The organism is Streptomyces sp. NPDC002328, assembly GCF_042890065.1.
GTDB lineage: Bacteria > Actinomycetota > Actinomycetes > Streptomycetales > Streptomycetaceae > Streptomyces.
Genome location: NZ_JBIARQ010000001.1, coordinates 1,016,629 through 1,073,713 on the forward strand (window position 1 = coordinate 1,016,629; position 57,085 = coordinate 1,073,713).

Annotated in this window: 50 protein-coding genes and 1 tRNA gene (2 of these 51 running past the window's edge); 25 read left to right on the forward strand and 26 right to left on the reverse strand. The window is 72.2% G+C overall.

The window, feature by feature from the left end; genetic code table 11:
* Positions 1–526 carry the 3' end of an aminopeptidase N gene (gene pepN / locus ACFYX4_RS04490; protein ID WP_389325620.1) on the forward strand. Its footprint begins 2,054 nt before the window's first position, so 526 of the gene's 2,580 nt are visible here — the last part of the coding sequence; the start codon falls outside the window, past its left edge; the stop codon is at positions 524–526.
* 211 nt (positions 527–737) lie between these two features.
* Positions 738–1,799, forward strand: a complete 1,062-nt coding sequence (locus tag ACFYX4_RS04495; RefSeq protein WP_389325623.1) for a hypothetical protein — start codon at positions 738–740, stop codon at positions 1,797–1,799.
* Between the two features lie 114 nt (positions 1,800–1,913).
* Here ACFYX4_RS04495 and ACFYX4_RS04500 read toward each other — a convergent pair whose 3' ends face one another.
* A complete protein-coding gene (locus ACFYX4_RS04500; protein WP_389325626.1) occupies positions 1,914–2,378 on the reverse strand; it encodes an NUDIX hydrolase in 465 nt (154 codons plus the stop codon).
* A gap of 353 nt (positions 2,379–2,731) precedes the next feature.
* Here ACFYX4_RS04500 and ACFYX4_RS04505 point away from each other — a divergent pair, with 353 nt between their 5' ends.
* Positions 2,732–6,040: a S8 family serine peptidase gene (locus tag ACFYX4_RS04505; protein ID WP_389325629.1), complete on the forward strand. Its 3,309-nt coding sequence runs from the start codon at positions 2,732–2,734 to the stop codon at positions 6,038–6,040.
* A gap of 58 nt (positions 6,041–6,098) precedes the next feature.
* Here the strand turns inward: ACFYX4_RS04505 and ACFYX4_RS04510 are convergent, their stop codons facing one another.
* Both ACFYX4_RS04510 and ACFYX4_RS04515 read right to left on the reverse strand, forming a co-directional pair.
* The gene (locus ACFYX4_RS04510) at positions 6,099–6,959 is read right to left on the reverse strand and encodes a hypothetical protein (protein WP_389325632.1); all 861 of its coding nucleotides are present in this window, start codon (positions 6,957–6,959) and stop codon (positions 6,099–6,101) included.
* Position 6,960: 1 nt separating this feature from the next.
* Positions 6,961–7,452, reverse strand: coding sequence for a sigma-70 family RNA polymerase sigma factor (locus tag ACFYX4_RS04515; protein WP_389325635.1), 492 nt, complete (start codon positions 7,450–7,452; stop codon positions 6,961–6,963).
* A gap of 352 nt (positions 7,453–7,804) precedes the next feature.
* Between ACFYX4_RS04515 and ACFYX4_RS04520 the strand changes: the two genes are divergently transcribed.
* Entirely contained in the window at positions 7,805–8,821 is a 1,017-nt protein-coding gene (locus ACFYX4_RS04520) for an aspartate-semialdehyde dehydrogenase (protein ID WP_389325638.1), read from the forward strand.
* Between the two features lie 79 nt (positions 8,822–8,900).
* On the opposite strand, the gene pepN (ACFYX4_RS04525) is transcribed toward ACFYX4_RS04520, so the two are convergent.
* Together pepN (ACFYX4_RS04525) and ACFYX4_RS04530 are read right to left on the reverse strand one after the other, a co-directional pair.
* Complete coding sequence (gene pepN / locus ACFYX4_RS04525) at positions 8,901–11,489, reverse strand: aminopeptidase N (protein WP_389325641.1); 2,589 nt, start codon at positions 11,487–11,489, stop codon at positions 8,901–8,903.
* Between the two features lie 176 nt (positions 11,490–11,665).
* Positions 11,666–12,604: an EamA family transporter gene (locus tag ACFYX4_RS04530; RefSeq protein WP_389325644.1), complete on the reverse strand. Its 939-nt coding sequence runs from the start codon at positions 12,602–12,604 to the stop codon at positions 11,666–11,668.
* Positions 12,605–12,730: 126 nt separating this feature from the next.
* On the opposite strand from ACFYX4_RS04530, the gene ACFYX4_RS04535 reads away from it, so the two are divergent.
* Positions 12,731–13,234: a MarR family winged helix-turn-helix transcriptional regulator gene (locus tag ACFYX4_RS04535; protein ID WP_389325647.1), complete on the forward strand. Its 504-nt coding sequence runs from the start codon at positions 12,731–12,733 to the stop codon at positions 13,232–13,234.
* A 95-nt stretch (positions 13,235–13,329) separates the two neighbouring features.
* On the opposite strand, the gene ACFYX4_RS04540 is transcribed toward ACFYX4_RS04535, so the two are convergent.
* The 3 genes from ACFYX4_RS04540 to ACFYX4_RS04550 all read right to left on the reverse strand — a co-directional run bounded on the left by ACFYX4_RS04540 (position 13,330) and on the right by ACFYX4_RS04550 (position 16,168).
* Entirely contained in the window at positions 13,330–13,620 is a 291-nt protein-coding gene (locus ACFYX4_RS04540; protein WP_389325650.1) for a hypothetical protein, read from the reverse strand.
* Positions 13,621–13,816: 196 nt separating this feature from the next.
* Positions 13,817–15,907: a 4-alpha-glucanotransferase gene (gene malQ / locus ACFYX4_RS04545; RefSeq protein ID WP_389325653.1), complete on the reverse strand. Its 2,091-nt coding sequence runs from the start codon at positions 15,905–15,907 to the stop codon at positions 13,817–13,819.
* A gap of 27 nt (positions 15,908–15,934) precedes the next feature.
* On the reverse strand, positions 15,935–16,168 hold the full coding sequence (locus ACFYX4_RS04550; RefSeq protein WP_389325656.1) for a hypothetical protein: 234 nt from the start codon (positions 16,166–16,168) through the stop codon (positions 15,935–15,937).
* A gap of 404 nt (positions 16,169–16,572) precedes the next feature.
* Between ACFYX4_RS04550 and ACFYX4_RS04555 the strand changes: the two genes are divergently transcribed.
* From ACFYX4_RS04555 to ACFYX4_RS04570, 4 genes are all read left to right on the forward strand, one after another.
* On the forward strand, positions 16,573–17,001 hold the full coding sequence (locus tag ACFYX4_RS04555) for a hypothetical protein (protein ID WP_389325659.1): 429 nt from the start codon (positions 16,573–16,575) through the stop codon (positions 16,999–17,001).
* A gap of 220 nt (positions 17,002–17,221) precedes the next feature.
* Positions 17,222–18,352: a hypothetical protein gene (locus ACFYX4_RS04560; RefSeq protein WP_389325661.1), complete on the forward strand. Its 1,131-nt coding sequence runs from the start codon at positions 17,222–17,224 to the stop codon at positions 18,350–18,352.
* A complete protein-coding gene (locus ACFYX4_RS04565; protein ID WP_389325664.1) occupies positions 18,349–18,927 on the forward strand; it encodes a hypothetical protein in 579 nt (192 codons plus the stop codon). Before ACFYX4_RS04560 ends, ACFYX4_RS04565 begins: the two co-directional genes overlap by 4 nt.
* Positions 18,924–19,667 (forward strand): ATP-binding cassette domain-containing protein, encoded by a 744-nt coding sequence (locus tag ACFYX4_RS04570; protein ID WP_389325667.1) that lies wholly within the window; start codon positions 18,924–18,926, stop codon positions 19,665–19,667. The genes ACFYX4_RS04565 and ACFYX4_RS04570 overlap by 4 nt, the downstream gene beginning before the upstream one ends.
* A gap of 75 nt (positions 19,668–19,742) precedes the next feature.
* Here the strand turns inward: ACFYX4_RS04570 and ACFYX4_RS04575 are convergent, their stop codons facing one another.
* Complete coding sequence (locus ACFYX4_RS04575; RefSeq protein WP_389325670.1) at positions 19,743–20,279, reverse strand: HNH endonuclease; 537 nt, start codon at positions 20,277–20,279, stop codon at positions 19,743–19,745.
* 314 nt (positions 20,280–20,593) lie between these two features.
* On the opposite strand from ACFYX4_RS04575, the gene ACFYX4_RS04580 reads away from it, so the two are divergent.
* From ACFYX4_RS04580 to ACFYX4_RS04630, 11 genes are all read left to right on the forward strand, one after another.
* On the forward strand, positions 20,594–21,712 hold the full coding sequence (locus tag ACFYX4_RS04580) for a mechanosensitive ion channel family protein (RefSeq protein ID WP_389325673.1): 1,119 nt from the start codon (positions 20,594–20,596) through the stop codon (positions 21,710–21,712).
* Between the two features lie 252 nt (positions 21,713–21,964).
* On the forward strand, positions 21,965–23,176 hold the full coding sequence (locus ACFYX4_RS04585) for an ROK family protein (protein WP_389325676.1): 1,212 nt from the start codon (positions 21,965–21,967) through the stop codon (positions 23,174–23,176).
* 93 nt (positions 23,177–23,269) lie between these two features.
* Complete coding sequence (locus tag ACFYX4_RS04590; protein WP_389325679.1) at positions 23,270–24,619, forward strand: ABC transporter substrate-binding protein; 1,350 nt, start codon at positions 23,270–23,272, stop codon at positions 24,617–24,619.
* A gap of 2 nt (positions 24,620–24,621) precedes the next feature.
* Complete coding sequence (locus ACFYX4_RS04595; protein WP_389325682.1) at positions 24,622–25,590, forward strand: carbohydrate ABC transporter permease; 969 nt, start codon at positions 24,622–24,624, stop codon at positions 25,588–25,590.
* Position 25,591: 1 nt separating this feature from the next.
* The gene (locus ACFYX4_RS04600) at positions 25,592–26,485 is read left to right on the forward strand and encodes a carbohydrate ABC transporter permease (RefSeq protein WP_389325685.1); all 894 of its coding nucleotides are present in this window, start codon (positions 25,592–25,594) and stop codon (positions 26,483–26,485) included.
* Between the two features lie 7 nt (positions 26,486–26,492).
* Positions 26,493–27,758, forward strand: coding sequence for a 6-phospho-beta-glucosidase (locus ACFYX4_RS04605; RefSeq protein WP_389325688.1), 1,266 nt, complete (start codon positions 26,493–26,495; stop codon positions 27,756–27,758).
* A complete protein-coding gene (locus ACFYX4_RS04610; RefSeq protein WP_389325691.1) occupies positions 27,749–28,720 on the forward strand; it encodes an N-acetylglucosamine kinase in 972 nt (323 codons plus the stop codon). Before ACFYX4_RS04605 ends, ACFYX4_RS04610 begins: the two co-directional genes overlap by 10 nt.
* A gap of 248 nt (positions 28,721–28,968) precedes the next feature.
* Complete coding sequence (locus ACFYX4_RS04615) at positions 28,969–30,396, forward strand: hypothetical protein (protein ID WP_389326728.1); 1,428 nt, start codon at positions 28,969–28,971, stop codon at positions 30,394–30,396.
* 14 nt (positions 30,397–30,410) lie between these two features.
* A complete protein-coding gene (locus ACFYX4_RS04620; protein ID WP_389326732.1) occupies positions 30,411–31,439 on the forward strand; it encodes a glutamate ABC transporter substrate-binding protein in 1,029 nt (342 codons plus the stop codon).
* A 101-nt stretch (positions 31,440–31,540) separates the two neighbouring features.
* Positions 31,541–32,863: a hypothetical protein gene (locus tag ACFYX4_RS04625; protein WP_389325694.1), complete on the forward strand. Its 1,323-nt coding sequence runs from the start codon at positions 31,541–31,543 to the stop codon at positions 32,861–32,863.
* A 24-nt stretch (positions 32,864–32,887) separates the two neighbouring features.
* On the forward strand, positions 32,888–35,455 hold the full coding sequence (locus ACFYX4_RS04630) for a tetratricopeptide repeat protein (protein ID WP_389325697.1): 2,568 nt from the start codon (positions 32,888–32,890) through the stop codon (positions 35,453–35,455).
* On the opposite strand, the gene ACFYX4_RS04635 is transcribed toward ACFYX4_RS04630, so the two are convergent.
* Positions 35,431–35,685, reverse strand: a complete 255-nt coding sequence (locus tag ACFYX4_RS04635; RefSeq protein WP_389325700.1) for a hypothetical protein — start codon at positions 35,683–35,685, stop codon at positions 35,431–35,433. The genes ACFYX4_RS04630 and ACFYX4_RS04635 overlap by 25 nt on opposite strands.
* Positions 35,686–36,193: 508 nt before the next feature.
* Between ACFYX4_RS04635 and ACFYX4_RS04640 the strand changes: the two genes are divergently transcribed.
* From ACFYX4_RS04640 to ACFYX4_RS04650, 3 genes are all read left to right on the forward strand, one after another.
* Complete coding sequence (locus tag ACFYX4_RS04640; protein WP_389326735.1) at positions 36,194–37,627, forward strand: PP2C family protein-serine/threonine phosphatase; 1,434 nt, start codon at positions 36,194–36,196, stop codon at positions 37,625–37,627.
* A 156-nt stretch (positions 37,628–37,783) separates the two neighbouring features.
* A complete protein-coding gene (locus tag ACFYX4_RS04645) occupies positions 37,784–39,166 on the forward strand; it encodes a VWA domain-containing protein (protein WP_389325703.1) in 1,383 nt (460 codons plus the stop codon).
* A 94-nt stretch (positions 39,167–39,260) separates the two neighbouring features.
* The gene (locus ACFYX4_RS04650; protein WP_389325706.1) at positions 39,261–40,967 is read left to right on the forward strand and encodes an FHA domain-containing protein; all 1,707 of its coding nucleotides are present in this window, start codon (positions 39,261–39,263) and stop codon (positions 40,965–40,967) included.
* Between the two features lie 40 nt (positions 40,968–41,007).
* On the opposite strand, the gene ACFYX4_RS04655 is transcribed toward ACFYX4_RS04650, so the two are convergent.
* Positions 41,008–42,051, reverse strand: a complete 1,044-nt coding sequence (locus tag ACFYX4_RS04655) for a methyltransferase domain-containing protein (protein WP_389325709.1) — start codon at positions 42,049–42,051, stop codon at positions 41,008–41,010.
* Between the two features lie 110 nt (positions 42,052–42,161).
* On the opposite strand from ACFYX4_RS04655, the gene ACFYX4_RS04660 reads away from it, so the two are divergent.
* The gene (locus tag ACFYX4_RS04660) at positions 42,162–42,575 is read left to right on the forward strand and encodes a globin (protein ID WP_389325713.1); all 414 of its coding nucleotides are present in this window, start codon (positions 42,162–42,164) and stop codon (positions 42,573–42,575) included.
* Between the two features lie 27 nt (positions 42,576–42,602).
* Here the strand turns inward: ACFYX4_RS04660 and ACFYX4_RS04665 are convergent, their stop codons facing one another.
* The 8 genes from ACFYX4_RS04665 to ACFYX4_RS04700 all read right to left on the reverse strand — a co-directional run bounded on the left by ACFYX4_RS04665 (position 42,603) and on the right by ACFYX4_RS04700 (position 52,537).
* Positions 42,603–43,310, reverse strand: a complete 708-nt coding sequence (locus tag ACFYX4_RS04665; RefSeq protein ID WP_389325716.1) for a hypothetical protein — start codon at positions 43,308–43,310, stop codon at positions 42,603–42,605.
* Complete coding sequence (locus tag ACFYX4_RS04670; RefSeq protein WP_389325719.1) at positions 43,307–43,717, reverse strand: acyl-CoA thioesterase; 411 nt, start codon at positions 43,715–43,717, stop codon at positions 43,307–43,309. Before ACFYX4_RS04670 ends, ACFYX4_RS04665 begins: the two co-directional genes overlap by 4 nt.
* A 6-nt stretch (positions 43,718–43,723) precedes the next feature.
* Complete coding sequence (gene ettA, locus ACFYX4_RS04675; protein WP_389325722.1) at positions 43,724–45,388, reverse strand: energy-dependent translational throttle protein EttA; 1,665 nt, start codon at positions 45,386–45,388, stop codon at positions 43,724–43,726.
* Between the two features lie 194 nt (positions 45,389–45,582).
* The gene (locus ACFYX4_RS04680) at positions 45,583–45,972 is read right to left on the reverse strand and encodes a hypothetical protein (protein WP_389325725.1); all 390 of its coding nucleotides are present in this window, start codon (positions 45,970–45,972) and stop codon (positions 45,583–45,585) included.
* 182 nt (positions 45,973–46,154) lie between these two features.
* Positions 46,155–47,564 (reverse strand): Cys-Gln thioester bond-forming surface protein, encoded by a 1,410-nt coding sequence (locus tag ACFYX4_RS04685; RefSeq protein ID WP_389325728.1) that lies wholly within the window; start codon positions 47,562–47,564, stop codon positions 46,155–46,157.
* Between the two features lie 261 nt (positions 47,565–47,825).
* Positions 47,826–48,317 (reverse strand): single-stranded DNA-binding protein, encoded by a 492-nt coding sequence (locus ACFYX4_RS04690; protein WP_389325731.1) that lies wholly within the window; start codon positions 48,315–48,317, stop codon positions 47,826–47,828.
* A gap of 203 nt (positions 48,318–48,520) precedes the next feature.
* Positions 48,521–50,623 (reverse strand): GTPase, encoded by a 2,103-nt coding sequence (locus ACFYX4_RS04695; protein ID WP_389326738.1) that lies wholly within the window; start codon positions 50,621–50,623, stop codon positions 48,521–48,523.
* A gap of 303 nt (positions 50,624–50,926) precedes the next feature.
* The gene (locus tag ACFYX4_RS04700) at positions 50,927–52,537 is read right to left on the reverse strand and encodes a dynamin family protein (protein ID WP_389325733.1); all 1,611 of its coding nucleotides are present in this window, start codon (positions 52,535–52,537) and stop codon (positions 50,927–50,929) included.
* A gap of 322 nt (positions 52,538–52,859) precedes the next feature.
* Here ACFYX4_RS04700 and ACFYX4_RS04705 point away from each other — a divergent pair.
* A tRNA-Arg gene (locus ACFYX4_RS04705) sits at positions 52,860–52,932 on the forward strand.
* Positions 52,933–53,111: 179 nt separating this feature from the next.
* On the opposite strand, the gene ACFYX4_RS04710 is transcribed toward ACFYX4_RS04705, so the two are convergent.
* From ACFYX4_RS04710 to ACFYX4_RS04740, 7 genes are all read right to left on the reverse strand, one after another.
* Positions 53,112–54,506 (reverse strand): tyrosine-type recombinase/integrase, encoded by a 1,395-nt coding sequence (locus tag ACFYX4_RS04710; RefSeq protein WP_389325736.1) that lies wholly within the window; start codon positions 54,504–54,506, stop codon positions 53,112–53,114.
* Positions 54,506–54,703: an AlpA family transcriptional regulator gene (locus ACFYX4_RS04715; RefSeq protein WP_257564444.1), complete on the reverse strand. Its 198-nt coding sequence runs from the start codon at positions 54,701–54,703 to the stop codon at positions 54,506–54,508. Before ACFYX4_RS04715 ends, ACFYX4_RS04710 begins: the two co-directional genes overlap by 1 nt.
* Positions 54,700–56,109, reverse strand: a complete 1,410-nt coding sequence (gene repSA / locus ACFYX4_RS04720) for a replication initiator protein RepSA (RefSeq protein ID WP_389325740.1) — start codon at positions 56,107–56,109, stop codon at positions 54,700–54,702. Before repSA ends, ACFYX4_RS04715 begins: the two co-directional genes overlap by 4 nt.
* 91 nt (positions 56,110–56,200) lie before the next feature.
* Complete coding sequence (locus ACFYX4_RS04725; protein ID WP_389325743.1) at positions 56,201–56,518, reverse strand: SpdD-like protein; 318 nt, start codon at positions 56,516–56,518, stop codon at positions 56,201–56,203.
* Positions 56,519–56,529: 11 nt separating this feature from the next.
* Positions 56,530–56,688, reverse strand: coding sequence for a hypothetical protein (locus tag ACFYX4_RS04730; protein WP_266717816.1), 159 nt, complete (start codon positions 56,686–56,688; stop codon positions 56,530–56,532).
* Positions 56,689–56,699: 11 nt separating this feature from the next.
* Positions 56,700–56,891, reverse strand: coding sequence for a mobile element transfer protein (locus tag ACFYX4_RS04735; protein WP_389325746.1), 192 nt, complete (start codon positions 56,889–56,891; stop codon positions 56,700–56,702).
* Position 56,892: 1 nt separating this feature from the next.
* Positions 56,893–57,085: the 3' portion of a hypothetical protein gene (locus ACFYX4_RS04740; RefSeq protein ID WP_389325749.1), read on the reverse strand. It continues 2 nt past the right edge of the window; the window shows 193 of its 195 coding nt (coding positions 3–195); only part of the start codon is in view: it crosses the right edge, with 1 base visible at position 57,085; its stop codon occupies positions 56,893–56,895.

A 57,085-nucleotide genomic window follows, 5' to 3' on the forward strand; every position in this document is an offset into this window, starting at 1 on the left:
GCTGGACGTGGACCAGGAGCTGCGCTGGGCGTTCCTGGAGCCGCTGGCCGCGCACGGCGTCGTGGACGAGGGCGTGATCGCCGCCGAGCTGGCCCGCGACGACACGGCGTCGGGCAAGCGCCACCAGGTCCGCTGCCTGGCCGCCCGCCCCTCGGCGGCGGTCAAGGCGCAGGCGTGGGCGCAGCTCGTCGAGTCGGACGCGCTGTCCAACGCGCTGGTGGAGGCGACGATCGCGGGCTTCGCGCAGCCCTCGCAGCGGGAGCTGCTCGCGCCGTACGCGCCGAAGTACTTCGAGGTGATCGGGCGGATCTGGGAGCAGCGGTCCATCCAGATCGCGATGCACGTGGTCAGGGACCTCTTCCCGGGCCTCCAGGACTCCCCCGGCACGCTGGAGGCGACGGACGCGTGGCTGGCGGCGCACGCGTCGGCGCCGCCGGCGCTGCGCCGGCTGGTGCTGGAGTCGCGGGACGACCTGGCACGGGCGCTGCGCGGCCAGGCGTGCGACGCGGCGGCGGGTATCGGCTGACCCGAGCTTTGGCCTGAGATCCGGCGGTGAGTGACCGTTACGGAATTCAGGCAATGTGAACCGTAACCCCTGGCTTCCACCTTTCGGACCAGGGGTTTTCGGTGCCTACTCGGCATCCGAACACCCGTCCTTTAGTGCGAACTTGTCCGGATTTGTCGACGGGCGTGTAACAGCGGTTAAGGGGCGGATCGGGCGTGGGAATCCCCGAAGCATGAACCACAACACCCCGCTCCCCCCGGCCTCCCCCCGCCCCCTGCGCCACCTGTCGGACGTCCAGCGCCGGGTGATGACCACCGCCCAGCTCCGCTCGCACGGCGTCTCCTCCGCCGAGACGACCGAGCAGTGCCGCTCCGGCGGGCCCTGGCAGCAGATCCTCCCGGGGGTGTTCCTGCTCCACCCCGGCCCGCCGACCAGCGAGGAGCGGCTGCACTCGGTGCTGCTGTACGCGGCCCGCGAGATGTCGACCGCCGGGGTGCCGGTCCAGCCGGGCGCCGGGGAGCCGCACCGCCCGGTGTACGCGGAGGCGATGATCACGGGTCTGGCGGCGCTGACCCTGCACGGATTCACCTCCGCTCCCCCGCTGCCCTCCCTGGAGCGGATCGACGTCCTGGTCCCGCGACGGCACCGGCTGCGCTCGACGGGCTGCGCCCACGTCATCCGCACCGCGGACCTGCCCGTCGCCGAGGAGGCCACGGGGCTTCCGGTGGCGCCGGTGCCGCGCGCGCTGGCGGACGCGGTGGCGGGGCTGACGGACGCGGGGGCGGTCCGGCGGCTGCTGTCCGACGCGGTGCGCGGGGGCCACTGCGAACCGGCGGCGGTGGTCCGGGAGTTGAGCCACGCCAAGCTGCTGAGCCGGCCGCATGTGGTGGACGCGGTGGACTCGCTGCTGGCCGAGGGACGGTCGATCGCGGAGGACCGCCTGTACGCGATGGTGCGCGACTTCGGCCTGCCGGACCCGGTGTGGAACGTGGACCTGCGGCTGCCCGGCGGCCCGCACCTGGGCGGTCTGGACGCGTACTGGCCGGAGCAGGCGGTGGCGGTGGAGCTGGACACCCGCGCGACCCGGCAGGGCCACCGGCAGGAAGACGACGCGATGTGGTCGGAGTACGCGCGCAAGCGGGAGCACCTGGAGCGGCTGGGCATCACCGTCGTGTACGTCACGCCGAGGAAGCTGCGGGAGGGGATGGAGCAGCAGGCCGCGGTGGTGCGCACGGCCCTGATGGCGTCGGGGGACCGCGATCCGGCCGCGTACGTCGTGGTGCTGCCCCGTTAGGGAGGGACGGGAGCGCGCGCCAGGAGGGGAGAGGAGGGGCCGCCGGGCCAGTGGACCGGCGGCCCCTCCCCATGTGCGGGCTCAGACCTCCGGCGGCCCTCCCCATGTGCGGGCTCAGACCTCCGGCGTCACCGGCACCCGTCCGGTCACCGGCCGTTCCCGCCACAGCCGCAGCGCCACGTCGACCAGCCCCACCCGGGTGAGGGCGGGCACGTCGGCGAGGTCGTGCCAGGCGGCCGTGTCGGTGGAGCCGCCGATCTCGTCGCGCAGCTCCCCGCCGACGACCCGGCCCTCGTAGACGATCCGCACGCTGTGGAGGTCGACGGGGCCGCGCAGACCCTCGCCGGGGAGGACGTTCCGGGCGGAGTCGACGCCCAGGATGTGCGTCACCTCGATGTCGTAGCCGGTCTCCTCCTCCAGCTCGCGCACGACGGTGTCGTGCGGATCCTCGCCGTGCTCCGCGCCGCCGCCGGGCAGCACCCACTCGTGGGTGCCACCGGCCGCCGGGGAGCGGGCGAGGAGGAGCCGGCCGTCACGGACGCAGACGGCGTAGGCCGCCACCCTCAACTTCTTGCGCATCGAAGGACGTTAACCCGCCACGGCCGGATGAGCAGGTGGGTTTCCGCAGACGGTGCGAGCGCGGGCCGCCACGAACAGCGGCCGGGCGGGCAGGACTTGGGGCAGGGACTTGGGGCAGGACTTGGGGCAGGTAAAGGCGTCGAGGGGCGGTTTGCGCGCCTTCGGCGGCCATGTCCCTGATGCCCATCGGGGGTTTTCCCCATACGTCCATATCGATTCGGTCAACTCTCCCCAAACATCTATCCCTTGCGTAAAGCTGCGTGGTCGTCCGGGATCGCATTCCGGACGTACGCGATCGGGGCGGGAACGGCCCTGGTCGCGTGCTGATCGTTCCTTACTGACAAGGGATGCCGATGACCCTCACCCCCCAGCGCGAACCCATACCGGGCGCAAGACGCGCGGCCCGCATAGCCGTGGCCGCGGGTCTGGTGGCCGCGCTGTCCGCCGCCGGGCCGATACCCATGGCCTTCTCCGCCGACCAGCCGGCGGCCGCGGCCGACCCCGGCGTGAAGTCGGCCGCCGACAAGCTCGGCTCCGACGACGCCGACGCCCTCGCCGAGGCCAAGGCCGCCGGCGACAAGAACGTCACGCTGATGGTCGCGACCGCTCCCGGCAGCACCGAGCAGGTCGCCCAGAAGCTGGACGCGGTCGACGGCGGTTCCGTGGGCCGCGCCTACGACCGGCTCGGCTACGTCCGCGCCACCGTGCCGACGGCGAAGGCGGACTCCGCGATCGCCGCCGCCGCGAAGCTGTCCTCGGTGCACGCGATCGACCTCAAGCAGGAGATCGTCCTCGACGACCCGACGCCGAGCGCCGACACCAAGAAGGGCGCGGGCGTCGCCAAGACCCCGAAGCCCTACCCGGCGCCGAGCAGCAAGACGCCCGCCGAGAACCCGTACAACCCGTCCTTCGAGACGGGCGCCGTCGACTTCGTCGAGGACAACCCGAAGGCGGACGGCCGCGGCGTCACCATCGGCGTCCTGGACTCCGGCGTGGACATCGCGCACCCGTCGCTCCAGAAGACCACCACCGGCGAGCGCAAGATCGTCGACTGGGTCACCGCGACCGACCCGATCGCCGACAACGACCTCAGCTGGCGCCCCATGGTGAACTCCTTCACCGGCCCCAGCTTCGCCTACGGCGGCCGCACCTGGACCGCGCCGGCCGGCACGTACTCCATCAACCTGTTCCGCGAGTCGGCCACCGCCGGCGGCGACCAGCTGGGCGACGTCAACCGCGACGGCGACAAGACCGACGCCTGGGGCGTGCTGTACAACGCCGCCGCCGGCACGGTCACCGTCGACCTGAACAACAACGGGAACTTCACCGACGACACCGCCATGAAGCCGTACAAGGACGGCTTCCAGATCGGCTACTTCGGTACCGACGACCCGGCGACCGACGTCGCCGAGCGGATCCCGTTCGTCGTGGAGATCCGCAAGGACGTCCCGATGGACCCGTTCGGCGGGGACTGGGTCGGCAAGAAGGCCGACTTCGTCAACATCGGCATGATCTCCAGCGAGCACGGCACCCACGTCGCCGGCATCACCGCCGCCAACAGCCTGTTCGGCGGCAAGATGAACGGCGCCGCCCCCGGCGCGAAGATCGTCTCCTCCCGGGCCTGCGTCTTCGGCCCCGGCTGCACCAACGTCGCGCTCACCGAGGGCATGATCGACCTCGTCGTCAACCGCGGCGTCGACATCGTCAACATGTCGATCGGCGGCCTGCCGGCGCTGAACGACGGCAACAACGCGCGCGCCGAGCTCTACACGCGCCTCATCGACACCTACGGCGTCCAGCTCGTGATCTCCGCGGGCAACGAGGGCCCCGGCGCCAACACCATCGGCGACCCCGCCCTGGCCGACAAGGTCATCTCGGTCGGCGCGGGCATCTCCCGCGACACCTGGGCCGCCAACTACGGCTCGCAGGTGGAGAAGAAGTACGCGCTGCTGCCGTTCTCCTCGCGCGGCCCGCGTGAGGACGGCGGCTTCACGCCGACCCTCGTCGCCCCCGGCGCCGCCATCAACACCATCCAGACCTGGCTGCCGGGCGCCCCGGTCGCCGAGTCGGGCTACACCCTGCCGGCCGGCTACGCGATGCTCCAGGGCACCTCGATGTCGTCCCCGCAGGCCGCGGGCGCCTCGGCGCTGCTGCTGAGCGCCGCGAAGCAGAAGGGCATCGAGCTGACGCCGGCCGTCCTGCGCACGGCGCTCACCTCGACCGCCCACCCCATCAAGGACGTGCAGGCCTACGAGCAGGGCGCGGGCGCCATGGACATCGTGGCCGCCTGGGACGCCATCGAGGACGGCGCCACCGCCCACGAGTACACGGTCAAGGCCCCGGTCGACACCGCGATCGACTTCGCGCTGAAGACCCCGGGCTTCGGCACCGGCATCTACGACCGCGAGGGCGGCCTCAAGACCGGTCAGAAGAAGGTCTACGACGTCACCATCACCCGGACGACCGGCGCCGACCAGCCGATCCGCCACGACCTCGACCTGAAGAACAACTTCGACCACACCTTCAAGATCCTCGGCAAGGACGAGGTGACGCTGCCGCTGAACAAGCCGGTGACCGTCCAGATCCAGGCCAGGGCGAAGGCCGTCGGCATCAAGAGCGCGATCCTCACGGTCGACGACCCGAAGACCGAGGGCGTCGACAAGCAGATCCTCAACACGGTCGTCGCGTCCACGCCGGTGGCGCACACCTTCACCGCGAAGAGCAGCGTGCAGCGCAACAGCTCGCAGCACTACTTCCTGACCGTCCCCGAGGGCGCCACCTCCCTCGAGGTCGCCATCGGCGGGCTGAAGGACAAGAGCCAGACCCGGTTCATCTCGATCCACCCGTACGGTGTCGCCGTCGAGGACAGCGCCACCATCTACTGCTACAACAACTACCTCAACGGCAACGGCTGCAAGCCGGACGCCCGCTCCTACGCCGACCCGCAGCCGGGCGTCTGGGAGATCGAGGTCGAGTCGCGCCGCACCTCGCCGCTGCTCGACAACCCCTACCAGCTGGACGTCACCGTCTTCGGCGCCGCGTTCGACCCGGCGACCGTGACCGTGCCCGAGGCGAAGGTCGGCACCCCGGCCCCCGTCTCCTGGAAGGTGACGAACAACTTCGCCGCGTTCGACGGCAAGCTGGCGGGCGGCCCGCTGGGCTCCTCCAAGGCGGCCCGGCCGACCATCGCCAACCACGAGAACCACACCACCACGGTCGTGGTCCCGGCCGGCGCGAAGTCCCTGGACGTCTCCATCGGCAACGCCTCCGACGCCTCCGCCGACCTCGACCTGACGGTGTACGACGCCGCCGGCAACCAGGTCGCGCAGCAGGCCGACGGTGACTCGGAGGAGGCGGTCTCCATCCCGTCGCCCGCCGCCGGCACGTACACCATCGAGGTCGCGGGCTACTCGGTCCCGGCCGGCACCACCGCGTACGACTACCTGGACGTGTTCTTCTCGTCCGCGCTCGGTACGGTGAACGTCGACGAGTCGACCCCGGTGAAGCTGGCCACGGGCGCCACGGCGTCGGTCTCCGCGACCGTCACCGCCCTGGCCCCCGCGCCGGAGGGCCGGGCGTTCTTCGGCCAGGTCCAGCTGGTGAACGCGCGCGGCACCGTCGCGGGCACGGGCAGCGTGGCGATCGAGAAGGTCGTCCCGTAACCGTCACCGCATGAACCGCACGAGGGGGCGGGCGTCCGTGAGGGCGCCCGCCCCTTCGTCATTCGCAGCCCACCCCGTCGGTGCGGGGCAACGCCCGCTCGATCGCCGCCCGTTCGGCGGCGATGTCGGCCGCGCCGACCGCCCACACGTCGGGCGACGCCGACCCCTGCGCCTGGCCGACCAGGACGTGGTCGCCCTCGGCGACCAGCGGGTCCACGTCCTCCCCCAGCAGCACGTCGACCTCGGCCGCCGCCAGCTGCCCCGGCCGGTAGGAGTGGGTGATCCGCAGGGTGACGCGCTCCTGACCGGTGCCGGGCACCGGGACGACCCGCGTCACGTCACCCTCGACGACGAGACGGGCGCAGGCGAGGTAGCCGGGGTCGCCGAGCGGGCTGTCGCCCGCCGCCGCCGAGGCCTCCGCCCTCTCCTCGGCCCCGGCGCCCTCGGAGCCCTGGGACGCGCTGCTGTCGGCGGCGCTGGTGTCGGAGCCCTTGGCCGAGCCCATGCCGCCCAGCCCCTCGCCCACCTGGACGACCAGCCACCCGGCCCCGGCGACCATCGCCCCGGCGGCGGCGACGGCGACGGCGCGCACGGCGAGGGGGAGGAAACGGCGTCGAGGGGCCCCCGACCGCCGCCGTACCGGGGCGAACCCCTCGGCGGCTTCCCGCACGGGCGCGGATCCGGCGCGGGGCTCGGGCGCGGGTTCCGTCAGGGCGTCCGCGATGACGCCCAGCTGCTCGCGCAGCACCGCCAGATCGGCCGTGGCCGCCCGGTGTCCGGCCATGTAGGCGGGGTCGGCGCGGAACTCCCCGGACAGGGGGGCGTCCAGGATCGCGGCCATCAGGGGATCCATGCCGTCGTGGCGGTCGTCGCCGTCGTCGCCGTAGTAGGGCTTGTCGGTCTCGTGTCCGGCGGTCACGTCACACCACCTCGTCCTCGTGCAGGCGGGCGCGCAGGGCCCGGACCGCCGTGTGCAGGCGGCTCTTGACCGTGCCCTCCGGGACGCCCAGCTCCTGGGCGATGGAGCGCACCGGCAGATCGGCGTAGAAACGCAGGACGAGGACCTGACGCTGGGCGTCGGGCAGCTCGTCCAGACCGCGGGCGACGGCCAGGGAGAGCACGCTGGAGTCCTCCCCGGAGGGGTGCTCGTGCTGGCGCAGGGAGGCCAGCCGCTCGCCGACGCGTTCCTGGCGGCGCTTGGCGCGGTGCCAGTCCATGGCCAGGTTGGAGGCGACGACGGCCGCCCACGCGGAGACGTCCCGCGGCGCCTCGTACCCCTTCGCCGCGCGCTCAAGGAGCCGCAGCCGGACCTGCTGCACCCCGTCCGGCAGGTCCGCCTGCGGAACCCCGCCCAGCGCGAGCACCGCCCGCACCCGGCGTTCCTGCGCCGCGTCCAGGGGGTCGTCGTCCATGGACGCCCCCTGGCCGCGCCGAGCCTTTCTGCGCAGCACAAGCCACCCCCTCCACCACGTTTCCCCTAGGACGCCGGACGGGGCGGAAACGTTCGACCGGGTTCCCCGCAGGGCTTCGAGGCGTACGTCACACCGTTGTGTGGGCGGGGGCGCGATGGGCAGGCGAGCTTGCGGCGCGGGGTGGCCCGCGGGCGAATTCCTCCAGCTCGGACGGGGTGCCCACCGCAGTTCCGCGACCGGTGGCCGGCCGGCCGCGTCCCATTCCTCGGGCGCGGCGGGCAAAGAATTGGACAGGCGGGCCGGGGTCGGCAGCATGATGGAAAGAAGAGTCGTGAAGAGACAGGGAGACGCCGTGAGGGTCGGAATCGTCGGAGCCACCGGTCAGGTCGGCACGGTCATGCGCAGGATCCTCAAGGAGCGGAACTTCCCGGTCACCGAGCTGCGCCTGTTCGCCTCGGCCCGTTCCGCGGGGTCCGAGCTGGACGGCGTGACGGTGGAGGACGCGGCGACCGCCGACTACTCCGGCCTGGACATCGTGCTGTTCTCCGCGGGCGGCTCGACCTCGAAGGCACTGGCCGAGAAGGTCGCCTCGCAGGGCGCCGTCGTGATCGACAACTCGTCGGCCTGGCGCCGGGACCCGGACGTGCCGCTGGTGGTGTCCGAGGTGAACCCGCACGCGATCGCCCAGCGCCCCAAGGGCATCATCGCCAACCCGAACTGCACGACGATGGCCGCGATGCCGGTGCTCAGGCCGCTGCACGCGGAGGCCGGCCTCGAAGCCCTCGTCGTCGCCACCTACCAGGCGGTGTCCGGCTCGGGCCTCGCGGGCGTCGCCGAGCTGCACGGCCAGGCGCAGAAGGTGATCGCCGAGGCCGACCGGCTCACCCACGACGGCGAGGCCGTCGACTTCCCGGAGCCGCAGGTCTACCAGCGGCCCATCGCCTTCAACGTCGTCCCGCTCGCCGGCTCGATCGTCGACGACGGTCTGAACGAGACGGACGAGGAGCAGAAGCTCCGCCACGAGTCCCGCAAGATCCTGGAGATCCCGGAGCTGAAGGTCTCCGGCACCTGTGTGCGCGTGCCGGTCTTCTCCGGCCACTCCCTCCAGGTCAACGCCCGGTTCGCGCGCCCGATCAGCGCCGCCCGCGCGACGGAGATCCTCGCGGACGCCGAGGGCGTCGTCCTCACCGACATCCCGACCGCGCTCCAGGCGGCCGGCAAGGACGCCTCGTACGTGGGCCGCATCCGTGAGGACGAGACGGTGGCGAACGGTCTCGCCCTGTTCGTCTCCAACGACAACCTGCGCAAGGGCGCGGCCCTGAACGCGGTGCAGATCGCGGAGCTGGTGGCGGCCGAGCTGAAGGGCTGATCGTCGGGTCGGTCGGCTGACGCACGAGGGCGCCCGGTGTCACCGACACCGGGCGCCCTCGTCGGCGTACGGACCGCGGTTAGCTCGCGTCCGCCGCCTGTGCCTTCAGGGCGCGTTCGACGCCCGCGCGGGCCTCGGAGACCAGGCGGCGCAGGGCCGCGCCGGGCTCGGCCGAGGCCAGCCAGGCGTCGGTCTTGCGCAGCGTCTCCTCGGAGACCTGGAGGGCCGGGTAGAGGCCGACCACGATCTGCTGGGCGATCTCGTGCGAACGCTCGTCCCAGACGGCCTTGACGACGTCGAAGTACTTGTCCGTGTACGGCGCGAGCAGCTCACGCTGGTCGGTCTGGATGAAGCCGCCGATGACGGCCTCCTGGAGGGCGTTGGGCAGCTTGTCGGACTCGACGACCTGCGCCCAGGCCTCCGCCTTGGCCTCCTCCGTCGGACGCGAGGCGCGGGCGGTCGCCGCGTGGCGCTCGCCGGCGGCGGTCTTGTCGCGCTCGTACTCGCCGGCGATCTCCGCCTCGTCGAACCGGCCGACCGCCGCGAGCCGCTGCACGAACGTCCAGCGCAGCTCGGTGTCGACGGCGAGGCCCTCGATCGTCTGCGAGCCGTCCAGCAGGGCGTCGAGGAGGTCCAGCTGCTCGGGGGTGCGGGCGGTGGCCGCGAAGGCGCGCGCCCACGCCAGCTGGTGGTCGCTGCCCGCCTCGGCGGACCGCAGGTGGGCCAGCGTGGCGTCGGTCCACCGGGTGAGGAGGGTCTCGCGGGCGTTGGGGTCGGCGTACATGTCGACGGCGAGCTTGACCTGCCGGTGCAGCGACTGGACCACGCCGATGTCGGACTCCTTGCCGATGCCGGACAGCACCAGCGACAGGTAGTCGCGGGTGGGCAGTTCGGCGTCGCGGGTCATGTCCCAGGCCGAGGCCCAGCACAGCGCGCGCGGCAGGGACGCCTCGAAGTCGCCGAGGTGCTCGGTGACGAAGGCGAGGGACTTCTCGTCGAGGCGGACCTTGGCGTACGACAGGTCGTCGTCGTTGAGCAGGACGACGTCCGGCCGCCGCTTGCCCACCAGCTGCGGTACGGCGGTCAGTTCGCCGTCGACGTCGAGCTCGACGCGCTCGTCGCGCAGCAGCTTGCCGCTGCCGGCGTCGAGGCCGTAGAAGCCGACGGCGATGCGGTGCGGGCGCAGCGTCGGCTCGCCCTTGGCGCCGGCGGGCAGCGCGGGGGCCTCCTGGCGGATGGCGAAGGAGGTGATGACGCCGTCCGTGCTTTCGGGGTCTGTCTCGATCTCGGGACGGAGGATGTTGATGCCGGCGGTCTCCAGCCAAGCCTTCGACCAGGCCTTCAGGTCGCGGCCGGAGGTCTCCTCCAGCGCGCCGAGGAGGTCGGTCAGGCGGGTGTTGCCGTAGGCGTGGCGCTTGAAGTAGGCCTGCACGCCCTTGAAGAACTCGTCCATGCCGACGTAGGCGACGAGCTGCTTCAGGACGGACGCGCCCTTGGCGTAGGTGATGCCGTCGAAGTTGACCAGGACGTCGTCCAGGTCGTTGATCTCCGCCATAATCGGGTGGGTGGAGGGCAGTTGGTCCTGCCGGTAGGCCCACGTCTTCATGGAGTTGGCGAACGTGGTCCACGAGTGCGGCCAGCGGCTGTCGGGCGCGTAGGCCTGGCAGGCGATGGAGGTGTAGGTGGCGAACGACTCGTTCAGCCACAGGTCGTTCCACCACTCCATGGTGACCAGGTCGCCGAACCACATGTGCGCCAGCTCGTGCAGGATGGTCTCGGCGCGCAGCTCGTACGCCGCGTCCGTCACCTTCGAGCGGAACACGTACTGGTCGCGGATGGTGACCGCGCCCGCGTTCTCCATCGCGCCCGCGTTGAACTCCGGTACGAACAGCTGGTCGTACTTCTTGAAGGGGTACGGGTAGTCGAACTTCTCCTGGAGCCAGTCGAAGCCCTGCCGGGTGACCTCGAAGATGGCGTCCGAGTCGAGGAACTCGGCGAGCGAGGGCCGGCAGTAGATGCCGAGCGGCACGCTCTGCCCGTTCTTCTCGTACACGCTGTGCACGCTGTGGTACGGGCCGACGATGAGGGCCGTGATGTACGTCGAGATGCGGGGCGTCGGCTCGAAGACCCAGACGTCGTCCTTGGGTTCGGGCGTCGGGGAGTTGGAGATGACGGTCCAGCCGTTCGGCGCCTTCACCGTGAACTGGAAGGTGGCCTTGAGGTCGGGCTGCTCGAAGGAGGCGAAGACGCGGCGGGCGTCGGGCACCTCGAACTGCGTGTACAGGTAGGCCTGTTCGTCGACCGGGTCGACGAACCGGTGCAGGCCCTCACCGGTGTTGGTGTAGGCGCAGTCGGCGACGACCCGCAGGATGTTGCGGCCTTCGAGCAGGCCGGGCAGGGCGATCCGGGAGTCGGCGAAGACCTGTGCCGGGTCGAGGTTCTCGCCGTTGAGCGTCACCTCGTGGACGGTCGGGGCGACCAGGTCGATGAAGGACTCGGCGCCGCCGTCGGCGTCGCTCGCCGCGACGTCGAAGCGCACCGTGGTGGCTGACCGGTAGGTGCCGCCCTCCTGCGCGCCGGAGAGGTCGAGTTCGATCTCGTACGAGTCAACGGTGAGCAGCTTCGCCCGCTGCTGCGCCTCTTCGCGAGTCAGGTTTGTGCCAGGCACGCGGTCATCTCCTCGATATGAGTGGGTTGCGCCATCCTTCCACGGTCGCACCGCGTTGGGCGACGGCCGGGGCCGGGGGTGAAGTGACCCCCCGCAGCACATCACCCCACCCCGAGCGCCCCCTGGGGGTGTACGGAGTTGCCGGCGACCCGACCCACCGAACCGGCTGTCTCCACCTACCGAGTCGAGTGATGGGTGGGTGAAGGGTGGGGGTTCAGGGGGCGGGGCTTCCTGGGGGGAGGTTGGGGGGCGGGGGGTCCTTGGGGGCGGGGGGACAGTTGGGTCGTCGTCGTCGCGGTGAACGCTATGGCTATTCCCGTCAGTTGCAGCGCCGTCAGGCTCTCGTCCAGCACCGCCCAGCCGATCACCGCCGCCGTCAGCGGGGAGAGCGGGCCGAGGAACGTGACCTGTGTGGCGGTGAGCCCTCCGATGCCGCGGAACCAGAGCCAGTACGCCACCGCCGTGTTCGCCAGCGCCAGATAGAGATAGCCGCCCACCGCACGGCCGTCCAGCGCCGGCGGCGCCCCCTCGACGAGGAAGGCGACGGGCGCGACGAGCAGCCCGCCGACCGTCAGCTGCCAGGCGGCGAGCCCGAGCGGCCCGACCCCGTCCGGGCGGCCCCACCGCTTCGCCAGCACCACCCCCGCCGACATCGACGCCGTGGAGGCGAGCCCCGCGAGCACGCCGACCGCGTCCAGCGCCCCGCCCGCCCGCAGCACGACCAGGCTGACGCCGAACGCTGCCGCGACCCCGGCGAGCAGCGTCCGCGCGGTCGGCCGCTGCCCCAGCAGCACCGCCGAGAGGCCGACGACGAACAGCGGCCCGACCGAACCGACGACCGCCGCAAGGCCGCCGGGCAGCCGGTACGCGGAGAGGAAGAACAGCGGGAAGAACGCGCCGATGTTCAGCGCGCCCAGCGCCGCCGCCTTCCCCCACCAGACCCCGCGCGGCAGCACCCGCGCGATCGCGAGCAGCACCAGCCCGGCGGGCAGCGCGCGCATCAGGGCCGTGAACAGCGGACGGTCGGCGGGGAGGAACTCCGTGGTGACCGCGTAGGTGGTGCCCCAGGAGACCGGGGCGAGAGCGGTGAGCAGGACGGTCGCAAGCCGGTTCATGAAAAATAGCTTAGCGCTAAGCGACTTACAGTCAAGCTACTTACAACTGATCTACTTGCATGAGAGCTACTAGCACCCGAGCTACTTTCTTGCGGGCTACCGGATGCCCGGCGGATACTCCCCCGTATGAGTGCGCAGCGCAGGGACCCGGTCGACGCGATCATCGATCAGTGGGCGACCGTCCGCCCCGATCTCGACACCGCCGCGATGGAGGTGTTCGGCCGCGTCAACCGGCTCTCGCGCGCGATCGGCGACCGTATGGACAAGGCGTACGCGGCCCTCGGGCTCGCGCGCGGCGAGTTCGACGTGCTGGCCACCCTGCGCCGGTCCGGAGAGCCGTACACCCTCTCACCCCGCCGGCTGTCGGCGACGCTGATGCTGACCACCGGCGGCATGACCGGCCGCCTCGACAAGCTGGAGCGCGCCGGCCTGCTCCGCCGCTCCCCCGACCCGCACGACCGCCGCGGCCTACAGGTCACGCTCACCGACAAGGGGCTGGCACTGGTCGAGGAGGCCGTCGGCGCGGGCCTGGCCGTCCAGACGGAGGCGCTGACCGCCGCACTGAACGACGAAAAGGCCGGCCAACTGGCCGACCTTTTGCGCGAGTTGCTGCTCGCGACAGAGAACTGAGGACGGGCCGCCGGGCACGGCACGGCCGAGGCCCCGCAGAGGCACGCTCTGCGGGTCGGCGGCCCGGTGCCCCGGAGCCCCGGAGCCCCGGAGGCTCAGGCCTTGGCGGCCTTGGCGCCCGCCTCGCCCTTGACGGTGATGTTGGAGCTGGTGTCGTCGTGCCTGTCCTGGGAGCGGTCGAGGACCCACACCAGGCCGGCGATGGCCAGGAACAGCGCGATCGGCGCCACCACGTAGAGGCCCAGCGTCTCGATGACGCTCAGGCCCGGACCGGGGTCGTCGCCGTCGTCCCGGGTGAGGGCGAGCGCGGGGGACGACATGAGCAGCATCATCAGCGTCGTACCGGCCGCCAGGGTGCCGGCGCGCAGGGCGTTGTTCTTGTCCACGGTGCAAAAGTAGCGAACGCGGGGGGAGGGCGCGCGTCCGGGGTGCCTTATACGGCCCCGGCGTCGGTGCGGGCGTCGCCGGGGGCTGCCGCCCCCGGGCCCCCGCTTCGGCCCTGAACGGGCCTCGTCCTCAAACGCCGGACGGGCTGAATCGTCGACCCCTTGGCCGAGAAGCACCCCCGCGGACGGGCTGATCTCACCCCCGCAGCACCTCCATCAACGCATGCAGTCGCGGCGACGCCGCCAGTTGCTCCAGCGTCATCGGGCGGCCCTCCGCGTCGGCGACGGGCAGGCGCCAGTTCGGGTACTGGTCCCACGTGCCGGGGAGGTTCTGCGGGCGGCGGTCGCCGACGCCGTCCGGGAGCCAGACGCCGATCATGCGGGCGGGGGTGCTCAGCAGGAAGCGGTGGACGGCCTGGACCTCGGCCTCCTCCGAAGAGGTGTCGCCGCCTCCGCCGGCGCCCTGGAGAAGGCCGAGCCGGGCGAGCGCGTCGAGCCACTCCGCCGTGTCGGCGGCGGCCTCCGCGCGCTCCTCCTCCACCGGGCGGGTCAACAGGCCCAGCCGGTCGCGGAGCTCCACGTGCTCGCCGGTGAGCCGGGCGGCCGTCGACGGCAGGTCGTGGGTGGTGGCGGTGGCGAGGCAGTCGGCGCGCCAGCTCTCGGGCGGCAGGGGGCGACCGTCGCCCTCCCAGGCGCGTTCGAACCACAGGACGGACGTGCCGAGCACCCCGCGTTCGCGCAGCGCCTCCCGCACGCCGGGCTCGACGGTGCCCAGGTCCTCGCCGATGACCACCGAGCCCGCCCGCGACGCCTCCAGCACCAGGACGGCGAGCATGGCCTCGGCGTCGTAGCGGACGTAGGTGCCCTCGGTCGGCGGTTCGCCCTGGGGGACCCACCAGAGCCGGAACAGGCCCATGACGTGGTCGATGCGCAGCGCGCCGGCGTAACGGAACAGGGCGCGCAGCAGCCTGCGGAAGGGCGCGTAGCCGGAGTCGGCGAGCCGGTCGGGGCGCCAGGGCGGCAGGCCCCAGTCCTGGCCGCGCGCGTTGAAGGCGTCCGGGGGCGCGCCGACGGACATGCCGGCCGCGAAGTACTCCTGCTGGGCCCAGGCGTCGGCCCCGCCGGGGTGCACGCCGACGGCCAGGTCGTGCACGACGCCGAGCGGCATGCCCGCCTCGCGCGCGGAGCGCTGGGCGGCGGTGAGCTGGGCGTCGGTGAGCCAGGCGAGCCGGGAGTGGAAGTCGACGCGCTCCATCAGCTCGGAGCGGGCGCGGGCGGTCTCCGCGGAGCGGGGGTCGCGCAGGGCGGCGGGCCAGGCGTGCCAGTCGGAGCCGTGGACCTCGGCGAGGGCGCACCAGGTGGCGTGGTCCTCCAGGGCCTCGCCCTGCTCGGCGAGGAAGTCGCAGTAGGCGGCCCGCCGGCCGGGCCCGAGCGGCACGTCGGCGACGAGTTCCATGGCCTCCCGCTTGAGCTCCCACACGGCGTCCCGGTCGATCAGCGCGCCCTTGTCGAGCACGGCCTCCCGCAGCCGCGCGGCCCGCTCGCGCAGCGCCCGCACGCGCTCGGGCGCGTCGACGTGGCCGAACTCGGGCACGTCCTCGACGCGCAGGTGCACCGGGTCGGGGAAGCGGCGGGAGGAGGGCCGGTACGGGGAGGGATCGGTGGGAGCGCCGGGCACGGCCGCGTGCAGGGGGTTGACCTGCACGAACCCGGCGCCCAGCGCCCGCCCGGCCCAGGCGGTCAGCTCGGCGAGGTCCCCGAGGTCGCCCATGCCCCAGGAGCGCTGGGAGAGGAGGGAGTAGAGCTGGACGAGGAGTCCGTACGAGCGCCCGGCGGGTGTGGGCAGCCGGGGCGGGGCCACGACGAGGTGCGCGCGGGCGGTGCGGCCGTCGGGCGCGACGGCGGTCAGCGCGTGCACGCCGGCCGGAAGGCCGTCGAGTGAGGCGCGGACCTCTCCCTGCTCGGTCTCGACCTCGATCCGGGTCCCCTCGGGAAGTCCGGCGAGCACGGCGGACCCCGTGCCGTCGCCGCCGCCGTCCCCCCACACCACCACGGTGGGCGGCAGCAGGCGCTCCGCCAGTTCCCGTTCCCGGGCGGCGAGCGCGGCGCGGGCGGACTGCGGAGTGCTCGCGTCGACGCCCAGGGCGGCCAGGGCACGGGTCACGGCGGCGACCGAGGCCGTCACCGTACGGTCCGGCGACGGACGGTAGGAGGTCGCGACGCCGTGCAGCCCGGCGAGGCGGATCAGCTCCTCGTCGAGGGGCGCGGCCGGCCGGGGTGCGGTCATCTACGGCCTCATCCGGGGTGCGGTCATCTACGGCCTCATGAAGTCGGAGTCCGCGGCGGCGAGCGGCGGTTCGCTGGTGAGGGGAGGTTCGCTGGTCAGCGGCTCGGCGTAGGGCAGCGGGGGCTCGCTGGTCAGCGGAGCCTCGGCGCAGGTTCCCTCCGCGCTGAACACGCACACATGGGGCTCTTCGAAGTCGGCGGAAAGATCCGCCGGGCGTTTGGAGCGGGCGGCCGGGACCAGGGGGTATGTCGATGCGACCACGGTGGCCTCCTTGTCGAACGAGTCTGACGGGTTACTTGAGCCCTACCCAGTGGACGCGAGGACTCACATCTTCCGTGGGACCACCCCCGTCCCCACCCATCCCGCGGAACCAGGGGGCAGAGCCCCCACCACCACCCCATCAAGATCAACCAGGTCAATGTGGACCACTGCCACAATATCGGCGACGAAAGCCCAAATTAGGCACACAGGAAGCCGCCATAAAGCCGACAGCAGGTAAATGAAAAGTTGACGCTCCATGAAGCGGACTGCTAGCTTCACGGCACGGCTGAAAGACCCTCAGCCGCACGGGGGACGGGGGATGTGGGGGTATTGTGTACATAATTTCACAAGCATCTCCACCAGTTCCTGATCCCGTGCTTCATGCACCAGGAACAGGGGAAATAATGAAGCGCGGTTCGCGCATTTCCACGGTCGTCGGCACGGCGGCAGTGATCACTCTGGCGATGGCGCCCATCGCCGAGGCCAACTGGAGCAGCTCCATCACCGGGGCGAGCGTGGGCTTCGAGTCCCGGCGCTGGTCGGACGAGCTGTACTCGCAGGTGAAGTTCACCAACTGCAAGACCGACGCGCTGGCCACGCAGAGCACCGACGTGCGGATATGGGCCGACATCACGCTCCAGCCCGACGAGGCCTACGACAACAAGACGTTCACCGCGTGCTTCGGCGGCGGCACCAGCAACGGCGAGTGGACCGACCTGCCGTCCGGCAAGCGGGACTACTACTTCAAGCTCGCGAAGATCGCGGGCTCCACCTTCGGCCCGCAGCTGACCGTGAGCACGGTGTCGGTGGACACCACCAAGGCAGACGGCTGACAGACCAGCCCTGAGGGGCGCCCCGCCGGGGGCGCCCCTCTTTGGTCGACAAGTAGTTCGGTGAGACCGCATGAAATTCAGCACCACGCTGCGCAGCGGTAGTGTGCGATGGGCTGCCCCCATAATTCTCCTGCTGACGTTCCTTTATTACGTCGTAGGCCAGAAAGCCCCTCTCTCAAGTTATTTCCATTATGCTCCGAGCATTGTCGCGGAGCCGCTGATGACGCTTTATGCGCTGGCGTACGCGACAGCCGCCGGACTCGCCTGCTGGGAGAGCGGCCGACTGAAAAGCGCACGCATATGGGCGCTGGCGCCGGCCCGTTCGCGATACCGGATCGCGGCCAACGTCCTGGCCCCGGTGATCGCGCTCTCGTGGCTCGTCCTGCTCCTGCCCGCGGCGGTCTCACTCGCCCGTTCGGCGACCATGCCCAGCCTCGACAGCCTGCGCCTGCCGTTCGCGGCCATGGTGATCTGCGTCGCTCACGCCGTGCTCGGATTCGCCGTCGGCTGCCGGGTTCCGCGCATCATCGCCACGCCCGTCCTGGCCGTGGGCGACTGGCTCCTCGTCGCCTTCACCAGGGCGATGCTGCCCTACTGGCCCCGGCACGTCTCCGGCCAGTTCGGCAGCGTCGGTTTCGGCGAGGTGCCCCAGTTCGTCACGGCGGCGGTACCCGTGATGCTGGCCGGAGGCATCGCCGTCGGGCTGATGATCCTCTGGTTGCCCTTCGGGTGGCGGGCGCTGCGGATCGCCCTGGCGGCCGTGGTCGCCGTGGGAGGCGTCCTCGGGGCCCAGCGCACGGCCGCCGACTGGTCGGCCACACCGCCGATCACCACCGGGAACGTGGCGATGACGTGCACGGGCAGCGCGCCGCGCATGTGCGTGCCGGAGTTCAACGCGCGCTACCTGCCGCAGGTCCAGCGCGACACCGCCGAGGCACTGAGCGTGCTGCGGGAAGCCGGGGCGACCTCGGCGGAACCGCGGCTGATCACCGACGGCTACGTCGACGGCCGCCACCAGAAGACCTCCACGGACACCGAGTGGCACATGCTGCTGACCGAGCAGGTGCCGAACGGTGGCGCGGTGTACCAGGTCGTGGTGCGGGCTCTGAAGTTCCGCTGCGAGGAGGTGGACGTCCGCACCGCTCACTCGGCCTGGCTGTGGGGCGCCATGAAGACCGGCCAGGAGAAGGCGTACCGGATGCGCCGCGAGGAGGAGGGGCTGGACCCCGCGGCCCGGGAGCTGGAGAAGCAGGTCAAGGCCGACGTCACCCGCGTGTTGAAGGAATCTCCGGCCGAGCAGACCGAGTGGATCAGGCAGGCGCTCCAGGGCTGTGAGGCGAAGACGTCGTGATGTGGTGGTTCAAGGTCCGCCGGGGGCACACGCTGCTGCCGGTCGCCCTTGTCGTCTTCACCGCGGCCCTCTACGCGGTGCAGGACCACACGGTGCTGCTGCCGGCCATCACCGGCAGCCCTCGCGTAGCGCTCTCGCTGTTCGTTCCCGTGCCCCTGTTCGCCATCCTGATGGCGATGCTGGAATCCCGGCTTCCCGCGGCCGAGGCCTCCGGCGTACGGTCCGTGGCACGGCTCGACAACGCGCTCGTCACCGCGGTCATGGCGGCGGCGGTGGTGTGCAGCGTCGCCGTCGCCGCCCTCCAGGGGACCGCCGCGGCCACGACCGGCGGCCGCAACGCCCTGTTCCTGACCGGTCTGATGCTGCTCGGGCGCGCCTGGGCCGGACAAGGCGCGGTGATGCTCCCCGTGGGGTGGCTGGTCACCGTCGCAGTCATCGGGTTCCGCGGGAACGTCCCGCGCTCCTGGACCGTCATCGCGCTCCCTGCGGACGACCTGTTCGCAGCGGTCGCCTCCCTGGTGGTGTTCGCCCTCGGCCTCGCCGCCCAGATCCGCTCGTCGAGGAAGCCAGCGTGACACTCGAACTCAGCAACTGCACCTACGGCTACCGGCGCTGGAAGCAGCCGGTCCTGCGGGACTTCTCCTACGTCCTGCCGGACGGCCTCACCGTCCTGCTCGGTCCCAACGGCGCCGGCAAGTCGACCCTGCTGAAGCTCGCGGCGTCGGTGACCAAACCCCAGAAGGGGCGTGTGGCCCTGGACGGGGCTCCGGCGGGCACCGCGGCCTACCGGCAGGCGGTGGCCTGGATGCCGCAGGACATCGTGCCCATGCCCACGCTCACCGCGCGCGAGTACGTCGCCTACGTCGGCTGGCTCAAGGGCATGAACCGCTCGGACGCCTGGAAGCAGGCCCGCAAGGCCCTCGCGCGCGTGGAGCTGACCGACAAGGCCGACGACCGCACCAGCCAGCTCTCCGGCGGCCAGCTGCGTCGCGTCGGCGTCGCCGGGGCGCTCGTGCACGGCGCCCGGGTCCTGCTGCTGGACGAGCCCACCGCGGGCATGGACCCCTACCAGCGCCGGGTGTTCCGCGACATCCTGCGCGGGCTCACCGAAGACGTGCGCGTCCTGCTGTCCACGCACGACGTCGCCGACCTCGCGGAGGAGGCGGACCACGTCACGGTGATGTACGGGGGAACGGTCCTCCAGCACGGCGACACCGACACGTTCCTTGCGCACACCCCGCCCGGAACCCTCGAGGGGCGCGCCGCCGAAGCGGCGTACACCGCGCTGCTGAGGAGCCACAACGTCGCCGCCTGACTCCCGCGGCAAGCCGTCGGGGCCCGGCGGACACCGCGGGCGGCCCCGACAGCACGTACGGAAAGGCCCGGATCGTCAGGCGGAGATGCCGTCGATCCGGGCCATCGCGTCGTCCGCGCCGAACGGTTGCAGGTACGGCAGCCAGCGCGGGTCCCTGTGGCCGGTTCCGATGATGCGCCAGGCCAGGCCGGTGGGCGGGGCGGGTTTGTGGCGCAGTCGCCAGCCGATCTCGACGAGATGCCGGTCGGCCTTGACGTGGTTGCAGCGGCGGCAGGAAGCCACGACGTTGTCCCACGCGTGGCGGCCCCCGCGGCTGCGCGGGATGACGTGGTCGACGCTGGTTGCGACGCCACCGCAGTACATGCACCGGCCCCCGTCCCGGGCGAAGAGCGCCCGGCGGGTCAGAGGAACGGGCCCCCGATAGGGAACCCGGACGAATCGCTTGAGCCGGACCACGCTGGGTGCGGGGACTGTGACGGTCGCGCTGTGCATGAAGGCGCCGGATTCCTCCAAGGAGACAGCCTTGTTCTCCAGGACGAGGACGAGCGCGCGGCGGAGCGGTACGACGCCGAGCGGCTCGTACGACGCGTTCAGGACCAGGACATGCGGCACGGATGCCTCCTCGGGCGTCGGCGGCGCGTGGCTCGCGCCGGGACGATCTGCGGCCAGTCTCCCCTCTTGCCTGGTGAACGCGCCACCATGTCCCGGTAACGGGCTGGGAGTGTTTTCGACCACACCCGATACATCCCCAGCCCGACGACCTGTTCAAGCGCGCGTGAGCACGGTCTCTCCTTCGCGCATTCGGGCGAAGCACACACAATGCCCCGTTAGTGTGGTGGTCCTGCCTCTCCGGTGACCTTTCCGTGACCTTGAACACCGTGCCCGCCGCGCCGGACGGAGCAGTGCATCGCCTGGAGGTACCTGCTGTGTCCTTGTCCGCCGTCCTACTGGCCGCCGGCTCGTCGCCCTCGCCGACCCCGACCCCCTCGGAGTCGCCGACGGTGACGGTCCCGACGCTCCAGGACGCCCAGGAGAGCGCGACGAACGCCGCCAGCTGGGTCGAGCAGAACTGGTCGACGTGGCTCGCGATCGGTCTGCGGGTCCTGCTGATCGTCGTCATAGCCGGGGTCCTGAGAGTGGTGGTGCGGCGGGCGATCACCAAGCTGATCGACCGGATGAACCGCACGGTGCAGGCGGTCGACGGCACGGCGCTGGGCGGCCTGCTGGTCAACGCCGAGCGGCGGCGCCAGCGCTCCCAGGCGATCGGCTCGGTGCTGCGCTCGGTGGCGAGCTTCCTGATCCTCGGCACGGCCGGGCTGATGGTCCTGGGCACGTTCGAGATCAATCTGGCCCCGCTGCTGGCGTCCGCCGGCGTCGCGGGCGTCGCGATCGGCTTCGGCGCCCGCAACCTGGTCACGGACTTCCTCTCCGGCGTGTTCATGATCCTGGAGGACCAGTACGGGGTCGGCGACCAGATCGACGCGGGCGTCGCCACCGGCGAGGTCATCGAGGTCGGCCTGCGGGTGACCAAGCTGCGCGGCGACAACGGCGAGATCTGGTACGTCCGCAACGGCGAGGTCAAGCGGATCGGCAACCTCTCGCAGGGCTGGGCCACGGCCGGCGTCGACGTCACGGTGAAGTCGACCGAGGACCTCGACCATGTGAAGGCCACGCTGGACGAGGTCGCCGAGAAGATGAGCAAGGAAGAGCCCTGGAACGAGCTCCTGTGGAGCCCGATCGAGGTGCTGGGCCTGGACAGCGTGCTGCTGGACTCGATGGTGGTCCGGGTCTCCGCGAAGACGATGCCCGGCAAGTCCCTCGCGGTCGAGCGCGAGCTGCGCTGGCGGATCAAGCGGGCCTTCGACGAGGCCGACATCCGCATCGTGGGCGGCGCGACGGTCCCCGTCGAGCTGGACCCGAACGCGGACCCGACGGCGGGCGTCGCCGCCCCGTCGGTGTACTCCAACACCGCCTCCCCGCAGGCCCAGGCGGCCACGCCGATCACCCCGGCCGCCCCGGCCGCGCCTACGGCTCCGGTGAAGTAGCAGACCCGGGCGACCAGCCCACCGCCCCTGCCGGCAACGACTCCGTTGCCGACAGGGGCGGTTTCGTTTTCCCCGTTGACGCGCCCTCTTGACGCGCCCCCTTGACGCCCCCTTCCCCCCGGGCCTACCTTCCTCCACACCGGATAGGAAACTTTCCTAACAGTTCTCCGGAGGGCCCAGGTGCGGCCCCCGCATGGACTTCCCTCCGCGATCACTGAAAAGCTGGGCAGCCGAGAGGCAGGTGCAGACCCCATGGCAGGAACCGCCGGCACGCCGGGCACCCCGCGCGTCCTGCGCGCCATGAACGACCGCGCCGCCCTGGACCTCCTGCTGGAGCACGGGCCCCTCTCCCGCACCCGGATCGGCAAGCTCACCGGCCTGTCCAAGCCGACCGCCTCCCAGCTGCTGGCCCGCCTGGAGGCGGCGGGGCTGGTCCTGGCGAGCGGCACCACCGAGGGACGGCCCGGCCCCAACGCCCAGCTGTACGAGGTCGATCCAACCGCTGCGCACGCCGCGGGACTCGACGTCACCCCCGAACGGGTCCTCGCCGCCGTCGCCGACGTCACGGGCCGGACAGTGGGCGCCTTCGAGGTGCGCACCCCCGGCCGCAACACCGCCGGGGCCGTCGTACGGCAGGTCACCGACGCGCTCGACGGCGCGGTGAAGGCCGCCGGGCTCACCCGGGACGACGTGCGGCGGCTCGTCGTCGCCACCCCGGGCGCCTTCGACCCCACCACCGGCCGGCTGCGCTACGCCTCGCACCTGCCCGGCTGGCACTCCCCCGCGCTGCTCGACGACCTCGCCGCAGCGCTGCCGATGCCCGTCGAGTACGAGAACGACGTCAACCTCGTCGCCGTCGCCGAACAGCGGCTCGGCGCGGCCCGCGGGCACGAGGACTTCGTGCTGCTGTGGAACGAGGGCGGCCTCGGCGCGGCCCTCGTCCTCGGCGGGCGGCTGCACCGCGGCTGGACCGGCGGCGCGGGGGAAGTGGGTTTCCTGCCGGTCCCCGGCGCGCCCCTGGTGCGCCAGGTGACCAAGGCCAACAGCGGCGGCTACCAGGAGCTCGCCGGCTCCCAGGCCGTTCCCCGGCTCGCTCGCGAGCTCGGCATCGGCGACATCCCCTCGGGGCCGTACGCCGAGGTCGCCGCCGCCCTCGTGGAGCGGGCCGCGGCCGAGAACCGGGGCCCGTACGCGGAGTTGCTGCGCGCCTACGCGACCCGGCTCGCGACCGGTCTCGCCTCCCTCGTCTCCGTCCTCGACCCCGAACTCGTCGTCCTCAGCGGCGCGTCGCTGACCGCCGGCGGCGAACTCCTGCGCTCCCTCGTCCAGTCGGAGCTGGCGGAACTCGCCGCCTCCCGGCCGCGGCTCGTCGTCGGCGGCGTCACCGAACGGCCCGTGCTGCGCGGCGCGTTGGAGAGCGCGCTGGCGGCTGCCCGCGACGAGGTCTTCGACACCTCGCGCTGATCCCCTCCGGGTGACACCGGTCCCCTTCGCAACACCCCTTCCACGTCACCCCCCTCACCTCACCCCTTCGCCCCGCCCCAGGGAGGCCCCGTCATGTCCGCACGCACCCCTTCAGCCGTCCGAAAGGCGGCTTTCGCCCTCACCGCCTCGACGGCCCTGCTCCTGACCGCCACCGCCTGTACCGGTCAGGCCGCCACCGGCGCGCAGGACGACGCGTCCGAGCAGCAGACCATCACCTTCTGGCACGCCTGGAGCGCGCCGAACGAGGTGAAGGCCGTCAAGGACCTGGTCGCCGGCTTCGAGAAGGCGCACCCGAACATCCAGGTGAACGTGGTCGGCAACATGACCGACGACAAGATCAACCAGGCGCTGCGCGCGGGCGGTACGAAGGCCCCCGACGTGATCTCGTCGTTCACCACCAACAACGTCGGCAAGTTCTGCACGTCGGGCGCGCTGGTCGACCTCGACCCCTTCTTCGAGAAGGCGGGCGTCGATCCGGAGAAGACCTTCCCGAAGGCGATGAACGAGTACACCCAGTACCAGGGCGACCGCTGCGCCGTCCCGCTGCTGGGCGACGCCTACGGGCTCTACTACAACAAGACCGCGTTCGAGAAGGCCGGCATCACCGGCCCGCCGAAGACCTGGTCCGAGTTCGAGGCGGACGCGCAGAAACTGACGATCACCCAGGGCGACACGTACAAGCAGCTCGGGTTCATGCCGAACTACCACGGCTGGGAGACGACCACCGAGCACTACATGGGCCAGTTCTCCCCGACCTATTTCGACGCGTCCGGCAAGTCGACGATCGCCACCGACCCGGCCGTCTCCGGCGCCTTCACGCTCCAGAAGAAGCTCGTCGACGCGCTCGGCGGCTTCAAGAAGCTGGAGAAGTTCCGCGCCGGGCTCGGCGACGAGTGGGGTCCCAAGCACCCCTTCCACACCGGGCAGGTGGCCATGCAGCTCGACGGCGAGTGGCGGCTCGGCATGGCGCTGGACGCGAAGCCCGGCTTCGAGATCGGCGTCGCCCCGCTGCCCGTCCCCGACGACCGGGCCGACCAGTACGGCAAGGGCTACATCACCGGCACCATCGCCGGCATCGCCGCCACCAGCCAGAAGCAGAACGCGGCCTGGGAGTTCGTCAAGTACATCACCACGGACACCGACGCGGTGGTCGGCTTCTCCAACGCCATCCACAACGTGCCCTCCACGCTGGAGGCCCTGAAGTCGCCGAAGCTGACGTACGACCCGCGCTTCAAGACGTTCCTGGACATCGCGGCGAACCCGTACTCGACCACCTCGCCCGCCTCCGTCAACGGCGGCGTCTACCTCACCACCGTCCAGCAGCTCGGCTACGACTACGAGAGCGGCAAGGTCACCGACCTGGCGGCGGGCCTGAAGAAGGCCGCCGCGCAGATCGACACGGACATCGCGCAGGCGAAGTGACCATGAGCGCCCTCACCTCGACGGCGGCGGGACGGCGGTCCGGTCTCGCCGCCAAGCACCGGCGGCAGACGCTGCGCACCCTCGCGTTCCTCTCGCCCTGGCTGATCGGCTTCGCGGTCTTCTTCGCGTACCCGATGATCTCGACGGTCTACTTCTCGTTCATGCACTACGACGGCTTCCGGCCGCCGACCTGGGCCGGGACGAAGAACTGGACGTACGTCTTCGAGAGTTACCCCTTCTTCTGGCCCGCCCTGCGCAACACCCTCTGGCTGGTCGTGATCATGGTGAGCCTCCGGGTCCTGTTCGGGCTCGGGATCGGGATGCTCATCACGAAGATCAAGACGGCTACGGGCGTCTTCCGCACCCTCTTCTACCTGCCCTACCTCGCCCCGCCGGTCGCCGCGACCATGGCGTTCGCGTTCCTCCTCAACCCCGGTACGGGACCGGTCGATTCGATCCTGGAGCGGATCGGCCTCCCGGCCCCGGGCTGGTTCAACGACCCGAGCTGGTCCAAGCCGGCCCTCACCCTGATGTTCCTGTGGGGCGTCGGCGACCTGATGGTCATCTTCATGGCCGCGCTGCTCGACGTCCCCAAGGAGCAGTACGAGGCAGCCGAGTTGGACGGCGCGTCGGCGTGGCAGCGGTTCCGGTTCGTCACGCTGCCCAACATCTCGCCGATCATCATGTTCGCCGTCGTCACCGGCGTGATCGCGGCGATGCAGTGCTACACCCAGCCCCTGGTCGCCGGGAAGGTCGCCTCGGGCGTGATCCAGGGCGCGGGCACCATGTTCGAGCCCGGCTACCCCGAGCACTCCACGCTCACCCTCCCCCAACTCGTCTACAACCTCGGCTTCCAGCGCTTCGACTACGGCTCCGCCTGTGTCGTCGCCCTGGTCCTGTTCGCCCTGTCGATGGCGTTCACCGCGCTGTTGATGCGGCGCCGGGGCGGTCTCATCCAGGCAGGTGACTGACATGACCCAAGTACTGGAACGGCCGGTGGAGTCGCCGGCCCCCGCCTCGCCGGCCGAGCGCACGGCCCGCCGCAGGGCGGTGCTGGAATGGATCGCGGTGCACTCCCTCGGCGTCGCGGCGGCCCTGTTCTTCACCCTGCCGTTCGTGTTCGTCTTCCTGACGTCGCTGATGAGCGACTCGCAGGCGCTCAGCCGGGACCTGGTCCCGCACACCTGGGAATGGGCCAACTACCGCAAGGTCTTCGACACCCCGGGCTTCCTCACCTGGTGGAAGAACACGCTGCTCTACGCCGGTCTCGGCACCGTGCTGACGGTCGTGTCGTCGATCCCGGTGGCGTACGCGCTCGCCAAGTTCCGCTTCCGCGGCCGGAATCTCACGCTCATGCTGGTGATCTCGATGATGATGCTGCCGCCGCAGGTGGTCGTCATCCCGATGTACCTGTTCTGGGCGAAGCAGCTCGACCTGTCGGGCACGCTCTGGCCGATGATCATCCCGCTGGCGTTCGGCGACGCGTTCTCCATCTTCCTGCTGCGGCAGTTCCTGATGACCATCCCCAACGAGTACGTGGACGCCGCGAAGGTGGACGGCTGCGGCGACCTGCGCACCCTGGTGAAGGTCGTGCTGCCGATGGCCAGGCCCGGCATCGCCGCCGTCGCCCTGTTCCAGTTCTTCAACGCCTGGAACGACTACTTCGGACCGCAGATCTACGCCTCGGAGAACCCCGGTGCGTGGACACTGAGTTACGGCCTGGAGTCCTTCAAGGGCGCCCACCACACCGACTGGAACCTCACCATGGCGGCCACCGTGCTGGTCATGGCCCCCGTGATCCTCGTGTTCTTCTTCGCGCAGAAGGCGTTCGTCGAGGGCGTCACCCTGACCGGAGTGAAGGGTTGAACCGCACATGAAACTCACCGTGGTCGGCGGAGGCTCGACCTACACCCCCGAACTCATCGACGGCTTCGCGCGTCTGAGGGACACGCTCCCCCTGGAGGAGCTGGTCCTCGTGGACCCGGCGGCCGAACGCCTCGAACTCGTGGGCGGGTTGGCCAGGCGCATCTTCGCCCGGCAGGGCCACCCCGGCCGGATCGTGACCACGTCCGACCTGGACGCCGGCGTCGACGGCGCCGACGCCGTCCTGCTCCAGCTGCGCGTCGGCGGCCAGGCCGCCCGCGAGCGGGACGAGACCTGGCCGTTGGACTGCGGCTGCGTGGGCCAGGAGACGACCGGCGCGGGCGGCCTGGCCAAGGCGCTGCGCACGGTCCCGGTCGTCCTGGAGATCGCCGAACGCGTCCGCCGCGCCAACCCGGACGCCTGGATCATCGACTTCACCAACCCGGTCGGCATCGTCACCCGCGCCCTGCTCCAGGCCGGCCACAAGGCCGTCGGACTGTGCAACGTGGCCATCGGCTTCCAGCGGAAGTTCGCCGCGCTGCTGGAGGTCGAACCGGCGGACGTCCACCTGGACCACGTGGGCCTCAACCACCTCACCTGGGAGACCGCGGTACGCCTGGACGGCCCCGAGGGCGACGACGTCCTGCCCGCGCTGCTGGCCGACCACGGCGACGCCGTCGCGGCCGACCTGCGCCTGCCCCGCCCGCTCCTGGACCGGCTAGGCGTAGTCCCCTCGTACTACCTGCGCTACTACTACGCGCACGACGAGGTCGTACGGGAACTGCGCACCAAGCCCTCCCGGGCGGCCGAAGTCGCCGAGATGGAAAGGCGGTTGCTGAAGCTGTACGCCGATCCGGCGCTGGACGAGAAGCCGGAGCTGCTCGCCCGGCGCGGCGGCGCCTACTACTCGGAGGCCGCGGTGGACCTGGCGGCGGCGCTGCTGACCGGGTCGGGCAGCCCCTACCAGGTGGTGAACACCTACAACCGTGGCACGCTGCCCTTCCTCCCCGACGACGCGGTGATCGAGGTGCAGGCGGCGGTCGGCCCGAAGGGTCCCTCGCCCCTGCCGGTGACCGGCGTCGACCCCCTGTTCGCGGGGCTGACCGCCAACGTCACCGCGTACGAGGACCTGGCCCTGGAGGCCGCGCTGCGCGGCGGACGCGACCGGGTCTTCCGGGCCCTCCTCGCCCACCCCCTGATCGGCCAGCACGAGTACGCCGACGCCCTGACCGACCGGCTGATCGCGCACAACCGGGAGCACCTCGCGTGGGCCTGACCGCGAGCGTTCTCGCCATCGACGCCGGCAACAGCAAGACGGACGTGGCGGTCGTGGCGGCCGACGGGGAGGTCCTCGCCACGGCCCGCGGCGACGGGTTCCGTCCGCCCGCGGTGGGCGTGGGCCCGGCCGTCGACGCCCTCGCGGACACCGTCACGCGCGCGTACGACGCGGCGGGCGTCACCTCGGCGGACCATGTCTCGGCCTGCCTGGCCAACGCCGATCTCCCGGTGGAGGAGGAGCAGTTGGCGGCGGCGCTGCACGCACGCGCGTGGGGCGCGTCGGTGACGGTCCGCAACGACACCTTCGCGATCCTGCGGGCGGGTGCGGCCGAGCCCCGGGGCGTCGCGGTCGTCTGCGGCGCCGGCATCAACTGCGTGGGCATGCGGCCCGACGGCCGCACCGCCCGCTTCCCCGCCCTCGGCCGGATCTCCGGCGACTGGGGCGGGGGGTGGGGGCTGGCCGAGGAGGCGCTGTGGCACGCGGCGCGCGCGGAGGACGGCAGGGGCGGCCCGACGGCGCTCGCACGGACGCTGCCCGCCCACTTCCGGCTGCCCTCCATGCCCGCCCTCATCGAGGCGCTGCACCTGGGCCGGATCGCCGACGCCCGCCGGCACGAGCTGACCCCGGTCCTCTTCTCGACGGCGACGGCCGGGGACGCCACCGCCCGCGCGATCGTCGCACGGCTGGCGGAGGAGGTGACGACGATGGCGGTGGTCGCCCTGACCCGGCTCGACCTGCTGGCGGAGGAGACCCCGGTCCTGCTCGGCGGCGGCGTCCTGACGGCGGGGCACACGCTCCTGGACGACGCGGTACGGGAGTCGCTGTCGGCCCGCGCTCCCAAGGCGACGGCACTGGTCGTGCGGGCGCGGCCCGTGCTGGGCGCGGCGCTGCTGGGGCTGGACGGAGTGGGGGCGGGGGGCGAGGCGCAGGATCGGGTGCGGGCGCACTTCGAGGAGTGAGCGCCGGCGGGGCGGGGGCGATGTCGACTTCGTGAGGCGGGCCGTGGGTCCGAGCGGAACCGAACGGATTCCGGTCGCGTGTTCCACAGCAGCGGTGACTTGCGATCTGATCAAGATCGAGTGAAGCCCGGTGCGCAGCGCCGCGCTTTGTGGCGATACTTGCGGCGAGACATGACCATGGGGGAGGTCAGCCAGTGACACACCCGCCGAAGAGCAGCACGGCGCCACCGGGTTCCGGCATGCCCACGATGCCGGCCGTTCCGCCTCAACCGGGCCCGCGCGAGCCCCTCGCGTCCGCGTCCTCGTCGTCGTCGGCCTCCGGCTCCGCCCCGTCGCCGAGAACGCCCGCCCGCAGGACCGCCTTCGCCGAGGGCGTCGAGCGGGTGCGCGCCGCCGCGACGACCGAGCCGGGCCGGCTGCGGATCATCGGCGCCGTACTCGCCCTGCTCGTCGTCGCGTTCGGCGCGGTCACGGCCTGGCAGATGACGGACCGCGCCGCCGCCGCCGACGACGTCCTCAACAAGAGCCAGCCGCTCAGCTCGGCCGCCGCCGACATCTACCGCTCCCTCGCCGACGCCAACACCACCGCCTCCGGCGGGTTCCTGGCGGGGGGCCAGGAGTCGGCGGAGTCGCGCAAGCGCTACGAGGACGACATCGACACCGCCGCGGCCAAGCTCGTCACCGCGGCGAACAACGCCGACCCCGGCTCCCCCTCCACCGCGGCGATCACCAAGCTCAACAAGCTGCTCCCGGAGTACAAGGGCCTGGTCGAGCGCGCCCGCACCTACAACCGGCAGGGCTTCCCCGTCGGCGGCGCCTACCTGCGCTACGCGAACCAGAAGATGCAGCAGGAGATGCTCCCGGCCGCCGAGGACCTCTACAAGAAGGAGAACCAGCGCCTCCAGGCCGACTACGCGGACGCCAGGCCCTACCCGTGGGCGGCGATCGCGCTGGGCGTCCTCGCGCTGGCCGCGCTGGCCTGGGCGCAGCACCGCAACTACCGCCGTACGAACAGGGTGTTGAACCACGGCCTGGTCGCCGCCACCGCGACCGCCGCCGTCGTACTGCTGTGGCTGGTCGTCGGCCACAGCGTGGCCCGCGCGGGTCTGACCGAGTCCTACGACCACGGCGTGCGCTCCCTGAACGTCCTGCACGACGCCCGTATCGCCTCCCTCAAGGCACGCGGCAACGAGAACCTCACCCTCGTGGCCCGCGGCGCCGAGACCGTCAAGGTGACAGCCGACGGCAAGGAGTTGACGCTCGACGCGTACGACCACGGCTTCACCGAGAACATGACCACCCTCGGCAAGGGCCTCGCCGCCGCGGCGAAGCTCGCCGACGACCAGGCGGGCGAGAAGCCGGTCACCTCGGCCGAGGGCAACATGACGGTGTGGCGCGAGCGCCACACCGCGGCCCGCGCCCAGGACGACAACGGCAACTACGAGCAGGCGCTCGCCCTGGTGATCGGCGCCAAAGGCGCGACGGGCGAGTGCTTCGACAGCGTGGACGCCAACCTGGCGAGCGCGCTCACCCACGAGCAGAACGAGTTCAGGCAGGCGGCGGGCGACGGCCGGGACGCGATGGGCGGTCTGCCGCTGGGCGCGGCCGTCCTCGCCGTCCTGGGCGCGGCGGGCGCGGTCCTCGGCATCGGCCGCAGGCTGTCGGAGTACCGGTGAAAGGGGGCGTGACGATGCATGTGCGACGGATGCGGGCCGGCCTGAAGGGCTGGGGCGGAGTGGGAGCGATGGCGGTCGTCTGCGCCCTCGCGCTGGCCTTCGCACTGCTGCTCCCGTGGACCCAGTCGCGGGGCGACGGCTCCGTGGGGACCGGCAGCCGGGGCGTCGCCGAGGCCGGACAGGCGGCCGACCCGGCGTGCAAGGACCCGGAGAAGCAGACGCTGGCACCGTCCGCGGCGGACGGTCCGACGATCTCCGCGATCAAGGCCCGGCAGGGCGAGAAGCGCAAGCTGATCGTCGGCGTCGACCAGAACAGCTACCGGTGGGGCTACCGCGACCCGAACAACTCCGGTGCGGCGCTGGAGGGTTTCGACATCGACCTGGTGCGCCGTATCGCCCAGGACCTGCTCGGCGACCCGAACGCCGTCCAGTTCAAGGCGATCCCGACCAACCAGCGCATCCCCGCGATCCAGGAGGGCCGGGTCGACATGGTCGTGCGCACGATGACGATCAGCTGCGCCCGCATCAAGGACGTCGCGTTCTCCGCGCCGTACTTCAAGACCGGTCAGCAGGTCCTCGCGCCCAAGTCCTCGACGATCACCGGCTACGACAAGACGCTGGCGGGCAAGAAGATCTGCACGGCGGCCGGTTCGACCGCCAACACGCAGCTGACCGACGACCGCGGAGCCGGCCGGCTGCCGGCGAGCGCCGACATCTCCACCACGGTCCCCAACCAACTGGACTGCCTGGTGCGGTTGCAGCTCGGCGAGGTCGACGCGGTCGTCACTGACGGCGCGCTCGCCGCGAGCCAGGCCGCGCAGGATCCGACGGTGGAGCTCAAGGGCGCCGCGTTCACAGCCGAGTACTACGGGGTGGCGATGAAGAAGGACGCCGACGACCTGGTGCGCCGCGTCAACCAGATCCTCGTGCAGTACCGGGCGGACGGCTGGCAGACGTCGTACGACAAATGGCTCTCGGCGACACTGGGCGCGGACGCGGCGACGTCGACGCCGCCCGCCCCTCAGTACCTGCGCACCGGCTGACCGGCCGTCGGCGAGCGAGGGATCGAGCGATCGATCCGGTGAGTGACCTGAATGATCTGAGTGAACGAGTGAACGACCGACACGGCAGCGAGAGGTGATCGATGGGCGTCACGGGACCCCCCGGGCCGGTGATGGACCGGGACGAGGTCGACCGTGCGCTGGCGCGGCTCGGCGCGGAGCACGAGGCCATCGAGACCTCCCTCCTCGCCCTCCAGGACCACGCGGGCCGCAGACTCCTCGAAGGCGCTCAGCTCACCGGGGTCACCAAGGAGCGCTGGACGGCCGCGGAGGCGTCGATCACGCTGCTGTGGGCGTACTTCGACGGCTACACCGACGCGCTGCGCTCGGCCCGGGACATCCGCTCACGGCGCCGCTGGTCCAGCCGCGAGGATCTGGTGGAGCTGACGGAGCTGCTGCGCGGCGAGTCCGTCACGGTGGCGGGGTCGGCGCTCGCCGGCGCCCCGACCCTGCACGGCACGAACAAGCTCAGCCAGAGCTACTCGCTGACCACGCTCGTCGACCGGATGAACGAGCTGTACGCCTCCTCGCTCGACATGGTCGTCGCCGCCGACGCGGTGTGGTCGGCGCTGCCCGCCCGGATCGATTTACTGGCCGCGGAACTCCAGCGCACCCGGCAGCTCGCGCACTCCGTCGGCGTGCGTCCGGGCGAGCATCCGGCGGGCGACGACCTGGAGCGCATCACGCGCACGCTGACGCGTCTGCGGGAGGAGGTCGTCTCCGACCCGCTGGCCTACTGGCTGCCGACACAGGGCAGTTCGGCCCCCGGCGGCGGTGGCCCCGACACCGCGGTGTACGACCGGGAGGCGCGGGCGCTGGAGGACGTACGGCGGGAGATCGACGCCGTGCTGACGGTGCGTCAGGACGCGGAGAAGCGGCTGGTGCGGCTGCGGGACGTGCTCTCGCGCGCGGACCGCACCCTCGCGGAGGCGCGGACCGCGCGCGGCGAGGTGCTGGCGAAGATCGCCGCGACGGAGGTGCCGGTGGTCAGCGGCCCGCCGACCGTGCTCCAGGAGCAGTTGGCGACGGCCGCCGAGTACCGCAGACAGGGGCAGTGGCACCGGCTGTCCCCGCTCCTGGAGTCCCTGGAGCAGAAGGCGGAGGACGAACTGCTGCGCGCCCGCGAGTCGTTGACCGCGGTCACCGCGCCGCTGGCGGTACGCGCGGAGCTGCGCGGCCGTCTCGACGCGTACAAGGCGAAGGTCGCTCGGCACGGGCTCGCCGAGGACCCGTTCCTCATCGAGCGCTACGACGCGGCCCGGCGCATGCTGTGGAGCGCGCCCTGCGACCTGCGGGTCGCCGAGCAGGCCGTGCTGCGCTACCAGCGGGCCGCCGCCGAACTGCTCACCGCCCCGCGCGTACCGGAGCAGGGCGGACCCGAAGACCACAGGGGGCCCGGCGCGTGAGCGCCGCGGGGATGGGGTGAGGACATGAGTCAGGCAGGTCAGACGTGCCAGCGGCCGGGCTGCGACGGGTCGTACGAGGACGTGGGCGGCGGTGAACTGTACTGCGACACCTGCGGTCTGGCCCCGGTCGTCTCGGCCGGCGGACCGGGCGGCGGCACGAACGCGGCCGGCGGCGGCACGGGCGCGGCGGCAGGCGGCAAGGGCGGTGCGGGGAGCGGCAGTTCGCGCTCCAGCGCGCGCAGTGCCCGCAGTTCGCGTACGTCCTCGCAGTCGTCGAAGTCGCGGCGCTCGGTGTCCGGGCGGCTCTCCCGCTCCCTGTCGGGCAAGTCGACGGGCCGCTCGGTTTCGGTGCGCAGTTCCGGTTCCACGGCGGGCAGTTCGGGCCGGGCGCGGCTGGGCGTCGGGCTGGTCACGGTGCCGCAGGTGCCGAAGCCGGATCCGCGCGAGATGGTGCTCGACAACCCCGAGGTGCCCGAGCGCAAGCGGTTCTGCTCGCGCTCCGACTGCGGTGCCCCGGTGGGCCGTTCGCGCGGTGAGCGGGCCGGGCGCACGGAGGGCTTCTGCACCAAGTGCGGCCACCCGTACTCCTTCGTGCCGAAGTTGAAGGCCGGCGACGTCGTGCACGGCCAGTACGAGGTCGTGGGCTGTCTGGCGCACGGCGGTCTCGGCTGGATCTACCTCGCCGTGGACCGCGCGGTCTCCGACCGCTGGGTGGTCCTCAAGGGCCTGCTGGACACCGGCGACCAGGACGCGATGGCCGCCGCGATCTCCGAACGGCGCTTCCTCGCCGAGATCGAGCACGCCAACATCGTGCGGATCTACAACTTCGTCGAGCACCTCGACCAGCGCACCGGCTCGCTCGACGGCTACATCGTCATGGAGTACGTCGGCGGCAAGTCCCTCAAGGAGATCGCCAACGCCCGCCGCGCGACGGACGGCAAGCGCGACCCGCTGCCGGTGGAACAGGCGTGCGCGTACGGCATCGAGGCACTGGAGGCGCTCGGCCATCTGCACAGCCGCAATCTGCTGTACTGCGACTTCAAGGTCGACAACGCCATCCAGACCGAGGACCAGCTCAAGCTGATCGACATGGGCGCGGTGCGCCGCATGGACGACGACGAGTCGGCGATCTACGGCACGGTCGGCTACCAGGCGCCCGAGGTCGCCGACGTCGGCCCGTCGGTCGCCAGCGACCTGCACACGGTCGGCCGTACGCTCGCCGTCCTCACCTTCGACTTCCAGGGCTACACCACCGCCTGGGTCGACTCGCTGCCCGACCCCGACACCATCGAGGTCTTCCGCCGGTACGAGTCCTTCTACCGGCTCCTGGTCCGCGCCACCGACCCCGATCCGGCCCGCCGGTTCGCCTCCGCGCAGGAGATGGCCGAGCAGCTGACGGGCGTGCTGCGCGAGGTCGTCTCGCTCCAGACCGGCCGGGCCAGACCCGCGCTGTCCACGCTGTTCGGCCCCGAGATCAAGGTGACGGACACGGAGTTGTTCCCCCGGCTGGACGGGGAGGTGTCGCGGCTGGGGGTACGGGCCGGGGCGGGTCGCGGCAGGTCGGGGCTCAGCAGGCCGGGGCTCGGCGGGTCGGGGCTCGGCGGGTCGGGGGCTGGAACCGGCGTCGCTGCCGTCGCCGTCGCGCCGGGCGGACTCGTCAAGGCCGTCGACGCGCCCGCCGCCGCCCTCGCGCTGCCCGTGCCGCACGTCGACGCGTCCGACCCCAACGCCGGTTTCCTCGCGGGCCTGTTGACGTCCGCGCCGGGCGAGCTGATCACGGCTCTCGCCGCCGCGCCGGCGCCGTCCGTGGAGACCCGGCTGCGGCAGGTGCGGGCCTGGCTGGAGAACGGCGACTCCGACGCCGCCGTCGCGTCCCTGACGAAGCTGGAGGGCGAACGGCCCGACGACTGGCGGGTGGTGTGGTACCGGGGCGTGGCCTCGCTGGTCACCGGCGACCAGGAGGGCGCGGCGCTCGCCTTCGACGCGATCTACGACGCCTTCCCGGGCGAGCCCTCGCCGAAGCTGGCGCTCGGGCTGTGCGCCGAGATGCTGGGCCAGTTGGACAACGCGGCCGAGTACTACCGGCTCGTGTGGTCGACCGACCCGAGCTATGTGAGCGCGGCGTTCGGGCTGGCCCGCGTCCAGCTCGCGGCGGGCGACCGGCGGGGCGCGGTAAGGACGTTGGAGTCGGTACCGGAGTCGTCCATCCACTACACCGCCGCCCGGGTCGCGGCCGTCCGCGCCCGGCTCCGGCAGCGGACGGCCACCGCGTCCGACGTACCCTTCCTGGAAGACCTCACCGCCGCCGCGGCGCAGGTCGAGGCGCTGGACGCGTACGGGCTGGACGCGACGCGGCGCGAGCAGCTGTCGGCCGAAGTGCTCGGCTCCGCCCTGGACTGGATACTCTCCGGTGGCCAGGGCGCGGGGACCGGCGCCCGGCGGGTGCTGCTCGGCAGCGACCTGGACGAGCGGGGGCTCCGCTTCGGCCTGGAGCGCTCGTACCGCACGCTGGCCCGGCTGGCGACCGGCGGTGAGGAAAGGATCGACCTGGTGGAACGTGCCAATCGTTACCGCCCCCGGACGTGGGTGTAGTTGATGACCCAGATGCCCCGGCAGGCCGCCCTGCCGACCTGCCCGAGCTGCGCGGAACCGCTGGACGCGGCCGACCGCTTCTGCGGCGCCTGCGGCCAGGACCTGTCCACACCACCGGCCCACCCGCACGACAGTCCCACCCTGACGATGAACGGCCCGGCACCGAGCCGGGGCGCGGTGGGGGCGGAGCCCTGGGCGATGCCGCCAGCGGCGTCGGAACGCCGAGCCACCCCACCGGCGAGCGGAGCGGCTCTGTCGTCGACGGAGCTGAGCGGTTCGCCTCCGGCGGGGGCGGAGCAGTGGGGCGGCCCCCCGACAGGCGCGGAGCGTTGGGCGAGCGACGGTGCGCCGTCGGCGGGGAGTGAGTTCCGGGGTGCGCCCTCGGCGGGGACTGACTTCCGGGGTACGCCGTCGGATGGGACCGAATTCCGGGGTACGCCGTCGGAGGGGGCCGACTTCCGGGGGACGCCCTCGGCGGGGACCGAATTCCGGGGTGCGCCTTCGGCAGGGAGTGAGTTCCGGGGTGCGCCTTCGGCGGGCCCGGTCACGAGTGCGTCGTCGGCGGGCCCGGGGTTCACCGGTGCGCCGTCGGCAGGGTCGGAGGTGGGTCGCTTGGCTCAGTCGGGTGCGGACAGGAACGGGGAGCCGTTCCCGGGAGCGGGCCCGCACGGCACGCCGTCGGCCGGCTTCCCCCAGGGCGACGCCCCGCTGCGGGGCGCGTCACCGAGCGGGGCGGCTCTGCCGCCCGACGCCCCACTGCCACCGGCCGCCGCCCCCGCCGTACCGCCGGGCTCGGCGACGCCGCACGGCGGGCAGGCGGCCACGGGCGGGCCCGTGCCCCCGGGCGGGTACCCGGCCGCGGGCGGACCTGCGCCATCAAGCTCACCGGTCTCCCCCGGCGGCCACGCCACCCCGGGCTCACCGGTACCCCCGGGCTCACCCGTGCCGCCAGGCGGGCACGTGCACCCGGGCGCGTCGACGTCCGCCGACGGCCAGGTGCCCCCCGGCACGCCAGTCCCTCCCGTGGGCCAGAACCCCCACGGGGCCCAGGTCTCACACGGGGGCCAGGCACCCCACGGCGATCACGTGCCCCCCGGCACGCCGGGCGCCCCAGGCAACCCCGGCACACCCGACCCCTCCCACCCCGCCCCGCCGTCCGCAGGGCAAAGCTCCGGGGTGCGGTTCGATCGGCCCGCCGAGCCGGATGAGTACTCCTTGCAGGCGCCCGATCCCCGGGTGGCCGCGGAGGCCGTCGGCGGCAAGGTGTGCGTGGCGTGCCGTGCGGGCCGGGTGGACGACGACGGTTACTGCGAGAACTGCGGGCACGCCCAGCCCCGTGAGCGTGACCACATGGAACAGGAGGCCGGCCCGATCGCCGCCGTCAGCGACCGCGGCCTGCGCCACCACCGCAACGAGGACGCCTTCGGCATCGGCAGCACCGCGCTGCCCGACGGCGGCCCCGCGCTCGTCGCGATCGTCTGCGACGGCGTGTCCTCCGCGACCCGCCCCGACGACGCCTCGCTCGCCGCCTCCCGCGCGGCCAGCCGCTCGCTGCTGGCCGCCCTGCCCCAGGGCACGCACCCGCAACAGGCCATGCACGAGGCGATCGTCGCCGCCTCGCACGCCGTCAACGCCCTCGCCCAGGAACCGGCCACCGCCCGCGAACACGCCCCGCACCAGAACGCCCCCGCCTGCACCCTCGTCGGCGCGATCGTCACCGCAGGCCTGCTGATCGTCGGCTGGGTCGGCGACAGCCGCGTCTACTGGGTCCCGGCGGACCGCAGTTCGCCCCCGGCCCGGCTCACCGAGGACGACTCCTGGGCCGCCCAGATGGTCGCCGCGGGCCTGATGAACGAGGCCGAGGCCTACGCCGACGACCGCGCCCACGCGATCACCGGCTGGCTCGGCGCGGACGCCTACGAACTGGAGCCGCACACCGCCGCGTTCAAACCGGACCGGCCGGGCGTGGTCGTCGTGTGCACCGACGGCCTGTGGAACTACGCGGAGGCGGCCGAGGAGATGGCCGAGGCGCTGCCCCTCGACGCCTCGGTACGCCCGCTGCACAGCGCCCGCGTCCTCGTCGGCCACGCGCTCGACGGCGGCGGGCACGACAACGTAACAGTGGCCGTCGTGCCGTTCCCCGCCCCCGCGCAGGGGGCAGGATCGGCCTGAGGCCGCGCGTCGCGCAGGACAGCGTGACCGGCACGAGCACTGCGCGAGCAGTACTCGGCTCGTACACGGGGAAGCCGGGCGGACCGGAGGGGACCGGTCCACCCGCCGTCGTCGCCCCACGGACGTGGGGTTTTTCGAGGGGGATGTGAGTAGGGCATGGCCAATTTCTCGAAGTCGAACGTGCCGCAGTTCTCGGTGGACGTCTACCAGAACGAGTACCTGCCGGAGGGCGGCCGCGAGGTCAGCGCGATCGTGACGGTCAGCGCCACGGGCGGCGGCACCATCGGCAGCGCCGTCTCGGCGCCGCACCTGTACTCGCCCGGCGAGGGCCCGTCCGCCGCCGTGGCGATCATGGTCGACTGCTCGGGCTCGATGGACTACCCGCCGACGAAGATGCGCAACGCCCGGGACGCCACGGCCGCCGCCGTCGACACCCTGCGCGACGGGGTGCACTTCGCGGTGATCGGCGGCACGCACGTGGCCAAGGAGGTCTACCCGGGCGGCGGACGCCTCGCGGTCGCCGACGCCACCACGCGCGAGCAGGCCAAGCAGGCCCTGCGCCGGCTCAACGCGGGCGGCGGCACGGCGATCGGCACCTGGCTGCGGCTCGCCGACCGGCTGCTGTCGACCGCCGACGTCGCCATCCGCCACGGCATCCTCCTCACCGACGGCCGCAACGAGCACGAGTCGGCGCAGGACCTGAAGGCCGCCCTGGACTCCTGCGCCGGCCGTTTCACCTGTGACGCCCGGGGCGTGGGCACCGACTGGGAAGTGAAAGAGGTCACAGGGATCGCCTCCGCGCTCCTCGGCACCGCCGACATCGTCGCCGACCCGGCCGGCCTCGCCGCCGACTTCACGCAGATGATGGAGACGGCGATGGGCAAGGAGGTCGCGGACGTCGCCCTGCGGCTGTGGACCCCGGTCGGCACCGCCGTCAAGTTCGTCAAGCAGGTCGCGCCGACGGTCGAGGAGCTGACCGACCGCCGCACCGAGTCCGGCCCCCGCTCCGGGGACTATCCCACCGGTTCCTGGGGCGACGAGTCCCGCGACTACCACGTCTGCGTCGAGGTCCCGGTCGCCGGCGTCGGCCAGGAGATGCTGGCCGCCCGCGTCTCCCTGGTCATCCCGCAGCCTGGGGGCACCACCCGCTCGAGCGGAGCCGAGAGTGGGGGAGGCAGCGTGCAGAACCTGGGCGCGCAGGGCCTCGTACGGGCCGTGTGGACCGACGACATGGCCGCCTCCACCTCGATCAACCCGCAGGTCGCGCACTACACCGGGCAGGCCGAACTGGCACAGGTCATCCAGCAGGGCCTGGACCTCCGCAAAGTGGGCGATCTGGATGGAGCAACGGCCAAACTGGGCAGGGCCGTTCAGCTCGCGAGTGCGTCGGGGAACGCGGATACTGCGAAACTGCTTGCGAAGGTGGTGGACGTGGTCGATGCCACGACAGGTACTGTGCGACTGAAGGCGAAGGTCGCGGAGGCCGACGAGATGACCCTCGAGACCAGGTCCACGAAGACTGTTCGTGTAAAGAAGTGATCCAGCAGGACGACCGGAACCGGCGGGACCAACAGGTCCCGGCGCGATCCGGCGGGACTCTGCGGGACATGGAAGGAAAGGGGGACGCGCCGACATGCCGACCTGCCCGAACGGACACCAGTCGGGTTCCGACGACTGGTGCGAGGTCTGCGGTCACCGCATGGCCGGTGCCGTACCGCCGCCCCCGCCGCCGCCCACGGCCGGCGGTGGATACGGCTTTCCTCCTCCCCCGCCCGGCCCCGGCGGCCGTCCCGACGGCCGTCACCTGTCCGGAGGGCCGAGCGCCGAGCCCGAGCTGTGCCCGCAGTGCCGCACGCCGCGTGAGGGCGGTGCGCCGTTCTGCGAGGAGTGCCGCTGGAACTTCCTGACCAACACGGCGACCTCGTACACCCCGGCCGCGCCCCGCCCCTCGGGGCCCTCGGGTCCGGGCGGCGGGTTCGGCGCACCGGGCTCGGGTCCTGGCGGTCCCGGCGGGCCTGGTGGCCCGGGTGGTCCCGGCGGTCCCGGTGGTCAGGGTGCGGGCCCCGGTGGCCCGGGTGGACGGTTCCAGCCGCCGCCCCCGTCGTACGGCGGTGGCGGTGACTCCTTCGAGTACCAGAGCTCCCGTCCCTCCCAGGTGAACCGTCCCGCCGAGCCGATCCCGCCGGGCCCGCCGTCCTACGGCGGCGATCAGTCGCGCCAGTCGGGCCCGGGTGGTCCCGGCGGACCTGGTGGCCCCGGTGGCGGGCAGTCCCCGTTCGGCCGCGAGCCCTCCGGGCAGGGCGGCGACCCGTTCCGACGGGAGCCCTCCGGTCCGTCCGGCGACCCCTTCGGACGCGGTCCCTCCGGCCCGACGGGCCAGCCCGGCCCGCCCGGCAACCCCGGCCCGTCCGGCGACCCGTTCCGGCGGGAGCCCTCCGGGCCCCCCGGCGGCGACCCCTTCCGACGCGAGCCGTCCGGTCCGTCCGGCGACCTCTTCGGGCGCGAGCCGTCCGGCCCCGGCGGGCGTCCTCCCGGCCCGCCCGGCACGGGTCCCGGCGGCCAGTCCGGCTTCGGCGGCCCCGGCGGCCAGCCCGGCCCCGGCGGTCAGCCCGGCTTCGGCGGCCCCGGCGGCCAGGGTGGTCCCGGCGGTCAGGGTGGCCCCGGTGTTCCGCAGGCCTTCCAGCCGTCCGGCTTCCCGCAGGAGTCCGGTCGGCAGCAGCCGGGCGGCGGCCCGTCCGCTCCCCCCGGCCCGTCCTTCGGCGGCGGTGACGACGACTGGGTGCTCTCCCCGCCGTCGAACACCGGCCCCGGCGGTCCCGGCGGCCCGGGTGGCCCCGGTGGACCGGGCGGCGCGCAGGGCGGCGGCTACGGCTACCCGCAGACCGGCGCCACCCAGGCCCCGCCCCCGCCCGGCCCGGCGTTCCCGCAGCAGCCGACGACGTGGACGGCGACGATAGGCCCGGACCGCGAGTACTTCATGGCGATGATGCACCGCTCCGGCCCCGAGGCCGCGGGCCTGAACCTGCCCGCGTACTCCCCGGAGCAGCAGCGCCGGCTCACCGGCAACCAGATCACCATCGGCCGCCGTCGCCACTCCACCGGCGAGACCCCCGACATCGACCTGTCGGTGCCGCCGGAGGACCCGGGCGTCTCGCACCAGCACGCGGTGCTGGTGCAGCAGCCGGACGGCAGCTGGGCGGTCGTCGACCAGAACTCGACGAACGGCACGACGGTCAACGGCGGGGAAGAACCGATCCAGCCGTTCGTCCCGGTACCGCTCCAGGACGGCGACCGCGTCCACGTCGGCGCGTGGACGACGATCACGGTCCGCCGGGTCTAGGCGCAGTGATCACGGGATCCCCTGGGGTGCGACCCGCCCCCTAGGGGCCACCCGGCAGGGGCCAGGCGTACGGCCCCTCGGGGTCGTCGAGCCACGCCCACGCGTGCTCGCCGCCGACCGTGATGCCGTACCGCTCCCGTCCGGGCCTGCCCTCGCGCTCCCACAGCGCGTACGCCTCCTGCGGATCGAGGGCGCCCCGGGTCAGGGCCAGCAGGAAGCGGAACACGTCGCTCTCCCGGGCCCGTTGCGGCACCCCGCCCATCGGCGCCGGCTCCGGCTCGTGCCGTCCGGCCCCCCGCAACGGCACGAAGTAGGCCGGGGTGGGCAGGAAGGGGCCCTCGGCGTACTCGGCGTCCCGGACCGTCAGCGCGACCAGGCCGGTGGCCATCGGCGCCAGGACCAGCGCGCCCGGACGGCACTGCGCCACCCACGCGCGCGGGATCGACACCAGGGTGCAGGTCGCGATGATCCGGTCGAAGGGCGCGCGCTCCGGCACCCCGCACGCCCCGTCCCCGGTGACGACGGCCGGGTGGTGGCCGGCGTCGTCGAGATGCCGCCGCGCCGACTCGGTGATCTCCGGATACAGGTCGACGGTGGTGACGTTCCCCTCCCCGAGCCGGTACGACAGCAGCGCCGCGTTGTAGCCGGTGCCGGCGCCGATCTCCAGCACCCGGTCGCCGTCCGCGACCCGCAGCGCGGCCAGCATCAGGGCCATCAGGGAGGGCTGGCTGCTGGAGGAGAGCAGCTCGCCGTCGCGCAGCCGGGTGGCCAGCGGGACGTCCTCGTACGCGCCCCGCAGCCACCGTTCACGGCTGCGCGGGTCCGGGCTCCCGCCCCATCGCCGTTCGAAGCCGCCGGGGCCGCTGACGTAGTAGTACGGCACGAAGAGGTGCCTCGGCACCGCCGCGAAGGCCGCCTTCCACCCCGGGTCGGCGGCGAAGGCCCCGCTCGCCTCGATCTCCCGCACCAACGCCGCCCGCGCCGACGCGGCGACCTCCGCGAGACCCCCGAGATCCCAGCCGCCCTTGCCGTCCTCACCGTTCTTGCCGTTCTTGCCGTTCTTGCCGAGCGCGTACGTGCCCATGTCTCCACTGTCCTGCGGGAGGCGGGCCGAGGCGAGCGCCGCAGGACATGCGGTCCGGTCCCGGACGGGTGGTCCTAAGCCTGGAGACCTCGGTCTCCGCGTCTGAGAGCATGGGGGGCGTGAAAGAGATTCGGCGCGGCACGCTTCAGGAGCAGACCTTCTACGAGCAGGTCGGCGGGGAGGAGACCTTCCGCCGGCTGGTCCACCGTTTCTACGTGGGCGTCGCCGAGGACCCGATCCTGCGGCCCATGTACCCCGAGGAGGACCTGGGCCCGGCGGAGGAGCGCCTGGTGCTGTTCCTGATGCAGTACTGGGGCGGCCCCACGACGTACAGCGACAACCGCGGCCACCCCCGGCTGCGTATGCGCCACGCCCCCTTCACCGTCGACCGCGCGGCCCATGACGCCTGGCTGAAGCACATGCGGGACGCGGTGGACGAACTCGGCCTCTCCGAGGAGCACGAGCGGACGCTGTGGAACTACCTGACGTACGCGGCGGCGTCGATGGTGAACACCCCGGACTGACCGGACTGAGCGGGACCGCCGTCCGTCTCAGCGGACGCTGAGCCCCAGCGCCCCGAGTCCCGCGCGCCGCACGGCGATCGACCCGTACGGGGTGCGCAGCCGCAGCCACGCGCCGGAGGAGAACAGCCCCACCTGCTGAGGCCCCGCCTGCTGAGGACCCGCCTGCCGGGGCCCGGCGGCCGGGCGCAGGAAGCCCAGGGACTGGGCGGCGTGCACCGCCCGTACGGGGAGGCCGGTGTCCCCGACCGTCCGGGACCAGATCTCGCGCCCGATGCGGTCGAGTTCGGCCCGCGTACGCCGCTCGGGCGCCAGCTCCTCCGTGCGCCGCCGGAACTCGCCGACCGCCGCCCCCACCATCGCCCGCAGCGCGTCCGGCGCCGGAAGCCCCGCCTCCGGCCGCCAGCCGCCGCGCGGCGGCAGTACGCCCGCCCACGGAGGTCCGGTGACGGCGGCGGGCACGGCGGCCGTGGCCGCCTTCTCCGTCACGCTCTCCAGCAGCTCGCCCGCGGACACCGTCATGTCGAGCGTGACGTCCAGCCCGTCCTCGTACGGCTTCGCCAGCCGTACCGCGCGCACCGCCAGCACCTCGAACGACGGCGGCCGCCCGAAGACGGCCAGCGCGGTGCCGGCCGCCTGGAGCCGGACCGCGGCTCCACGGTCGTAGTGGAGCAGCCGGGAGAGGAAGGCCGCGAGATCCGCCGCCTCCCCCTCGTCGGCGAGGTGCAGCACCGTCATGCGGCGACGGCCTCCTCGGCGTCGTCCCGGTACTCCTCCAGGAACTCCCGCTCCTCGGCCGTGATGCGGCGCGGGCGCTGTGCCGCGAAGTCGAACGGCACTATCACCGTCGAGGCGGTGACGTAGACCTGGTCGCCGTCCTTCACCTCGTAGGCGATGGTGAAGGACGCCGCCCTGACCTGGGTGATCCACAGCTCGATGTCCACGGGCGTGTGCCGGTGGACGAGCTGCCGCTTGTAGTCGATCTCGTGGCGCGCCACCACGGACCCCTGCTGGAAGTCCTTCTCCGGGCGGAACAGGAAGTCGATACGGGCTTCCTCCAGGTAGCGGAGGAAGACCACATTGTTGACGTGGCCGTACGCGTCCATGTCCGCCCAGCGCAGCGGGCAGCGGTAGATGTGCCGCAAGATCGATCAGCCCCGGGTCAGCTTCTTGTAGGTGGCACGGTGCGGACGCGCGGCGTCCGCGCCGAGCCGCTCGATCTTGTTCTTCTCGTACGACTCGAAGTTGCCCTCGAACCAGAACCACCGCGACTCGCCCTCGTAGGCGAGGATGTGCGTGGCGACCCGGTCGAGGAACCACCGGTCGTGGGAGACGACGACGGCGCAGCCGGGGAACTCCAGCAGCGCGTTCTCCAGGCTGGAGAGCGTCTCGACGTCGAGGTCGTTGGTCGGCTCGTCGAGGAGCAGCAGGTTGCCGCCCTGCTTGAGGGTGAGCGCGAGGTTGAGGCGGTTGCGCTCACCGCCGGAGAGCACGCCGGCCGGCTTCTGCTGGTCGGGTCCCTTGAAGCCGAAGGCGGAGACGTACGCCCGCGACGGCATCTCGACCTGTCCGACGTTGATGTAGTCGAGCTCGTCGGAGACGACCGCCCACAGGGTCTTCTTCGGGTCGATGTTCTCGCGGCTCTGGTCGACGTACGAGATCTTGACGGTCTCGCCGACCTTGATGTCGCCGGAGTCCGGGGTCTCGAAGCCCTGGATCATCTTGAAGAGCGTGGTCTTGCCGGCGCCGTTGGGGCCGATGACCCCGACGATGCCGTTACGGGGCAGCGTGAAGGAGAGGTCGTCGATCAGGACCTTCTCGCCGAAGGCCTTGTTGAGCTTGCTGACCTCGACGACGACGTTGCCCAGGCGCGGGCCCGGCGGGATCTGGATCTCCTCGAAGTCCAGCTTCCGCATCTTCTCCGCTTCGGCGGCCATCTCCTCGTAGCGGGCGAGACGGGCCTTGGACTTGGCCTGACGCCCCTTGGCGTTGGACCGCACCCACTCCAGCTCTTCCTTGAGGCGCTTGGCGCGCTTGGCGTCCTTCTGCCCCTCGACCTTCAGACGGGTCTGCTTGGTCTCCAGGTAGGTGGAGTAGTTGCCCTCGTACGGGTAGGCGCGGCCGCGGTCGAGCTCGAGGATCCACTCGGCGACGTTGTCGAGGAAGTACCGGTCGTGGGTGATGGCGACGACGGTGCCCGGGTACTTGGCGAGGTGCTGCTCCAGCCAGTTCACCGACTCGGCGTCGAGGTGGTTGGTGGGCTCGTCGAGGAGCAGCAGGTCGGGGGCCTCCAGCAGCAGCTTGCACAGCGCCACCCGTCGCTTCTCACCACCGGAGAGGTTGACGACGGGCCAGTCGCCGGGCGGGCAGCCGAGCGCGTCCATGGCCTGCTCGAGCTGGGCGTCGAGGTCCCAGGCGTTGGCGTGGTCCAGCTCCTCCTGGAGCTTGCCCATCTCGTCGAGCAGCGCGTCGGAGTAGTCGGTCGCCATCAGCTCGGCGATCTCGTTGAACCGGTCGAGCTTGCCCTTGATCTCGGCGACGCCCTCCTGGACGTTCTCCAGGACCGTCTTGTCGTCGTTCAGCTTGGGCTCCTGCATCAGGATGCCGACGCTGTAACCGGGCGAGAGGAACGCGTCACCGTTCGACGGCTGCTCGAGCCCCGCCATGATCTTCAGAACGGTCGACTTACCGGCACCGTTCGGGCCGACCACACCGATCTTCGCGCCAGGCAGGAAGTTCAGCGAGACGTCGTCAAGGATCACCTTGTCGCCGTGTGCCTTGCGCGTCTTGCGCATGGTGTAGATGTACTCAGCCAAGAGAAACCGTCCGGCAGCTTGAAATCTGGCAGTGGGCAGATACACCCCATCTTGCCTGACCGCCACCTCCGGGTGGTAACCCGTTGCGCCGGGCGACGCTGACCTGGGGCTTCACCGCCGCCGGCTGAGCTGCCCGCCGCTGCTGTCCCCCGACGGCCGGCCTCGGGCGCCCTCTTACGACCCTGGCCGCGACTTCAGCATTGGTAGCGATGCATGTAGGGCGACTCGGGGCACCGGTGGCCGGCTTCGCAGGAAGGCCAGTCTGGTGGCTGGTGCCAGGCGGGATAGCCGTTGACCTTGGTTTGCAGCGCGCACGCCAGCTGTGTGTACTCCATGCCGAGGCGTTCTTCGAGTTCTTCGATGCGGGGCTGCAAGGTCTGCCGAAGTGCAGGCGGGAAGTCTTCTTCGTATTCGCCTTCCCGCGGGGTGGGGACGTCGCGGAGGACGCCGGCGGCGAGAACGTCCGCCTCCGTGCGCCAGTAGAGCTTCGGCAGTGCGGCGCCCGCGTGGTCCTGCGGGTGGATCAACGGGCACCAGACCAGTTGCAGCAGGTCCCTTCCGTCGGGGAAGGGCAGGTCGGGCACGTCTCGTGCGTAGAGCTGGGCCACGGGCACCATGGGGACTGTTCCAGCCGCGCTCTTTTCGCGGGGCCACGCCCAGTGTCCCGGTTGACCGCAGAAAGGCCAGGGCTCGTCAGCGGGCCAGAGCATCGGGCCGCCCAGGGAACTCGCGCCGACGCGGCGCGGGTCTCCTCCCCTCGGTTCGTTCAGTCGTGGGGGGTGGTTTCCTTGCGGGCGGTCAGGAGGAGGGCTGCGCCGCCGATGACTACCAGGCCTATCGCTGTGCCCGCGATGTAGGGGGTGGCGTTGGAGCTGCCTGTTTCGGCGAGGTTGACCGTTGGGGCGGAGGCTCCGCCCACGGTGGCGGGGCTGGGGGCGGAGTAGGTCTGGGTGGTGACGCCGGCCTTCGTCTCGGCGGCCTGGGTCCGGCAGTCGAGGACGCCGGTGAAGCGGGTGCCGTGGAGGGTGAAGTCGTAGGCCTGGTCTTCCTGGAGCGGGATCGTCACCGTCCGCGAGGCGCCCGCCGGGATGCTGTGTTCGAGGCCCATCAACTCGAAGACGAAGGGTGCGTCGCCCTGGTTGGCCGCGCTGATGTCGACGCCGTTCGCGGCGCAGTTCTTCGCCGCGGACAGGGCCGGTACGGCGCCGTTCTGGGCCCAGGTCGCGCTCGCCGTGGCCGAGACGGTGGACTCGCTGGAGCCGGCCAGGATCTGCGTCTGGCTGCGGCTCTCGGAGGTGAAGGCGCGGCCCACGGGCACGGTGGTCGAGGCTTGCAGGGTCAGCCCCGCCGTCCCGGCGGGGGTGTCGGCGGGCACGTCGAAGAACAGCTGGCTGCCGTCCTGCGCGGACGTGACGACCTTGCCGTCCTTGCCGACGATCCGCACGCCGCTGACAGCCGCGTCCAGCGGCGGCGCGACCGCGACCGCGCCGGCGTCGGTGCGCACCGTCACCGGGCCGAGCAGTTCGCCGGGGCGGCCGGAGACCGCGGACCCTTCGACGGCCAGCGAGGCCCGGGGTTCCGCCACGTCGCGGGCGGCCTTCTGGAGGTAGTCGGCGAGCTGTTCCGCCTGCGGGTCGACGGCGTCGACGTCCGCGCCGTCCGAGTAGCGCCAGATGGCCACCTGGGTGCCGGCGGCCGCGTCCTGCTCGGTGAGACCGCCCCCGATCCCGGCCTTCTTCGCCAGCGTGGCCAGGTCGTTCACCTGCGGGTAGGAGTGCTGGAGGATCCAACGGATCCTGCCCGCGTCCTTGTTGACGCCGAGCGAGGTGCCGCTCCAGGGCGTCTCGCCGTACTTGGCGTCCCGCTGGGTGGGGGTGTGCAGGTCGACGCAGTACGTCTGGAGCGTGCCGCCGCCCTCGACGGACATCTCGAACAGGCCCGCCGGGACCTGCTGGTCGCCATTGCTGCCGTCGTGGAGGACGGCGGCGCCGTACGTCTTGAGGCCCCCCATGGTCGCCGTCGCTCCGCTCTGGCCCTGCGCGGTCCCGTCGGCGACGGCCGTGCCCGCGGTGGTGACGACGACACCGGCGGCGACGACGCCGGACACCAGCGTCCCGGCGGCGAGGCGCACCGCGCCCCGCCCTCGCGTGAACGGCACGGCGAGCGAAGAAATCACGCAATTCCCCTTCGAGCAGGACCGGTTGGCGTGGGGGGTACGGTCCCACCAGCAGAATCAGGAGCCCCTTGAGCTTTGTCCGGCATCCTAGAGACGCGGCGCACCACCCTTCCCGACAAGGTCATCGGATGAGCGATCCGACTCGGAATCGTTATCCCGAAGATCGTCAACTGGTCTGGCTTATCGACAAATCCACTGGGAAACAGTGGTGCGGATCGGTCGATAAGCCGTTGTCCGGTCAGGTGATGACTTCCGGTGACATCACGTCACCGCCGCCGGCTCCCGTCGCCGCGCCACGTCCCCGGTCGGGGAATCGTCCGTCGGGGTCTCCCAGTTGGGTTCGGGTTGTCGCGGCGCGTCGGGCGGTCCCGCCGCCGCTCCCGCCGGCTCCGGCCTGACCGAGCGGCGGAAGGCCGCCGTCCCGCGTGCGAGGTCGTGGCCGATCGACACGGCGTCGATGTCGGCCGACGTCCAGTTCTGCTGCCCCTCACGCGACTCCGTGCGCACCTTCAGCCTGCCCTGCACGATCACCGGGTCGCCCACGTTGAGCGACGCCATCGCGTTCGTGGCGAGCTGGCGGTTGGCCCACACCGTGAAGAAGTTGGTGTGGCCGTCCGTCCAGGCGCTCTTCTCGCGGTCCCAGTAGCGCGAGGTCACCGCCAGCCGGAACCGCGTCGACGCCCCCGCCGACAGCTCCCGGTACACCGGCTGCGTCGCCACGTTCCCCACCGCGCACACCAGCGTCTCGTTCATACGAACCCCTCCCTCGCCCCGGCGCACGCCGGGCCTCACGCGCACGGGCCCGTCCCGTACGGATGCGTCTGCCGCGGTCGACGCGATCGTCGCGTCCGCCGCACCACCAGACTGCCTCCGCCGAGCCGGGCCCGCCGAGCGCTGTGGATCACCGCCCGCCTGTGGACAACTCCCTCACCCGAACGAGGTCCCCCCACCCACCCTCACCCCGCCCCGGCCCCGACCCCCGTCACCCGCCCGTACTGCTCCCGCACCTCCCGGTACCGCAGCAGCTCCGCGGCCAGGGAATCCAGGACCCTCGCCCGGCCGCAGCCCGCGGCCGCCTCCCGTAGTCGCCGTTCCGCGTCCTGCCCGTATCTGCGCGCCGGGCCGCGGGCCGCCATCCGGCAGCCCCACTCGACCAGCGGGCCGCCGATGATGCCGGCCACCATCAGCAGCGCGGGCACGCCCAGGTTCGGGGACATCACCCCGACGATCTGGCCGAACAGCCACAGACCGCCGATGACCTGCAGGATCGTCATGGACGCCTGCGACAGCACGGCCGCCGGCCACCACCCCGGCCGCGGCGGACGCCCCGGCGGCAGCCCGGCGTGCGCGGCCAGCTCGTCCAGCGCCTCCGGAAGCCCCTGCGCGCCGCGTACGGCCGCCTCCCGCACGGCCTGCGCCCAGGGCGCGGGCAGGCCCGCCGAGGCCCGCTCGGACACCCTGCGCACCGCCTGCTCGACGCGCTGCCGCGCCGTGGCCTCCTCGTCGGCCTGCGCACGGACCGGGATCCGGCCGGTCGGGGGGTCCCGCCGGTCCTGGTACCAGCGCCACAGCCGCAACCACGGTGTGCCGCACGCGCGGTTGGCGTTGCGCAGCCAGGCGCGTTCGGCCGCCTCGCCCGCGGCGACCGCGCCCACCGCGTCCGCGAGTCGGGCCGCGAACTCGTCCCGTGCCTCCTCGCTGAGCCCGGTGCTCCGTCCGGTGACGTACACGGGCCGCAACTGCGAGGCGGCGGCGTCCACGTCGGCGGAGATGCGCCGGGCCGCGGCGCCGCGCTCCGCGACGAACTGGCCGAGCAGCTCGCGCAGTTCCCCGACGCCGTCCCCGGTGAGCGCGGACAGCGCGAGGACGGTCGCGCCCGGCTCGTCGTACTCGCCGAGGGCGACGCCGTCCTCGTCGAGCAGCCGCCGCAGGTCGTCGAGGACCATCTCGGCGGCGTCGCCGGGCAGCCGGTCGACCTGGTTGAGGACGATGAACATGACCTCCGCGTGACCCGCCATGGGCCGCAGATAGCGCTCGTGGAGGACGGCGTCGGCGTACTTCTCCGGGTCCACGACCCAGATGACGGCGTCGACGAGGGCCAGGATCCGGTCGACCTGCTCGCGGTGCTGCACGGCCGCCGAGTCGTGGTCCGGCAGGTCGATCAGGACGAGGCCCTGCAACTGCGCCTCCGCGTCCGCGCTCTGCACCGGGCGCCGGCGCAGCCGGCCCGGGATGCCGAGACGGTCGATGAGGCTCGCCGCGCCGTCGCTCCAGCTGCACGCGATGGGCGCGGCGGTGGTCGGCCGCCGCATGCCGGTCTCGGAGATGGTCACCCCGGCGAGCGTGTTGAACAGCTGCGACTTGCCGCTGCCGGTCGCGCCGGCGATGGCGACGACCGTGTGCTGCCCGGAGAGCTTGCGCCGCGCCGCCGCCTCGTCGAGGACCCGGCCCGCCTCGGCGAGCGTCCTGCTGTCGAGCCGCGCGCGGGAGAGCCCCACGAGTTCGCGCAGCGCGTCGAGCCGGGAGCGCAGGTAGCCGTCGTAGGCGAGCGGGGGGACGGCCTGGGAGCCGCCGCCGGTCCGGTTCTCCACGACGGCTGCGGCTGCGGCCGCCTGCTCGGCGGCAGTGTTCTCGTTGACCCGGCGGGCGATCAGCCCGTCGTCCCAGAAGTCGCCGCTGTCCGGGGGCGGGGAGGCGTCTCCAGCCGGCGGCAGCCCCGCCGAGAGGGGGCGCGCGCCACCTGCGCGTACGCGCGCGGGGCGAACGTCTTGGCGTGACGCCCGCGCGGGACGGTCGCCGTCCCGGTCCCGCTCACGGGCTACGAGATCGCCTCCGCGCGCGCTTACGGGACCGGGGCCGCTGTCGTCCCGGGTGCGTACGGGGCCGTCGCCCTCGCGCGTGCGTGCGGGCCTGCTCTCCTCCCGCTCCTCATCCTTCGCGGGTACGGAACGCTCCTCATCGCGCGTGCGTGCGGGGTCGCTGCGGGCGGCCTTGCGGTCGCTCGCCTCCTGCCGCGCGGCGCGGTCGCCCTCGCGCCACCGCGCCCAGCCGACGCTCATCCGCCCCCGGGTGTGTTCCTTGCCGTTCCGGCCCTTCCGGTGGGACGGGGCCTCGTCCGTCACACCCGTGCCGCCGTCACCGTCACCGTCGACGCCGGATTCGCCGTCGGCAGGCGCGCCCTTCGCCTCCTCCCCCGCGCTCGCGCTCGCGCCGCCCCCGACCCCGTCCTCCGGCGCGGCGGCCTCCGCAGGAGCGTCGTTGTCCTCGGTGCCTCCGCCGGAGGCACCCTCTCCGGATCCCGCGGGACCGTCGGAGTGATCGGCGTTTCCCATGTGGTCCTGGTTCGTGACGGCGGTCACCGGTCACCTCTCCTTCTGAAGTACGGACAGCGCGGCGATGAGTTCGGCCTGGGGTTCGGCGTGGACGTCGAGTCCGTCGAGCGGGGCGAGGCGGCGCTCGCGTTCGTTGTGCATCACGCGGTCGAGGTACTCGACGAGCAGCCGCCCGCCCCGGTCGCGCAGCCGCAACGCGCCGTGCGCGCCGAGCCGTTCGGCGAGGCTCTCGCCCGCCGTGCGCGCCCTGCGGGAGCCCAGCAGGGCGGTGGCGACGAGGGCGGCGATCATCTCGGGGTCGGAGGCGGCCCCGCGGTCCAGGTGCCGCACCTCCTCCTCGGCGCACTCCTCCAACTCCCGCCGCCAGCGCCGTACGGCCATGCCGATGCGGTGCTCGGCGGTCTCCGGCGAGGCGTCGCGGTCGAGCAGGGCCGGCGTGCCGGCGGCGGGCTCACGTCGCCAGGCCTCGTCGACGCGTTCGTCGGCGGCGGTGACGGCGCACACCAGGAGCGCCGCCAGGCTCTCCACGAGGGCGTCCAGGAGCTCGCCGGGGGCGCAGTCCAGCGGGAAGGCACGCCAGCGCTTGAGCGCGTCGCCGGCGAGGACGGCCCCGCTCTGCAATCGGCCCCGCACGCGCGTGTACTCGCCGTCGTACGCCGCGTCGACGGCCGTGGTGAGCCGCAGTGCGGCCGCGTACTGCGCGGCGGCGGCGCCGGCCAGCTCGGGCATGCGGGACTTGAGCGAGTCGAGGACGCCGAAGGCCGTGCGGGCCATCACCGCGTTGCGGGCGGCGAGGTCCTGGGCGTGCTCGACGAGCCAGGTGCGCAGGGGCGCGACGGCGGTGGCGGGGAGGAGCCCGCCGCCCCAGGCGGACTCGGGGAGTTCGGGCACCGTGAAGCGCGGCACGTGGCCCAGTCCGGCCTTGGTGAGCAGGGCGGCGTACTGGCGGGACACCTCGGAGACGACCTGGTGGGGCACCCGGTCCAGGACGGTGACGAGCGTCGCGTCGTACTCCTTGGCCGTGCGAAGCAGATGCCAGGGGATGGCGTCGGCGTACCGCGCGGCCGTGGTGACCATCACCCAGATGTCGGCGGCGCAGATGAGTTCGGCGGCGAGGAAGCGGTTGTCGGCGACGAGGGAGTCGATGTCGGGCGCGTCGAGGAGGGCGAGGCCGGGCGGGAGGGTCTCGGCGGTCTCGATGCGCAGCACCCGTCTGCCGTCCTGTCCGGGGAGCAGCAGGTCGTCGTCGCTGGGCTCCTGATGGGGCACCCACACGCGCGTGAGGTCGGGCAGCACCCGCATGCCGCTGAACCAGTGATGGTCCTCCGGATGGCACACCAGCACCGGGGTCCGTGTCGTCGGCCGCAGCACGCCCGCCTCACTGACGCGCCGTCCGACGAGGGAGTTGACGAGCGTCGACTTGCCGGCGCCGGTGGAACCGCCCACCACCGCCAGCAACGGCGCTTCAGGTTGCCGCAGCCGGGGCACCAAGTAGTCGTCCAGCTGGGCGAGTAGTTCGTCGCGGTTGGCACGCGCGCGTGGAGCCCCCGCCAGGGGCAGCGGGAAGCGTGCGGCGGCGACACGGTCGCGCAGGGCGGAAAGTGCGTCGAGCAGCTGAGGCCGTACGTCCAAGGTCACCACATGCGAAGAATGCCCAATTTCGGGGGATTTATGAAGCATATAGACATGCCTGCGCGCCGATAGGACACAAGGGACGGAAGGTGCGACTGGGGCAGAGGCACAGCGCAGGCATAACGAGTGCACAACACCCGGGGCCCCAGACGCCAAAAAGCGATGCACGATTCGCACCTGCCTGCGATTATCAGGACCGCTTCACTGAACCTCCACATCGAGCCACGGAGGCGAAGCACTCGGGACAAGGAACCGGGAGCCCTATCCTTGTCCCCGGCAACGTCGCGGATCAGCCCACACCCGGGCACCAGGTACGAGGCCACCACACCCGGCCCCCGTAGCTCAGTGGATAGAGCAGGCGCCTTCTAAGCGCTTGGCCGCAGGTTCGAGTCCTGCCGGGGGCGCAAGTCTCCGCCCTCCCTTCGGGAGGGCATTTTTGCTGGTCAGAGCACGTTTCACCCGACACGACGAAGCCCCGGACACTCCCCCGACGATCATGGGGAGGTTCCGGGGCCGTCCGACTGTCACCGGGTTTTCGCGGGTGGCCATGTCGAATACGTGTCGAAGTTTTCGGCGAGAAGCGTCAGCCTGCGTCGGCCGACTCGGGGAGATCTCCAGCGGCCTCCAGCCGCCTTTTCAAGTCAGGCAGCTGCCCCTCGACACACCGTGCGTAAGTGGCCAGCAGGACCGGCACGCTGTTCCCGGCCCATTCGGCAACCTGAGCGGGCGGGATCCCGTCATTGAGCCACTTCGTGAGGCGCGTGTGCCGGTTGTCGTACACCCGCCTCCCGGTCGGCGAGTCGAAGACGTGCGGAGGCAGGACAGCCTTGCGCGCGCTGCGCCACGCCCGGCGGATGACCGATCCCGCGAGAATGCCGCCTGTCTCCCCCTGGAACAGCAGATCACCGGGCTTGAGGTGCTCGTCCTCGATGTGCTGCCGCAGGATGCGCGTCAGGGCGGGATGCCCCGGCACGGTGCGCGTCTCGCCCTCGGCACGGCCCTTCAGATCGCGCTCCTCGTGGATCTCTCCGGTGTCGGTCCACTGCTTGCCGATCTCCGGAGTCGCCGTGTGGATCAGCAGCTCACACCACTGGTCCCCGGCGTCGGAGCCGGGAAGCGTCACGTCCTGCACCCGCATGGCTACGGCTTCCTCGGGTCGCAGAGCGCAGTAGTACAGCGTGGCGAAGAACGCGTGCAACCGCCTTCCCCCGCGTGGTCGGCACCGGATCCAGTCGAGGAGCGCCGCCGCCTGGTCCGCATTCATCAAGGACCGCTTGTCCACGGCGTTGCTGGTCTTGGTGACAGTCGTCGCCTCCTTCCCCTTGGGGAGGGGATTGGTCCGCAGGACGCGCCGCCGGATCGCGTGCTTCATCACGACGTTGAGGATCCGGCGGTTGCGCTTTCGGGACCAAGCCGCCGCCTGCTTCCCGTCGAGGCGCGTGTCGACGGCTCGCAAGACCTCATCGACCTTCTCCGGCTCCTCCCAGACCGAGACCGGCAGGGAGTTGCGCTCCACCCACCTGAGGATGGTGACTACGTCTCGCGGGGCATCCGCACGGCGGGTCGCGTTGAACGCCCACTCGCGCAGCGCGGTCCGCACAGCCACCGGGGCGAACTGGGTCGGCTGTGCACGCAGCAGCGCGATGGTGACCGCTGTCAGGGTCTTGGCGGTGTTCTTACGACTGTTGCCGCCGAGCTCCGCCCAACGGGCGTCCACGTACCCGACGGCGAACGCGTACCAGGTCATCGAAGCCGACTTGGAGCGGTGGGACACCGGCAGCCCGGTCGCGATGACGAAGGCTTCGCCCTTGCCCGTGGCCCGGATCAGTTCGGAGCGGAAGCCCTCGGCGAGCGCGACGGTGCCGAAGGGCTCACGCCAGCGCTTGCCCGCGACCTCCCAGCGCACGGTGTACGTGGTCTTCCGGGCACCCTTGTACGTGAGGATCTTGTAGACCTTCACGTCGTACGTGGTTTCCATCAGGCGGCGTCCTCGCGGTCGTCGAGCCAGTGGTCGAGATCGCTCCGCCGGATCCGGAGGTCGCCGTTCGGGAGCTTGATGCAGCGCGGCGCACGGCGCTTCGCCCGCCAGTCGTAGAAGGTCGAGCGCGAGACGCCCAGTTCCTCGCAGACCTCCGCGAGGGTCAGCATGGTGCGCGACCGAACGGCCGTGGTCATTCCGTGTTCCCTTCGCTCCGGAGCGCCTCGCGGGCGGTCTCGCGGTTGGTGTGCAGGTCGCGCGCGATGGTCGCGGCGAGGGCGGCTTCACCAGGGGTGTGGCCGTGGCCGGCGTACTGCCAGTCGGTCAGGACGAGGACGGTGTCCGGTTCGCGGTCGTCGAGGCCGAGGGCCGACGCCTCCTGCGCGGCGCGGAAGTCGGCGCGTTCCTGGCGGAGGGCGCCGAGGGTGGTGGAGTAAGTGCGCGACTTGGACGAGAAGTGCCCGCGGAAGCCGAGCATGTGCGCCCAGGCCCAGAGCCGTCGGTCCGGATACAGCGCGTCGAGGTCGCGGCACGCGGTGATGAGCCGCCGGGTGTGGTCGGGAACGCCGTGGCGGTCGAGTTCGGCGAGTTCGCAGATGCGGCGGTCCAGGGTGCCGGTGTTCTCGGCGGCCTTGGTGGCGTACTTGGCCACGTACGAGGCGACGGCCTGTTCGGTGATGTCGGAGCCGTCTCCGAAGGCCTTGACCGGGCGGACGTCGAGCTGCCGGCCCCATCGGAACGTCCGGGCCGGCTGGTCGTCGGCGGCCGGAACCGAGACGGACGTGTACGAGTGCGCGGCGGCGGCCCGGAGCGCGTCGGTGAGCACGTCGACCGTGGCCCAGGCGGGCGGCGGTGTGCCGGGTCCTTCGGGGCCGTCGAGGCGCACGACGGCGTGGAAGTGCAGGGCCCCGCGCTTCTGGAACTCCGCCACCTTGCCGTACGAGACGCGCAGGTGATCGGCGAGCTCCCGGCGGGCCAGGCCGCGGCGGGCGGCGAGTTCGCGGCGGAGCCTGGTGGTGAAGCGCTGCCAGAGCTGTCCGGCGTGGTTGTTGAACAGGACGGCGCCCGCGTAGTCGTAGCCGTCCGGGTCGAGGGCGGTGCCCAGCTCCGGGGCGTCGGACGCGTGCCGGTCGCCGCAGCGGCAGGGCCCGCCGTGATCGGGCCGGTTGTGGACCGGGCCGAACGAGGGGGCCGTGAGGGTGGCGAAGACGCGCGGGTGATCGCGGACGTCGGCGGGGATGTCGCGGCGGTCGTCCCCGGCCAGGCCAGCGCGGATCAGGTGGTAGGTGTCGCCCGCGTAGGTCCAGGCGCAGGAGGGACAGCGAGAGGCCCTGCGGTTGCCGCAAGCGAGGCGGAGGCGGCCGCCCGGCTCGTTCTCGGTGGAGTAATGGTGCAGCGTCTCGCCGGTGGTCTTGTCCTTGGTGAGCGTCCAGCCGGTCAGGTGAATTGGGTCGGAGCAGCCGCCGGTACGGCGGATCTGGTCCTCCCAGCGGGTGTAGTCGAAGGCCGAGCCCACCCGGAGGACATCTCCGAGGGTGATCGGGTCGAGTGGGTGGGTGGACGTGGTCACCTTGGGTGTCGTGGGTAAGGCCCGGTGGGCCATGCTGGAGGTTCCTTCCGGTTGCGAGATCGATCGGTGGGGACGGCTCCCGGGCGGCGGATGCTTGGCGGTATCAGGGCCGCCCGGGGGCCGGTCAGCGTCGCTTGGCGTCGGCGGTGATCAGGGAGCGCAGGACGACGGCGCAGACGGCGACGGACACGCCGGTGACGGCGACCGCCAGGAGCAGCGAGACCAGGACGGCACCGAGGACCAAGACCACAGCCGTGCCGGCGCCGACGAGCGCGAGCGCGGTGCCGGGGGTGAGCTGGACGACCGGGCGGGACGGGACCGGGGCGACGGGCGTCGACGGTGGTACCGGAACGCCCGGGGTGACGGTGGTCGGCTCGACGGCGGCGGGCCGGGAGACGAGTCCCGTCGGGGTGGGCATGGTGGGGATCTTCGGGCGGAGCATGACGGGTCTCCCTACTTGGTGATGGCGGTGTCGATGACGGGGGCGAGGAGGCTGTCGGCGATGAGGTAGCCGCCGAGGAGCAGCACCAGGACCAGCCAGAGCGGCGGGCGGAAGAGCTTGCAGCCGAGGTAGCCGACGACGGCGAGGGCGAACCAGAGCGGAACCTGCATGGCGGTGTCTCCTAGCGGACGCGGCAGCGGTGGGTGCGGGCGGCGAGCTGGGCGGCGGTGCCGCTGGAGTAATCGGCGGACCAGCCGCAGCGGTCGGCGGTGCAGACGGCGGCGTGCACGGTCCGGCCGGTGCGGTCGCGGTGGGTGCCGATCTGCACGGGGCCGATCCGCATCACGGAGTGGAAGTTGTCGCGGGCAGGCATGTCAGTCGGTCTCCTCACGGGTCGCGGTCGGGTCGGGGAAGCTGGCACGGATACCGGCGGCGGTGGCCGGGTCGGCGGTGCGCTGAGCGGCTTCCTCGGCGAGCAGATGGGCGAGGTAGGGCCGGTCGGCGGCGGTCATCTCGCGGGCGCCGTCGAGGTAGTCGGCGGCAGTCAAGTCGGCGGGGTCGGAGGTC

Coding starts and splice junctions, on each gene's coding strand:
- ACFYX4_RS04630 (WP_389325697.1), top strand. CDS start 32,888: ATGAGTCAGGCAGGTCAGACGTGCCAGCGGCCGGGCTGCGACGGGTCG.
- ACFYX4_RS04620 (WP_389326732.1), top strand. CDS start 30,411: ATGCATGTGCGACGGATGCGGGCCGGCCTGAAGGGCTGGGGCGGAGTG.
- ACFYX4_RS04735 (WP_389325746.1), bottom strand. CDS start 56,891: ATGCCTGCCCGCGACAACTTCCACTCCGTGATGCGGATCGGCCCCGTG.
- ACFYX4_RS04695 (WP_389326738.1), bottom strand. CDS start 50,623: ATGAGCGTCGGCTGGGCGCGGTGGCGCGAGGGCGACCGCGCCGCGCGG.
- ACFYX4_RS04595 (WP_389325682.1), top strand. CDS start 24,622: ATGAGCGCCCTCACCTCGACGGCGGCGGGACGGCGGTCCGGTCTCGCC.
- ACFYX4_RS04515 (WP_389325635.1), bottom strand. CDS start 7,452: ATGGACGACGACCCCCTGGACGCGGCGCAGGAACGCCGGGTGCGGGCG.
- ACFYX4_RS04625 (WP_389325694.1), top strand. CDS start 31,541: ATGGGCGTCACGGGACCCCCCGGGCCGGTGATGGACCGGGACGAGGTC.
- ACFYX4_RS04600 (WP_389325685.1), top strand. CDS start 25,592: ATGACCCAAGTACTGGAACGGCCGGTGGAGTCGCCGGCCCCCGCCTCG.
- malQ (WP_389325653.1), bottom strand. CDS start 15,907: ATGACCGCACCCCGGCCGGCCGCGCCCCTCGACGAGGAGCTGATCCGC.
- ACFYX4_RS04605 (WP_389325688.1), top strand. CDS start 26,493: ATGAAACTCACCGTGGTCGGCGGAGGCTCGACCTACACCCCCGAACTC.
- ACFYX4_RS04650 (WP_389325706.1), top strand. CDS start 39,261: ATGCCGACCTGCCCGAACGGACACCAGTCGGGTTCCGACGACTGGTGC.
- ACFYX4_RS04665 (WP_389325716.1), bottom strand. CDS start 43,310: ATGACGGTGCTGCACCTCGCCGACGAGGGGGAGGCGGCGGATCTCGCG.
- ACFYX4_RS04645 (WP_389325703.1), top strand. CDS start 37,784: ATGGCCAATTTCTCGAAGTCGAACGTGCCGCAGTTCTCGGTGGACGTC.
- ACFYX4_RS04530 (WP_389325644.1), bottom strand. CDS start 12,604: ATGAACCGGCTTGCGACCGTCCTGCTCACCGCTCTCGCCCCGGTCTCC.
- ACFYX4_RS04690 (WP_389325731.1), bottom strand. CDS start 48,317: ATGAACGAGACGCTGGTGTGCGCGGTGGGGAACGTGGCGACGCAGCCG.
- ACFYX4_RS04495 (WP_389325623.1), top strand. CDS start 738: ATGAACCACAACACCCCGCTCCCCCCGGCCTCCCCCCGCCCCCTGCGC.
- ACFYX4_RS04590 (WP_389325679.1), top strand. CDS start 23,270: ATGTCCGCACGCACCCCTTCAGCCGTCCGAAAGGCGGCTTTCGCCCTC.
- ACFYX4_RS04730 (WP_266717816.1), bottom strand. CDS start 56,688: ATGCAGGTTCCGCTCTGGTTCGCCCTCGCCGTCGTCGGCTACCTCGGC.
- ACFYX4_RS04615 (WP_389326728.1), top strand. CDS start 28,969: ATGCCGGCCGTTCCGCCTCAACCGGGCCCGCGCGAGCCCCTCGCGTCC.
- ACFYX4_RS04725 (WP_389325743.1), bottom strand. CDS start 56,518: ATGCTCCGCCCGAAGATCCCCACCATGCCCACCCCGACGGGACTCGTC.
- ACFYX4_RS04535 (WP_389325647.1), top strand. CDS start 12,731: ATGAGTGCGCAGCGCAGGGACCCGGTCGACGCGATCATCGATCAGTGG.
- ACFYX4_RS04555 (WP_389325659.1), top strand. CDS start 16,573: ATGAAGCGCGGTTCGCGCATTTCCACGGTCGTCGGCACGGCGGCAGTG.
- ACFYX4_RS04655 (WP_389325709.1), bottom strand. CDS start 42,051: ATGGGCACGTACGCGCTCGGCAAGAACGGCAAGAACGGCAAGAACGGT.
- repSA (WP_389325740.1), bottom strand. CDS start 56,109: ATGGCCCACCGGGCCTTACCCACGACACCCAAGGTGACCACGTCCACC.
- ACFYX4_RS04585 (WP_389325676.1), top strand. CDS start 21,965: ATGGCAGGAACCGCCGGCACGCCGGGCACCCCGCGCGTCCTGCGCGCC.
- ACFYX4_RS04560 (WP_389325661.1), top strand. CDS start 17,222: ATGACGCTTTATGCGCTGGCGTACGCGACAGCCGCCGGACTCGCCTGC.
- ACFYX4_RS04500 (WP_389325626.1), bottom strand. CDS start 2,378: ATGCGCAAGAAGTTGAGGGTGGCGGCCTACGCCGTCTGCGTCCGTGAC.
- ACFYX4_RS04505 (WP_389325629.1), top strand. CDS start 2,732: ATGACCCTCACCCCCCAGCGCGAACCCATACCGGGCGCAAGACGCGCG.
- ACFYX4_RS04710 (WP_389325736.1), bottom strand. CDS start 54,506: ATGGAAACCACGTACGACGTGAAGGTCTACAAGATCCTCACGTACAAG.
- ACFYX4_RS04715 (WP_257564444.1), bottom strand. CDS start 54,703: ATGACCACGGCCGTTCGGTCGCGCACCATGCTGACCCTCGCGGAGGTC.
- ACFYX4_RS04660 (WP_389325713.1), top strand. CDS start 42,162: ATGGGGGGCGTGAAAGAGATTCGGCGCGGCACGCTTCAGGAGCAGACC.